The organism is Pseudogracilibacillus sp. SE30717A, from assembly GCF_037071985.1.
Classification (GTDB): Bacteria; Bacillota; Bacilli; order Bacillales; family Amphibacillaceae; genus Pseudogracilibacillus.
This window is the reverse complement of sequence record NZ_JAXHDF010000017.1, coordinates 1-53111: the sequence shown is the minus strand read 5'-3', so window position 1 is coordinate 53111 and position 53111 is coordinate 1. Positions and strand designations below refer to the sequence as shown.

At 34.0% G+C, this 53111-nt stretch carries 46 protein-coding genes and 2 riboswitches; of the genes, 17 read left to right on the top strand and 29 right to left on the bottom strand.

Translation table 11 applies throughout. The features are described 5' to 3' along the window. Positions 1-27 precede the first annotated feature (27 nt). The 4 genes from SPD48_RS19385 to SPD48_RS19370 all read right to left on the bottom strand — a co-directional run bounded on the left by SPD48_RS19385 (position 28) and on the right by SPD48_RS19370 (position 6695). Complete coding sequence (locus SPD48_RS19385) at positions 28-1980, bottom strand: LPXTG cell wall anchor domain-containing protein (RefSeq protein ID WP_336259793.1); 1953 nt, start codon at positions 1978-1980, stop codon at positions 28-30. Between the two features lie 1269 nt (positions 1981-3249). Further along, a complete protein-coding gene (gene mgtE, locus SPD48_RS19380) occupies positions 3250-4620 on the bottom strand; it encodes a magnesium transporter (RefSeq protein ID WP_336259792.1) in 1371 nt (456 codons plus the stop codon). Positions 4621-4756: 136 nt separating this feature from the next. Then, positions 4757-4922, bottom strand: a riboswitch (M-box (ykoK) riboswitch). Between the two features lie 80 nt (positions 4923-5002). Continuing rightward, positions 5003-5893 (bottom strand): RluA family pseudouridine synthase, encoded by an 891-nt coding sequence (locus tag SPD48_RS19375; protein ID WP_336259791.1) that lies wholly within the window; start codon positions 5891-5893, stop codon positions 5003-5005. Next, a complete protein-coding gene (locus SPD48_RS19370; RefSeq protein ID WP_336259790.1) occupies positions 5886-6695 on the bottom strand; it encodes an NAD kinase in 810 nt (269 codons plus the stop codon). Before SPD48_RS19370 ends, SPD48_RS19375 begins: the two co-directional genes overlap by 8 nt. A gap of 184 nt (positions 6696-6879) precedes the next feature. Here SPD48_RS19370 and SPD48_RS19365 point away from each other — a divergent pair, with 184 nt between their 5' ends. The 3 genes from SPD48_RS19365 to SPD48_RS19355 all read left to right on the top strand — a co-directional run bounded on the left by SPD48_RS19365 (position 6880) and on the right by SPD48_RS19355 (position 8898). Next, positions 6880-7446 carry a CYTH domain-containing protein gene (locus tag SPD48_RS19365; RefSeq protein WP_336259789.1) on the top strand — a complete coding sequence of 189 codons (567 nt, stop codon included), beginning with the start codon at positions 6880-6882 and terminating at the stop codon, positions 7444-7446. Positions 7447-7552: 106 nt separating this feature from the next. Continuing rightward, on the top strand, positions 7553-7933 hold the full coding sequence (locus SPD48_RS19360; protein ID WP_336259788.1) for a globin domain-containing protein: 381 nt from the start codon (positions 7553-7555) through the stop codon (positions 7931-7933). Between the two features lie 125 nt (positions 7934-8058). Next, a complete protein-coding gene (locus SPD48_RS19355) occupies positions 8059-8898 on the top strand; it encodes a DsbA family protein (RefSeq protein ID WP_336259787.1) in 840 nt (279 codons plus the stop codon). Positions 8899-9399: 501 nt separating this feature from the next. Here SPD48_RS19355 and SPD48_RS19350 read toward each other — a convergent pair. Further along, a complete protein-coding gene (locus SPD48_RS19350; RefSeq protein ID WP_336259786.1) occupies positions 9400-9657 on the bottom strand; it encodes a hypothetical protein in 258 nt (85 codons plus the stop codon). Positions 9658-9795: 138 nt separating this feature from the next. Here SPD48_RS19350 and SPD48_RS19345 point away from each other — a divergent pair, with 138 nt between their 5' ends. Further along, positions 9796-10329, top strand: coding sequence for a dihydrofolate reductase family protein (locus SPD48_RS19345; protein ID WP_336259785.1), 534 nt, complete (start codon positions 9796-9798; stop codon positions 10327-10329). Between the two features lie 293 nt (positions 10330-10622). Here SPD48_RS19345 and SPD48_RS19340 read toward each other — a convergent pair whose 3' ends face one another. From SPD48_RS19340 to SPD48_RS19300, 9 genes are all read right to left on the bottom strand, one after another. Continuing rightward, positions 10623-11834, bottom strand: a complete 1212-nt coding sequence (locus tag SPD48_RS19340) for an NAD(P)/FAD-dependent oxidoreductase (RefSeq protein ID WP_336259784.1) — start codon at positions 11832-11834, stop codon at positions 10623-10625. 266 nt (positions 11835-12100) lie between these two features. Beyond that, positions 12101-12790: an SDR family oxidoreductase gene (locus SPD48_RS19335; protein ID WP_336259783.1), complete on the bottom strand. Its 690-nt coding sequence runs from the start codon at positions 12788-12790 to the stop codon at positions 12101-12103. A gap of 42 nt (positions 12791-12832) precedes the next feature. After that, positions 12833-13465, bottom strand: a complete 633-nt coding sequence (locus tag SPD48_RS19330) for a hypothetical protein (protein WP_336259782.1) — start codon at positions 13463-13465, stop codon at positions 12833-12835. A gap of 192 nt (positions 13466-13657) precedes the next feature. Beyond that, complete coding sequence (addA, locus tag SPD48_RS19325) at positions 13658-17368, bottom strand: helicase-exonuclease AddAB subunit AddA (RefSeq protein WP_336259781.1); 3711 nt, start codon at positions 17366-17368, stop codon at positions 13658-13660. 21 nt (positions 17369-17389) lie between these two features. Continuing rightward, entirely contained in the window at positions 17390-20872 is a 3483-nt protein-coding gene (gene addB / locus SPD48_RS19320) for a helicase-exonuclease AddAB subunit AddB (protein ID WP_336259780.1), read from the bottom strand. A 22-nt stretch (positions 20873-20894) separates the two neighbouring features. Next, entirely contained in the window at positions 20895-21509 is a 615-nt protein-coding gene (locus tag SPD48_RS19315; protein ID WP_336259798.1) for a TVP38/TMEM64 family protein, read from the bottom strand. Between the two features lie 136 nt (positions 21510-21645). Then, complete coding sequence (locus SPD48_RS19310; protein ID WP_336259779.1) at positions 21646-22164, bottom strand: competence protein ComK; 519 nt, start codon at positions 22162-22164, stop codon at positions 21646-21648. A 519-nt stretch (positions 22165-22683) separates the two neighbouring features. After that, positions 22684-23679, bottom strand: coding sequence for a lipoate--protein ligase (locus SPD48_RS19305; RefSeq protein ID WP_336259778.1), 996 nt, complete (start codon positions 23677-23679; stop codon positions 22684-22686). Between the two features lie 155 nt (positions 23680-23834). Beyond that, the gene (locus SPD48_RS19300) at positions 23835-24572 is read right to left on the bottom strand and encodes an MBL fold metallo-hydrolase (protein ID WP_336259777.1); all 738 of its coding nucleotides are present in this window, start codon (positions 24570-24572) and stop codon (positions 23835-23837) included. A gap of 167 nt (positions 24573-24739) precedes the next feature. Here SPD48_RS19300 and yhfH point away from each other — a divergent pair, with 167 nt between their 5' ends. Beyond that, on the top strand, positions 24740-24868 hold the full coding sequence (gene yhfH / locus SPD48_RS19295) for a protein YhfH (protein ID WP_336262019.1): 129 nt from the start codon (positions 24740-24742) through the stop codon (positions 24866-24868). 200 nt (positions 24869-25068) lie between these two features. On the opposite strand, the gene hemY is transcribed toward yhfH, so the two are convergent. From hemY to SPD48_RS19275, 4 genes are all read right to left on the bottom strand, one after another. After that, positions 25069-26469: a protoporphyrinogen oxidase gene (gene hemY / locus SPD48_RS19290; protein ID WP_336259776.1), complete on the bottom strand. Its 1401-nt coding sequence runs from the start codon at positions 26467-26469 to the stop codon at positions 25069-25071. Between the two features lie 35 nt (positions 26470-26504). Further along, positions 26505-27431, bottom strand: a complete 927-nt coding sequence (gene hemH / locus SPD48_RS19285; RefSeq protein ID WP_336259796.1) for a ferrochelatase — start codon at positions 27429-27431, stop codon at positions 26505-26507. A gap of 25 nt (positions 27432-27456) precedes the next feature. After that, a complete protein-coding gene (gene hemE, locus SPD48_RS19280; protein ID WP_336259775.1) occupies positions 27457-28491 on the bottom strand; it encodes a uroporphyrinogen decarboxylase in 1035 nt (344 codons plus the stop codon). A 264-nt stretch (positions 28492-28755) separates the two neighbouring features. Then, on the bottom strand, positions 28756-31188 hold the full coding sequence (locus tag SPD48_RS19275; RefSeq protein WP_336259774.1) for a transglycosylase domain-containing protein: 2433 nt from the start codon (positions 31186-31188) through the stop codon (positions 28756-28758). Between the two features lie 132 nt (positions 31189-31320). Here SPD48_RS19275 and SPD48_RS19270 point away from each other — a divergent pair, with 132 nt between their 5' ends. Beyond that, positions 31321-31818: an antibiotic biosynthesis monooxygenase family protein gene (locus SPD48_RS19270; RefSeq protein ID WP_336259773.1), complete on the top strand. Its 498-nt coding sequence runs from the start codon at positions 31321-31323 to the stop codon at positions 31816-31818. A 184-nt stretch (positions 31819-32002) separates the two neighbouring features. Further along, entirely contained in the window at positions 32003-32443 is a 441-nt protein-coding gene (locus tag SPD48_RS19265; protein ID WP_336259772.1) for a YndM family protein, read from the top strand. 123 nt (positions 32444-32566) lie between these two features. Here SPD48_RS19265 and SPD48_RS19260 read toward each other — a convergent pair whose 3' ends face one another. The 3 genes from SPD48_RS19260 to dapA all read right to left on the bottom strand — a co-directional run bounded on the left by SPD48_RS19260 (position 32567) and on the right by dapA (position 34787). Beyond that, on the bottom strand, positions 32567-33046 hold the full coding sequence (locus tag SPD48_RS19260) for a thioredoxin family protein (RefSeq protein ID WP_336259771.1): 480 nt from the start codon (positions 33044-33046) through the stop codon (positions 32567-32569). Positions 33047-33103: 57 nt separating this feature from the next. After that, positions 33104-33535: a disulfide oxidoreductase gene (locus tag SPD48_RS19255; protein WP_336259770.1), complete on the bottom strand. Its 432-nt coding sequence runs from the start codon at positions 33533-33535 to the stop codon at positions 33104-33106. A 367-nt stretch (positions 33536-33902) separates the two neighbouring features. After that, positions 33903-34787, bottom strand: a complete 885-nt coding sequence (gene dapA, locus SPD48_RS19250) for a 4-hydroxy-tetrahydrodipicolinate synthase (RefSeq protein ID WP_336259769.1) — start codon at positions 34785-34787, stop codon at positions 33903-33905. 116 nt (positions 34788-34903) lie between these two features. After that, positions 34904-35081, bottom strand: a riboswitch (Lysine riboswitch). Positions 35082-35321: 240 nt separating this feature from the next. Between dapA and SPD48_RS19245 the strand changes: the two genes are divergently transcribed. Then, positions 35322-36350: an HD-GYP domain-containing protein gene (locus SPD48_RS19245; RefSeq protein WP_336259768.1), complete on the top strand. Its 1029-nt coding sequence runs from the start codon at positions 35322-35324 to the stop codon at positions 36348-36350. A gap of 26 nt (positions 36351-36376) precedes the next feature. Here the strand turns inward: SPD48_RS19245 and SPD48_RS19240 are convergent, their stop codons facing one another. Then, positions 36377-36520, bottom strand: a complete 144-nt coding sequence (locus tag SPD48_RS19240) for a hypothetical protein (RefSeq protein WP_336259767.1) — start codon at positions 36518-36520, stop codon at positions 36377-36379. 260 nt (positions 36521-36780) lie between these two features. Between SPD48_RS19240 and SPD48_RS19235 the strand changes: the two genes are divergently transcribed. Beyond that, positions 36781-37956 (top strand): M20 family metallopeptidase, encoded by a 1176-nt coding sequence (locus SPD48_RS19235; RefSeq protein ID WP_336259766.1) that lies wholly within the window; start codon positions 36781-36783, stop codon positions 37954-37956. 85 nt (positions 37957-38041) lie between these two features. On the opposite strand, the gene SPD48_RS19230 is transcribed toward SPD48_RS19235, so the two are convergent. Both SPD48_RS19230 and SPD48_RS19225 read right to left on the bottom strand, forming a co-directional pair. Beyond that, complete coding sequence (locus SPD48_RS19230) at positions 38042-39253, bottom strand: ABC transporter permease (protein WP_336259765.1); 1212 nt, start codon at positions 39251-39253, stop codon at positions 38042-38044. Then, positions 39246-39989 carry an ABC transporter ATP-binding protein gene (locus SPD48_RS19225; protein ID WP_336259764.1) on the bottom strand — a complete coding sequence of 248 codons (744 nt, stop codon included), beginning with the start codon at positions 39987-39989 and terminating at the stop codon, positions 39246-39248. The genes SPD48_RS19230 and SPD48_RS19225 overlap by 8 nt, the downstream gene beginning before the upstream one ends. Before the next feature lie 1235 nt (positions 39990-41224). Between SPD48_RS19225 and SPD48_RS19220 the strand changes: the two genes are divergently transcribed. The 3 genes from SPD48_RS19220 (at position 41225) to SPD48_RS19210 (ending at position 43159) form a co-directional block, all read left to right on the top strand. Further along, positions 41225-41653, top strand: coding sequence for an HIT family protein (locus SPD48_RS19220; protein WP_336259763.1), 429 nt, complete (start codon positions 41225-41227; stop codon positions 41651-41653). A gap of 27 nt (positions 41654-41680) precedes the next feature. Then, the gene (locus SPD48_RS19215) at positions 41681-42052 is read left to right on the top strand and encodes a YtxH domain-containing protein (protein WP_336259762.1); all 372 of its coding nucleotides are present in this window, start codon (positions 41681-41683) and stop codon (positions 42050-42052) included. Between the two features lie 225 nt (positions 42053-42277). Beyond that, on the top strand, positions 42278-43159 hold the full coding sequence (locus SPD48_RS19210) for a peptidylprolyl isomerase (protein WP_336259761.1): 882 nt from the start codon (positions 42278-42280) through the stop codon (positions 43157-43159). A gap of 69 nt (positions 43160-43228) precedes the next feature. Here SPD48_RS19210 and SPD48_RS19205 read toward each other — a convergent pair whose 3' ends face one another. Both SPD48_RS19205 and SPD48_RS19200 read right to left on the bottom strand, forming a co-directional pair. After that, positions 43229-43411 (bottom strand): sporulation YhaL family protein, encoded by a 183-nt coding sequence (locus SPD48_RS19205; RefSeq protein WP_336259760.1) that lies wholly within the window; start codon positions 43409-43411, stop codon positions 43229-43231. 168 nt (positions 43412-43579) lie between these two features. After that, positions 43580-44947: an MATE family efflux transporter gene (locus SPD48_RS19200; RefSeq protein ID WP_336259759.1), complete on the bottom strand. Its 1368-nt coding sequence runs from the start codon at positions 44945-44947 to the stop codon at positions 43580-43582. Between the two features lie 121 nt (positions 44948-45068). Between SPD48_RS19200 and SPD48_RS19195 the strand changes: the two genes are divergently transcribed. After that, the gene (locus SPD48_RS19195; RefSeq protein WP_336259758.1) at positions 45069-45890 is read left to right on the top strand and encodes a MerR family transcriptional regulator; all 822 of its coding nucleotides are present in this window, start codon (positions 45069-45071) and stop codon (positions 45888-45890) included. Between the two features lie 307 nt (positions 45891-46197). Here the strand turns inward: SPD48_RS19195 and SPD48_RS19190 are convergent, their stop codons facing one another. Next, complete coding sequence (locus SPD48_RS19190) at positions 46198-46902, bottom strand: DUF421 domain-containing protein (RefSeq protein WP_442962178.1); 705 nt, start codon at positions 46900-46902, stop codon at positions 46198-46200. Positions 46903-47466: 564 nt separating this feature from the next. Between SPD48_RS19190 and SPD48_RS19185 the strand changes: the two genes are divergently transcribed. Then, on the top strand, positions 47467-47799 hold the full coding sequence (locus SPD48_RS19185) for a YkoP family protein (protein WP_442962179.1): 333 nt from the start codon (positions 47467-47469) through the stop codon (positions 47797-47799). Between the two features lie 280 nt (positions 47800-48079). On the opposite strand, the gene SPD48_RS19180 is transcribed toward SPD48_RS19185, so the two are convergent. Beyond that, a complete protein-coding gene (locus tag SPD48_RS19180; RefSeq protein WP_336259755.1) occupies positions 48080-48916 on the bottom strand; it encodes a metallophosphoesterase in 837 nt (278 codons plus the stop codon). Positions 48917-49022: 106 nt separating this feature from the next. On the opposite strand from SPD48_RS19180, the gene SPD48_RS19175 reads away from it, so the two are divergent. Then, on the top strand, positions 49023-50177 hold the full coding sequence (locus SPD48_RS19175) for an MGDG synthase family glycosyltransferase (RefSeq protein WP_336259754.1): 1155 nt from the start codon (positions 49023-49025) through the stop codon (positions 50175-50177). 157 nt (positions 50178-50334) lie between these two features. Next, positions 50335-50388, top strand: coding sequence for a Fe-Mn family superoxide dismutase (locus tag SPD48_RS19170; RefSeq protein ID WP_336259795.1), 54 nt, complete (start codon positions 50335-50337; stop codon positions 50386-50388). Positions 50389-50621: 233 nt separating this feature from the next. On the opposite strand, the gene SPD48_RS19165 is transcribed toward SPD48_RS19170, so the two are convergent. Continuing rightward, positions 50622-52196: an alkaline phosphatase family protein gene (locus SPD48_RS19165; RefSeq protein ID WP_442962177.1), complete on the bottom strand. Its 1575-nt coding sequence runs from the start codon at positions 52194-52196 to the stop codon at positions 50622-50624. Between the two features lie 255 nt (positions 52197-52451). Here SPD48_RS19165 and SPD48_RS19160 point away from each other — a divergent pair, with 255 nt between their 5' ends. Next, entirely contained in the window at positions 52452-53009 is a 558-nt protein-coding gene (locus SPD48_RS19160; protein ID WP_336259753.1) for a YkoP family protein, read from the top strand. The last annotated feature ends 102 nt before the right edge of the window (positions 53010-53111 follow it).

Here is a 53111-nt window from a genome sequence, read left to right as displayed (position 1 = left end):
TAGAGTGGTTACCCACTCTAGTTAATTTTATTCAATTGTATTTTTTCTTCTGAAAACTAATAATGAAGCTCCAGCAATTAATGTAATAGCTCCGATAAGCATATAGCTGTACATATTAGTCGCAGTACGCGGTAATGTAGATCCATCACCTTTATCAGATGCTTTCGCAGCTGCGTCATCCCCATCTTTTACTGTATCATCGCCATCTTCGACTGTTACTTTAACATCATCGTTCGTACCTTGATTACCACCATTATTTCCTTTTCCGTCGTTACCAGTTGTTCCACTTCCGCCGTTTCCATTATTACCGTTTCCTGTACCAGGACTTGGTTCCGTAGTACCATCGCCTCCATCTCCGCCGCCTGTGCTAGGCTCTTCGTCGATTGGAAGACCAATATCCGCGTATTTTCCAACTTCAAATGGAACGTTTATTGTTTCAACGATTGTATCTCCATCGCGGTAAAGCGTTACTTTTACTTCCATTGATTTGAGTTCATTAATTGATTTATTCGTTTCACCTACAGCTGTAAAGTAACCTTCGTAACCCGAAGCTCCACCTAAGTCACCAAACGTTAATGTCGCAAGGTTACCTTTCCAGTCTACTTCTACACGGCTACCACTGTTATATTCAGGTTTTAAAATCTTAATGCCATCTGGAACAATAAATTCCATTGTTACTTTTTCCACATCAGCAATATTGATGTTTTTTACGGAATATTTGAAGTTAAATCCAACTTGGTTACCTGTAACGCCTGGATAATCAGTAATTATTTGTGCAATTGCATCAAAATGCCATGCAATATCCATCCCTGAAAAATCAACATTGATATGTCCTACAAATTGTCCTATCGGATTATAGCCTGCATCTAAAATTTTAAATACAGAGATAGTTTCTGATGTCACGACAGCATCGGATACACCAACTACCGGGATGCGATACGTTAACTCGCCTTCTTTTCCTTGCTCTAAATCAGGAAGTTTTAAAGCAACTGCTTTTCCACCTTCCAAATTTAAAATTTCCATATTTGCTGGAGTGTTATCATCATTTACGACTTCAACATTCTCTGGCAATTCAAACGCTACATAAAGGTCATTTACTTTACTATCTGTTTGATTCAATGCTTTTACATTTACGTTTAAGAAATGATATTTTTTACTCTCGTCATACGTTGTGCTTCCTGTAATGGAACCATGTAAATCAATTGTTGGATTTTCTTCCATTACTGAAAAATCAATTTCTCTTTGTCCACGAAGCTCTCCAATTTCTTCATACGAATTAGAATCTACATCAACATCTAATAAATACATATTAACATTTGGATCATTATCATTTTCTACTCCGGCTAAAGAAATCTGTTTATTAACATGTTCTGAACCAGATGAAGGAACATTCGGAATCTTCACTGCCAGTCCAGTTTTTCCAGCAATATAAATTGGAATAACTCCGCTTGGTAAGTCTTGACCAATTTTTACACCATTTGGAATTGTGAAAGCTACCCACTTATTTTTGATTTCTTGTGTCGTATGGAAGTTTGTAATTCCTGCACGTAAGTTAAGCACATAGTGACCTTTGTTAAAATCATAAACAATGTCCCCACTAGCTCTACCAAAAACATCCCTAAGGTTTAATTCTTCTTCCTCTTCGTTCGAAACTTGAACTTCTTCTACTTCTTCTTCCTCATTAACAACTTCCTGTTCTGTGAGTTCTTCTTCATTCTCTTCAGCTACCGGATTAACTTCATCCGCAGTTTCTACCTCTTCAGACTCAACTGCATCAGCTTCTTCTGCCTCATCAGCTACTGATTCTTCCGTTTGTGTCGAATCTGTATTCTCTACTTCTTCATCCACTTGTTGATCCGTTTCAGTGCCCTCTTCCGCAACTTCAGTATCTTCAGCTTCTTGTGCAGTTGCAGTGAATGGAGCTACTGGAGAAAAAGTCAGCATCAAAATCAACATGAATGTCGATATTTTCTTCAACATGTAATCCCTCCTCTTTTTTAGAACTAGCGTTTTTCTGTAAAATTTTAACCTGCTCGTATCCCTGAAAATAGGATTGCTTTCTTACGCCAAGCTCTTGTCCATAACATGAGTTAGTTTAAGCAATTTAAAGAGCGACCACAAGAGCTCATTCTCTCATGCTTTTCAACTTACCTTTAAACCATTTTTTTCCACCATTAGTACTATTGGTTTATACTTCCAATTACTTCTTTATAATTAATGACTTATATATTTTGAGAGAAATTTAAAAACGTAAGAAAATAGTATCGTTTTTGAAAGTTTATGTAAGTAGATTGTTATGGTTCAGTGTAAATGAGAAGATTCTGCTTATTTAATAAGTGAGGAAAATTAATGATTTAGTTGGATAAAGAAATAAAGAAAATGATCTAATTTGGGGATAAACGCTTAGGTATAAACGAATGTTTTCTAATTTTTTAAAAAATAATTCGTTATAAAAAAACTTCCAGGTCAAATAGTGGGGTAAAGTCAATGTCCAATAGAATATCTAAAAAATTATACAGTAAAAAACCTCGTTAATGGTTAGATATTCAACCGTTAACGAGGAGAAAAATTTATTACTCAACTTTCGCACCAATAGAATTAGTGTGAAGGTTGAGTAGCACTTGATTTAACGCATCTTTCATAGCCCACTTGAAAATGTAAGAAATGAACTGTTCATACTTAAAGAAATTACTGCTTTGTAAAAGTAGAAGTGCAGTAACTTAAGATCGTTATTATCTTACCGCTACGGAAATATGTTTCGCTTTCACCACGGGCATAAGAGCGACATCTGTTCGAGCTGCGCTTACGCTTGCTTTCACAGTGTCTCCTTTACCATGGACGGCTGCCCGGCCTTCTTGTGCTACGCACTGTGTAGTCTCATCTAGGCCTTTGCTCCCATAGGAGTCTCCACATATTTCCTCCGCTGGAATGATGCTGTTATTGCTTGAGGAAGTCTACACACGCCATCACGTGATAGTAGATTGTAGCAGAGGGCAGTCGACTCCTGCGGGAAAAGCAACAGCTGAAGATTCCGCAAGAAGCGATCTTTGCTTCTGAGGAAGCTGAAGCGGTGCCCGCGGAAAGCGTACTGCCCGGAGCGGAAATCAACGATGCTGAAACTAAGGATCATAGACTTCAGTTACTGCATAGTTTACGTTAACTACTCAAAGTCAACATAAGTACTGTACCTTTATCTACCAAATAGTATCAAGGTTCATTCGATATTTTCTCACTGCGAAAGTTGAGTTATTACATTAATAATCCCATAAATGCTGTAGCCATTCCAAAGTAAATTAAAATGGACGTTAAATCATTTAATGTGGTTATAAATGGACCAGAGGCTACAGCAGGATCAATATTCAATCTTTCCATAATTAATGGGATCACCGCACCTGACAAAGTCGCCACTGTTAATGTCACTAAAATAGCAATCCCAACTAAAAAACCTAAGAATAAGTTCCCTTTCCAAAAATAAATTAAAAAGGTAACAACGATTCCACATGATCCACCTACAAAAAGTCCTGTTGTAATTTCCTTCATAATCATTTTGATTTTTTTCTCCGCGCCGTAATCACCGACTGCAATACCTCGGACGGCAACAGCAAGCGATTGAGTACCTGCATTCCCCGCCATCCCGGCAATTAACGGTATAAAAATCGCAACGATTGGAACTTGTTCTAATGTTTCTTCAAAGCTATTTATCAAACTTGCAGTAATCATACCTAAAAATAATAAAATGATTAACCATGGTAACCGTTTTTTCGCTGATTGAATTGGGTTCGAATCTCGGTCCTTTGTCCCTGTCCCCGATAATGCAGCAAATTTAGAATAGTCATCAGTTGCTTCTTCATCCATAACGTCTAAAATATCATCTACAGTAATTATTCCAAGTAAATGATTTTGAAAGTCAACAACTGGAAGTGCTAAAAAGTCATAATCTCGCATCATCTGAGCAATTTCTTCTTGATCACGACCAACCGAAACAGAAACAACATTTTCAGACATTAAATCTTCAACAATCTCGTCATCTTCCGCAATAATTAAGTCTCGTAACGATAATACACCAACTAGACGTTTCTGATCATCTAACACATACGTATAATAAATGGTCTCCGCATCTGGTGCTTTTTCTTTCATCTGCCGTAATGTTTCCTTTGCTGTTTGTGATTTTAATATAGACACAAACTCCGTTGTCATTATACTACCGGCAGTTTTTTCTTCATAATGGAGAAGCGCCTTAATTTCTTCTGCTGATGATTTATCCATTATCGTTAAAAAGCTTGCCACTTCATCTTTTGTAAGTTCCTGTAAGATGTCAACAGCATCATCAACAGCCATTTCAGCAAATACCATTGTGGCAAATCGAGGATCCATTTCAGTTATAAATTTCTCTGTTTCATCTAATTCAATGTACTCCATAATATCTGACATTTCTAATGGAGATAAGTACGTATAAATTCTCACACGTTCCTCATATCCTTGCTCCCTAAAAAACATTGCTTGGTCATACGGGTGAATTTCAAGAAACTTTTCTCTAAACTTTTCTGTATCTTCTTCCATTAATAAGTCTTTTAATTCGCCATATAATAATTCTGCTTCCTGTGCATTTTCAACCATCATCTTCACCTACTTTCAGATTTTCACTTAAAGGGTTAGGTGGCTTTCACACTAATTAAAACGTAGAGGTTTATTTGTTAAAAAAATGTAAAAAAGACACCTCTACGAAGAAGGTGCCATCATAATTTTAAAAAATGATATAAAGCCTCCATCGTGGAGTTTTAGCACTATATGGCCTGGATAGTATATCCCACTGCGTTAAAAACTACCTTAAGTCGATAGTTTCTGTTAACCCATTGGAGTCTCTCGACATTTCTGGGTAGCAGCTTACTTCCATATAGGAGCCTCACCTAACGAGGATAAGTATACTTTTGTTTTTTATTCCATCCCTTATCATAACAAATGAAAACGAGTTGTCAAATGGATATTTATTCCAAACGGACTCCTATGAAAGCAAACGGGCAAAATCATCTGGTTCATTACAATTTCGCTGAATATATTGCTTCGTAAAAGGATGAATAAAACTAATTTCAGAGCAATATAACGCTTGCCTTAATATTGTACCCGTTTCTCCACCATATAAATCATCCCCTACTAATGGATGACCAATTGAAGAAAAATGTACCCGAATTTGATGTGTCCTACCTGTCTCCAATTCGATCTGAACGTACGAGTATCTCTTCATCTCCTGGACAACTTCATAGTGTGTCACAGCTCTTTTTCCATCATTTTTTACCATTCGTTCGATAATAGAGTCAGGTTTTCTGCCAATCGGAGAATTAATAGTCCCTTTTTTCCTTTTTAAGTTTCCATGAACAATTGATCGATATGTCCGTCGTATTTTATTTTCCCGTTGTAAATCAGATAATAACGAATGGCTGTATTGATGTTTGGCAATTAAAACTAATCCAGATGTATCTTTATCTAATCTGGTTACGATATGAATCGTAAAAGGGATGTTTCTTTTTTCATAATAATAAGCAATTGCATTTGCCAAAGTCCCGGTACGATGTAATCTAGAAGGGACAGTTGCAATTCCTGCCGGTTTATTTACAATCATTAGGTATTCATCTTCAAAAACGATCTCCAGAGCCATTTTTTCTGGCTGAATATAATCACTTATCTTTTCAGGTGGAAATTCAATTTCCAACCTATCGCCCTCTTGAAACATATAACGGACTGTCTTCTTTTCTCCATTTACCCTTATATTTCCTAAAGGTGATTTCACTTTTTTCACTAAACGCTGGGAAAATTTTAATTCATCATATAAATAATCCCGCAACATGGACCCGTGATCTTTTTTTTCAATTACACGACGTATAATATAATTATTCATCGCGCTTAACTTCTGTAACGAACGAATCACGCACTCTATTCCAAAACGGGAAAGGTCTGTAACGAACAAAACGTACTCTTTCTTTTGCTACTCGACACTGAATAGATTTTACATTATTAAATGATTTCGTTATATGATCAAACGCAATAATAAAACTATCTTTCCCTAAAGGTCGTAATAAACATGTATGATGTTTTGGCAAAATAAGAGGTGACCCTATCGTACGAAATACTCGGTTATTTATTGAAGCTATTTCAGTTACTTGAATCGCTTCTAAAGAGGGATGAATAATTCCACCACCTAATGCTTTATTATATGCTGTACTACCGGATGGAGTCGATATACATAACCCATCTCCACGAAATGTTTCAAAATGTTCTCCTCTAATTTGTACATCAAACACAACCGAACCTTCGACCGTTTTGATTGTTGTTTCATTGAGGGCCAAAGACCGTAATGACTTTTCCTCATCTTTAAATCGAATGATGACTTCTAATAGCGGATATTCTACAACGTGAAAAGGTGTTTTAGCAATTTCTATAACTAATTTCTCAATCTCATTAGACGTCCAGTCCGTATAAAAACCTAAATGTCCAGTATGTACTCCCAGAAAAGCCGTCGTATCTAATTTATCAACGTAAAGTCGAAACGCTTCTAGAAATGTACCATCGCCCCCAACAGAAATAACGAGCTCGGGATTTTCTTCATTGTATATGAGATCAAAATCAATTAAATACTGTTTCATCTTTGCCTTAATTTTATTTGAACGCTCGTCTCCTCTAGATACAATCGTAAATTTCATTTGAGTTACCTCCTAAGATTTTTAACCTCTTTCTATGTAAAAAACCGAAGCTAAACTACCTGTTCTTATTTTATCATATTCCTTTCGTGCAACCTATCAACAAGAGATAACCTTAGCAATTGCAAGTTCTCTACTTATCATCCATAATTAAAGCATATTTACAATACGTTTAAGTGGAGGATTTATGGCACAAGAGATTGAAATAGAATATAAAGTTTTATTATCAAAAGAAAAATATGATGAACTCGAATCTAAGTTACCTTTTCCCAACCATTCAATTACCCAAATTAATTATTATTTTGAAACAAATAATTTCCAATTAAAAAAACATAAGAGTGCTTTACGTATCCGTGAAAAAAATAATAAGTTTACACTTACACTAAAACAACCACATGAGAATGGCATTTTAGAAACGCATGATCCATTAAGTAAAGATGAGTTTTTAAGTTGGATTAACAATAAGCCAATCCCAAAACCATCTATAGGTCAACAATTACAAAAACTGACAATAAACGAATATGATTTACACTACTATGGCTCACTGAAAACAGAGAGGAAAATCTTCGAGCAAGATGATGTCTTGTACATGTTAGATAAAAGTTTTTATAACGGAATCATAGATTATGAGTTGGAAATTGAAGCTAATTCAAGAGAAGTTGGATATCATGCTTTTCGTAATCTTCTCGAAAAATTTAATATTAAGGTAAAAAGACCTATAACTAAAATTGAACGGTTTTTTAATAGTCTATAACGTAAACAGGGCAATATTTTTGCGTTTCACTTCTACGATTGTTATAATATGTAAAAATATAAATCTTTGAGTTTTAGCGTAACATCAACATATGAGGGGTCATAAGATGATAAAACCGGGGACAATTTATGAAGCAATTGGTGGACAAGAAGCAGTCGATAAAATCATCGATTCATTATATACACATATAGGAGCACATCCGAAATTACTACCAATTTTTCCTGAAGATTTAAATGAGTCTGCTAGAAAACAGCGGCTTTTTTTAACTCAATTTTTCGGTGGGCCTAGTTTATATTTAGAAGAGAGAGGTCATCCTATGCTCAAAAGGAGACATATGGCCTTTGAAATAACTCCTGAAAGAAAAGATGCTTGGTTGGAGTGTATGAATAAAGCATTAGAAGAAGCAAAAATTCAAGAGCCTTATCGCTCAGCTATTTTTGAAAGATTAACAATGACGGCACAACATATGATTAATACAGAAGATTGAATTTCTCTTCCTAGAAAATAGATTTGCTTTTCACAAACTAATTAATGATCTATAAAAATTCATCATATTTAGTGGAGACTAGCGTATACATGTAAAAAATCAGGATGTCGCACGATGCACTTATTATGAATGAAAGAGGGATTCATATGGATGCCTATGATGTGCAAAATGAGACAACTCATTCAAGTACAATTTATCCATTTATAAAGTTTGTTAACAAACCTGTTTTGATCTATTATTTTGTAGATCCGTTTTGTTATGATTGTTGGTCAATTGAAAATTCACTAAAAAAAATGACGATGAATTACGGTGGTTTTTTCAATGTGCGTCCGATTATCAGCCATACGTTCTGTGCAAAAATGAATCGGTCAAAAAAACGTTATCTATTTGAGCAATCTAGTAGATATTACTTATCATTAGGGATCAAAGCTGCTGGATTACAAGGTAATAAAGCAGGACGAGACTTCTTACGAAACATTCAAGAAGAACTATTTTTATATCAAAAATCCGAAACAGCCGACGATATAATGTATCAAGCAGCTATTCAATCACAACTTGATATAAATGAATTTACAACTGACTTAACTTCTTCAACAGCAAGAAATGCGTATCAGAGAGATATTAGATTAATTGAAGAAATGGATGTAACTTACTTTCCAACTTTTGTATTTTTAAGCCAATATATTGATGATTATAGTGTGAAAGTATCTGGATTACATTCATATGAATCTTATGTTTATGTATTGAAGACAATGTTACAAACGAATCTTCATACAAAACAACAAAATATACCACCGTTAGAAATTTACTTAAGAAATTATAAACGAGTTCAAGCTGAAGAAGTTGCTTTCATTTTCGACCTTTCTTTAAGAGAAGCGGAAAAGCAGCTCAAAAAATTACAATTAGAACAAAAAGTAAAGCGAGTAGTTGGAAATAATAAAGTGTATTGGGAATATATTGAATGAGGTCAGGATTAAGTATTTTTATCAAAGAAACGGCGAGCGATGCTAGATTTATAACAGCTACGGAAATATGCTTCGTTTTCAAACAGGCATGAAATCAACATCAGTTTAAGCAACACTACCTGCTTTTACTGTGACTCCTTTATCACGGGCACGGCCCAAGGTCTTTGTTCCTGAGCCACATTTAGACGATAGAAGTCTGTCTATATTTCCGTAGCCTAAACCCTATTCATTCAGTTAGTAGTTTTATATCTGTCCTAGATTCTTTTTATTATATTAAATGCATAGTATTTAATAGGAGGGGATTGTTGTGCAAACGTCATTCATACTACCTATTTTTTTTACGCTGTGCACGATTGTTCTAATTGTTGTGAATTTCTTTGCACTAATGAATTTACTATCGTATTTTATAACATTGCCACTACTATTTTTATCCATTTACCTAACTTTATTTAGTATTTCCTACCGTAAGATTTATCGAGGTTCTAATCGAACTCGTAACTACTAGTAAAATAAAGCAAATAAAGTGATTAGCAAAGCTATAACAATAAATCCGGCTACATATGACCAAATTTGAATGGGTAGCATTGTTGAGACTGAGTTCTCTTCATAATGCTTAGAACGTCTAATCGCATCTTTGTGCGGAAAAGTTTGTGATTCATACCTCTTTAATTTTCTTTCCTCTTGTTTTAATGCCCTCACAGTGACAATAGCAGCTATAACTACAAGTACCAGACAACAGCTGATAAGAATAGCGTTCATTATTAAACACTCCTCTTTTTATTTGGATTTGTAGTCGTGATATGATAAATATTCCCGCATTTTAGATATATAAAACCCTGCACATTTATTTTTTCAATATTAGAACCTTCATTATAAGTTAGAGGAGGATATTATGATATGAGTAAGAAACGAGATTTGGTATTATTTATTGCTTCGAGTTTGGATGGATATATTGCTACAAAAGATGAATCACTTGAGTGGCTCTTTAATATCGAAGGTGAAGGAGACAACGGCTTTTCGGAGTTTTATGATACGATTGATACTATTTTAATGGGGAAAAGAACATACGATTGGATACTAAACCAGGATTTAAAGGAGTTTCCATATAAAAACAAAGAATGTTATGTATTTACAAGTTCTTTTGCTGAAAATACGGAAGATGTAAAATTTGTAAATGGTGATTTAACTAATTTTATAGATAAACTAAAAAGGCAAAATGGAAAAAACATATGGATTGTTGGTGGAGGAGAATTACTACATTCCTTTATAAAAGAAAAATTAGTTGATGAACTTATTATATCAATTGCCCCAACTTTACTAGGTAAAGGTATTTCCTTATTTAAAGAGGGTGATTATCAATTAAACCTCTCATTGAAACAAATGAGAAACTTTAATCAATTTGTTGAACTACATTATGAAGTTAAAAAGTAAAGGGATACAAGTACAGAGAGAGGCTAGGACAAAAATTATAACTCTGTCCCAACCTCCTTCAATTATCAACATTAAAATTTAACAAAACCTAAAAAACAAAAAGCGAATCGCCATTAAACGATACGCTTTTTTCATTTTCATCTTTTCAATTTTAACGAAAATCTCTCGTTTCTTCAATTAACCTACTTGCCACCATATACCCTAAGACCGATGCCAATACAACTAATAGTGTATTCCAAATACTTCTCATCGTTTTAGAACTCCTCCTTCTATATTCTTGTTCTAACTACTAATTAGAATGGACGCATTTTTCCTTTTTTCAATAAGATTTTAGTGCCACCAAGTAAGAAGATAGAACGATTGTCAACTACTTTTTTCATTGCAGCAGCTGCTTTTCCTTTTAGTTGTGTACCAGAAAAGACGCTTCCAATCCCATCTGTCACTCCAAGTGAAGCCACTGTTCCACGATCATGGAATTCGAATTTTTGAAGTGGCTCTCCGTATAATAATGCACGGATATTATACGCACATGTATCTGCATGCTGCATTGCAGCTTGAGCAGTAGGTGGATATGGTCTTCCTGCTTCTTCGTCCATCACCCATGCACAATCGCCTAATATAAAGATATTTTCGTGACCAGGAGCACGTAAATCCCCATCTACAGTTACTTTTCCGCGTGTTAATTCGAAACCAGACTTGCCTAATACAGAACTACCTGTAACTCCACCTGTCCATACGATCGTACCAGCTTTTATTTCTTCATTATCTTCTCCGATAATAAAGCTGTTCTCTGTACATTCATTAATCGCTGCCCCTAGACGGAACTCAACGCCACGATCTTCAAGTGATTTCATTGCATAAGATACTAATTCTTTGTCAAACATTGGTAAGATTGATGGCATTGCCTCAACATTAATAATTTGAACTTTTTTACGATCGATATCATATTTCTTACAGAGTTGTGGTACTTTTTCAACTAATTCACCAACAAACTCAATTCCTGTAAATCCTGCACCACCAACTAAAATAGTTAACGCTGACTCATCTAAGTCATCTTCGGCACGATATTTTGCAAACTGCAATTCGATATGTTCACGGATTAAACGACTTGAATCAATATCTACGATTGCAAATGCGTTTTCCTCCATACCTTTGATACCGAATGTATTTGACTCAAAACCAAGTGCGATAACTAAGTAGTCATATGTAATTTCACCGTTTTCTAAAATAACACGTTGATCTTCTTTTTTTACTTCAACGACTGCATCATAAATTAATCGAACTCGATTTGGATTAATGACATCACTAATCATGAAACGTGCTTGGTTAGGATTAATCGTTCCTGCAGCTACTTCATGAAGCCAAGTTGATTCATAGTGATAATTATGTTTGTTAACTAAAACAATATCCGCTTCTTCCGGCGATAGCTTTTTAGTCAACTCTCTTGTTGTTTTTAAACCTGCATACCCAGCTCCAAGAACAACAATTTTAGGTTTAGTACTCATTAAAATCCACCTTCCCTGATAAAATAGTTTAGCCTTTTTCCGTCATAAGATCTAATTGTAATTATTGTACATAAGTAATTATTATTATACAAAACATGTAACAACCAAAATATGAGATTGTTCACTTTTTCACGTGCCATAATAATCGTATTTACATACAAACATTTGTAAAATAAAAAATTCTACGCAATTCTAACATGTCAATAATAACAAATATCAATGCATTTTGCTAATCATAATTCATTATGATTTTATTTATAATACTCCTACACAGGACGAACGGTAATTTCATTCACATTGACATATTCCGGCTGTTCTATGGCATAAAAAACTGCATTCGCAATATCGGTTGCCTCCAACATTTTTCTGTCTACTGCTTGCCTTCTTGCCAAGTCTGTATCTACCATACCAGGTGAAATATTTGTTACTCTAACACCTGTACGAGCAAGCTCCTTCTCTAGTCCCATTGTGATCGCCCTGACAGCAAACTTCGTCGCGCTATATACGGTGCTCCTCTTCGTTACTTCGGTACCAGAAACAGACGCAATATTAATGATATGCCCTGTTTCTCTTTTTAACATGCTTGGCATAACAGCATTTATTCCATATAAAACACCTTTAACATTTACATCAATCATTTGTTCCCAGTTCTCAACTTGCCCTTCTGTAACCAATGCATTCAACATTAGACCAGCATTATTTACAAGTATATCAATGTCGCCAAAATGCTCCTTAGCTTTTTCCACCATTGTTTCCACTTCGTTCCGATCAGATACATCCGTTGGTACTGCCAATGCTTTTCCAATTCCTTGATCATTAATTTGTTGTTCAAGCATTGTTAGTTTATCCTCTCTACGAGCAGCTAATACGACATTTACTCCTTCATTGGCTAGCTTTGTAGCGATTGCTTTACCGATTCCACTGCTTGCACCAGTTACAATTGCAGTTTTTGTCACAATATCAAGCTCCTTATCTAATTATAATTTATGATTGGTCATTTATAAATCTTCATTATCCGGCTGGTCAGGATCTTTAATTGGAGGATCCTTTTTATCTTGATCATTCGGCGTTGGGTCTTCTGGATTCGGTTTTGGATCTTTTGGTGGTGGATCTTTTGGTGTTGTATCTGGTTTTTGTTGTTGATCTGGTTTAGTATCCGTTTCCTTCTTATTTTCTTGTTGATTTTTATCTCTTGATTTATTCGTAGAGCCAGCGACTGACCCAGTATTAGTTGAATTATTTGAACCTGTCGAAGTTCTCGTATTTGAATAGGTTGTCGATGGCTGTGTTGTTGTTTGATTTGTAGTTCCCGAGTTTACTGTTGATGTGTCAACTTCGGTCATAAATTGATCTACTTCTACAAAATCTCCTTCCTCTAATTCTTCTTCATCTAATTCTACTATTTCCAAATCTTCTTGAACAAATTGTTCTAGATCAGATGCATTCTTCTCTATAAATTCATGCGCAAGAAGAGCTGGATTAGCTTTGAATTCTTTTACTACCTTTTCTTCTTCGCTTACCTTTTTTTCCGCAACAGTGGATGCACCCCATGTGTTTTTCCCAATGAAAACAACCGAAACAAAAAGTATAAATATTACGATATTAAACACTGCTAATTTTTTGTTTTTCACCGGAAGCCCCCTCATCTCTATGTACTTTTATATCTACCATTGTATACGATAAAAGATAAGACTTTCAAATAAGTTTTGTCACTTAGCCTAAGATTATCAATAAAAAACCAGAATTCATCAAAATACCCTTTTATTTATAAAAAAAGAATGTATTCTTCTGTTAGTTGAATACATTCTAAAGATGAAAAGAAATTACATTTTAATTTCAATATGTTTATCAAAAAAGTATAAATACGTTTCTGTTACAGGTTTATTTAAAATGTCTTCTAAAGCTCGTTTGTATAAGTTAACTTGTACTTCATAACGTTTTTTTAGCAACTTTATCGTTTCTGGTGAAATATCTTTGTCTCCGATCTTATCTGTTTTATAATCGAGAACAATTAGTCCATTATCTGTATGAATAATACAATCAACTACCCCTTGTATAAGTACTTTCTCATCACTAGTATTTTTCCAGTCCGTATATACATCTTTTGCAGGTAACGTATAGGTAAACGGAACTTCGCGTTCTACCTTACCGTTCTCTTTCATTAATTGGGCAATTCTACTTGAAAAAAATTGTTCAATTGCTTCAATGTCAATTACTTCCGCTTCTTTTTCTGTTAACATCTCTTCGTTAACAAGTTGCTCGATAAAAAGTTCAATTTCCTTACCTGAAAGTATCTCGTTTAAAGGAATATGTTGCATAACTGTATGCATTGCTGTACCAATTTCTGCAGCGGTTAGTTTTCTCTCTTCTTGCAAAAATAACGGCCTTGCGGTTAGCGGTGCTCGATATGATTGCAAAAATCGTTTATCACTATAGTCATCTGTTACTTCTTGTCTTCTTTTTATTTCGGTAACACTTTGCTTAGCACGACTATCTGTAGCTTCTAGGTATGGATAGTGATAGGATAATTTTTCATCGACTTTTAACCGTAATTCTTCCTTTACAAACGGAGGTTGCTTCCAATCTACAATTGTTGATTTTAATGTCTCTTTCGTAACTTCTGCTTGTTCACCTAGTTTACTTAATGTTTCTGCATGTAAAATTTCTACCTTCCATTTTGATATATCTTCATAAATGTCCGCCGGGGCATGTTGTCCAATTGCTTCTTTTTGAAGTTCATTCGTATCCTTATGTCGAAGTAACGCTGGACCTACCCAATCTAAATAAGTTTTCGCTTCTTTTCTTAATTGCTTTGGTAATACCCAAGAAGCATGTTCAATTGTTTCCGTCCATTTATCTAACTCTTTTTCAAAAGAAGCAGTGTTTCCTACCATAACTAGCTTTTCTTTTACTCTCGTCATAGCAACATATAATACACGCATTTCTTCAGCTAATAATTTACGCAGTGATGCTTGCTGTACAGCCAAATTATATAAGGTTGGATACGTTATTCTTTTCTCCGGATCAATAAATTTCGTTGCAAAACCAAGATCTTTATCCAAAATATATTTCTGCCTTAGATCTTGGAAGTTAAATTGTTTATTCATTCCCCCAATAAGAACAACTGGAAATTCAAGTCCTTTACTTTTATGAATTGTCATTATTCTTACTACATCTTCTTGTTCACTTAGAGCTCGTGCTTCTCCTAAATCCTTATTTTGTTCTTGCATTCTTTCAATAAAGCGTAAAAATCGAAATAGACCTCTAAATGAAGTGGCTTCGTATCCACGCGCACGATCATATAGTGCTCTTAAATTAGCTTGTCTTTGTCTACCTCCGGGAATCCCACCAACAAAATCATAATATCCTGTATCCCGATAAATTTGCCAGATTAATTCGGATAATGCTCCTTCTTTAGCAATACTTCGAAACGTCTCAAGCTGTTTTAAGAAATTTTGAAGTAAAACACTTACTTCTTCTCCTGCTTTTGCGTACTGTTTTACTGCTTTGTAAAATGAATCATGTTTTTTCATTAATCGAATTTGAGCCAACTGTTCTTCATTTAACCCAACAATTGGTGACCGAAGAACAGAGGCAAGTGGGATGTCCTGGTAAGGGTTATCGATAACTTTTAGGACATTGATCATCACTTGAATTTCAATTGCAACAAAATATCCAGTCCGTAATTCTGCATATACTGGAATACCTTGTTTTTTTAGCTCATCAACAATAGTCGGTGTACCAGTTAAAGAACGTTGTAAAATGACGATATCACGATACTGTAAGTCACGCTGCTTATTTGTTGCTTTATCCACCACTTGAAGAGGTGCTTTTCCTTTTTTACCGATCCATTCCTTTATTTTATCTGCATAAAGACGCGCCTCTAACTGCATTGCTTCTAAATCTTCCATACTTTCCTCATCGTCATTTTTTTGTTCTTCACGATCACGATCAATAACAATAAGTTCTGCAGCAGGATTATTAAAGGTAAAGTCTTCATATGAAAAATTCCCATAAATTAACTCAGCTTGGCTATCATATTCAATTTCTCCAAGCGCTTCATCAAATAGTTGTCTAAAGATAAAATTAGCTCCGGATAATACTTCTTCCCTACTGCGAAAGTTTTTGGCTAAATCTATCCTTTTACCGTGCGCTTCATCTTCTGCAAACAGCTTATATTTATGGATAAACAATGTTGGTTCCGCATGCCTGAAACGGTAAATACTTTGCTTAACATCTCCAACCATAAACATATTTCCAGATCCAGACTGATCACTGACAAGCGATAAAATTGTCTCTTGCACAATGTTAATATCTTGATATTCATCTACAAGGACTTCTTTAAACTGCTGTTTATAGTAATGAGCTATTTCGGAAGGGATAATCTCTTTTTCCGTTGAAGCAGGATCTCGTAATATAGCTAAACAAAAATGCTCTAAATCATCAAAATCTATAATTGCTCTTTCTCTTTTGATAGTTGAAAAGCGTTCTTTAAACTCAATGACTAATTTGGTAACCTCTTTTATTGCAGGATACAATGCTCGCATATCTTCTATATGAGCTTGAAGATTTCTGCTAAACCAACTTTTCGTCATCTTATTCCATTGATCTCTAAAACGTGCCCTTATCTCTTTCACTTTATCTCGCTTTAAATCATCACAATCTACTTTTTTTCGCGAAAGACTTTTCAACTTAGTTGATGTCATATACTTCTGTAATTGTGACCAGTCATTCACTAATTCCAGTGCCACATTAATTACTTGGATGTCCGCCTCAAGAGCATCAAGATAGTGATACGGCCCATCACTTTCGGTGGCAATTTCGATTGCCCGCTCAATTTCTTTTCGTGATGCATCTAACTGATCATTCACTTCTTCTTTTAATATCATTATCCAGGGAAGGTCCTCTTCTGTATAACTATCAGGTATATCATAGGTTTTTGCTACATCATTTAACCATTTTTCTGGCCATGGATGTTGCATCGAAAAGGTATACAATTTTAAAATAAGATGTTCAACTTCTACGTCACTACGGTCATTAGAAAACATATCAACAACTTTAAAGAAGCGTTCCAATTTTTCCCCTTCTTGTCCATATGCATCTTCAAACATCTCATCGATAACTTCCTGTTTAATTAAATCAATTTCCATTTCATCTGCAATTCGAAATGCCGGATCAAGATCTAATAAGTACGCATATTGTCGCACTACAGAAGTACAGAAAGAGTGTAAAGTAGAAATAGATGCCCGCTGCAATAAGGATAATTGTTTTTTTAAATGATACGACGTTGGGTCACTTGCGATCGCTGCTTCTAATGCCTTTCCAATTCTACTTCTCATTTCTTCAGCTGCTGCATTTGTAAACGTCGCAACTAAAACTTCATCAATATTTAATGGATTTTTTTCATCAATCAGTTTTTGAATGATACGTTCAACCAATACTGCTGTTTTCCCTGAACCTGCTGCTGCAGCAACTAGAATATTTGAACCACTTCGTTCAATGGCTGCTTGTTGTTCTTTTGTCCAAGATACCAATTATACCCCTCCCTCTTATCATTATTCTTCTTTATACTTTTCCTCCATTTTTTCTAGCACTTGTTCATCCTTCATTGGAATTAATTTACGATAATTATTTTCTTTTAAAATCGGATCAAATTGACAAACTGATTTAAACGAACAAAAGCGACATGCAGTTCCATCTTTAGATTCAAATGGATTTAGTTCTATTTTTCCTGAGGTAATGTTAATCCCTGCTTGCCTAATTAACCGATGAATATGTTGGCGCAATAAGGAGAACGTTTCATCATCCGCTACCTTGGAGCCTGCATAGAAATCACCATCTCGTTTAAAACCTATTGGGACAATATCACTTCGACCTGTCTCAATTGTTGTATCCATTAAGCGGGCCACATCACGTTCTGAAGTAATTAGCCCTGTCATTTTATAACGTTTAAAAATTTCATTAATAATTTGATCTTCATCCAGTTTATCGTCTTTTGATAACATAGCATTGTGAACATGAAAGTATAAAATGCCACCCGGTGATGCTTGCATGCCGAGCCACTGTTCAGATTGTGAAAGGACGACATCTAAATAAGTCAACATTTGCAAGGCTAATCCATAATAAACATCGACTAAATCAAGCCCTCTAGAACTGGATTTATAATCGATAATTCGTAAATATAAATTATCTTGTTGAATGGATTGATCAACTCGGTCAATTCGACCACGTAAAATCAATTCATATCCGTTAGGCAATTGAACCTTCATTGGTTCAAGTTCTGATTCAAACCCAAATCCAAGTTCAATACCTACTGGAGAAAACCCGCTAGCTCTCGCCTGTTCACTTAAAATATACGTCGCTTGAGCAATGACATCTTGCAGTTTACGTTGAATATATTTATACCGGTTTGAACTCGATAAAATATGATGTTGTAAGATCGGCGCTAAATGAGAAATAGATTTTTTAGCATAAAATTCGGAGTCGTCTTTGGATAAATCCGCAAAATTTCTCTTTTCTGCCTGTATCCACTCTGTAATTGTTTTAAGTGCTTCATGAAAAAGCTGTCCAATATCCGGAGCATCAAGTTTATATGTACGACGCTCTTCAAGGTTTAAACTATATTGTAAATAATGACGGTAAGAGCATTGATTTAACATCTCCAAACGTGAAACACTTGTTTTTACTTGCTTAGGATATAACTGTTCTACCGTATTTTTAGCCAAGGATACCGGCTTATTTTCATAAAATAAACTTTGTAAAACATGATAGGTAGTTTCATATTTTTCTTCATGATGAACGTACCATTCCAATACATTCCACCAGACATCTTCCACATGATATCCACGCAAATACCTGGATAATTGAGCAGTTAATGCCCCTCTCGTTTTCACTGGAGTCGTAATAAAGCGCGCTGCCTCTTGTAATTCATCAGGATCAGTTAATAGAAAAGGTGTTTTTAAGGATGGAAAAAACTCCTGCAAACGCCCAATCATAGGAGATGGAGTCTTCATTCTCCCCTCATTATCACTAAGCACATAACTAACCCATAAGTAATCGGTCGGAAGTGTAAATGCAAGATACATATAAAAATTATCATCTAATAAAATACGGCGACTACTTTCTGCCAGTTCCATACCAAATTGTTTTAAAAACTCTCTTTCATTCTCATTAATAATGCCGTCATTAGCCGGTTTCATCGGCCAAGCACCTTCATTTACTCCTAATAAAAAGACACATTTTTTGCTAGCAATACGCGAATGGTCAATTGTACCGACAATCACATGATCCATACTTGGCGGTACATGGGAAAACTGTAAAGATTCAAGACCTGCTTCAAATGTTTTACGAAACATTGAAAAAGACATTTCTTCTTCCCCAATCATTTCTACCATTTCATCTAATAATTGAATAAACGCATTCCATACTTGCTCTTCTTCTCTTGCTTTTTCTATTTTCCCATTTTCATCATATAACGTTCTTCTCTCTTCGAGTTGTAAAGGAATATTCAATCGTGATAGAAGCATGTAAATTGTTTCAGCACGTTCCTTCACTGTTGTTCTTTCTCTTATTTCTTTATCAAAAAGATGAAGTGCATCTACTATTTGTTTGCGAAATCGATTTATCTTCGTTTCTTCTTCTCGTTCTCTATCCGTTTGGACAGCTTCCGAGAATCCTTGAAATCGCTTATACACCCATTTTTCCTTTTGGAACCACTGTTGCTTACCGCGAATTCCATATTCCAACACGTAATTTTCCAATTCATCAATTGCATCTGCATTTAGCGGATACGTCGTATCGGACGCTGACAAAAACCCCGTTTTTAACAACCGGAATATGGCATCATATCGCCAGTTTGATTCAATGATATCAAATAAAGATCGGACAAACTCAATAAGCGGATGATTTAACATCGTCCGTTTTTCATCTACAAAAACAGGAATTCCATAGTCGGCAAACATTGTATTAATTAAATCATGATATTCTTCGGTTTCTCTAATAAACATCGCCATATCCCGATAACGGTAATTTTCTTCACGAACTAGACGAAGTATCTCTTGAATGACCCCATCTAATTCTGCGCGTGGATGAACTGCTTCATTTAATAGAATTGGATTTTCTTTATTTTCATTACATACTGGGGTGGGTCTATCATCAAAATGACGTTCTAAGTGAAGTATATGAGGTTTTTTACATAATCTCCCATTCTCAGACTCTAGGATGATTGGATCTTCCATGAAAACTTGATTCTCTACGGCGATTTGCTGTAAATAATGATAGGTTTCTTTTGTTTGATAAAATAAATCTAATTCAGAAACCTCTTCCCCCATTTCTGAAGGGTCGGCAGTTAATGCAATTGTAACTTGCTTACATGTTTTTAACAGCTCTGAAACGATTTCTAATTCATTCGGCGTAAATCGATAAAATCCGTCGAGATATATTTCAGCGCCTTGCAAAAACGGCGTGGAACTGACTTTTTCTGCTAGTAATTGAAGTTGATCTTCACCATCAATATATTTTTGTTTTAAAAGTGCTATTAGTTCATCATAAATATAATATAAGTCAGATAGTTTATTCATTAGCGGGACATTTTGCTCTGTATACGTCATCTGCTCCTCTAACATATCTGGAGTGATACAATGACGTTTAAACTCTGTGATCATTCGCTCAAGTTCTTGAATAAAACCTTGCTTATCAACAGCTTTTTGAAACATTTGAAATTGGTCCATTCGCTGATCGACAATTTTACGTAGCATCATTTGGATGCCGGTCGAACTGATAAACTGTTTTGTTCCGCCTCCAGTTTCTTGCAACACTCGCCATGCAAGTCGTGAAAAACTCGTCACTTGAGCGCGAACACTTCCTTTTATTTGTTCTTCACCAAATAGAGAATATTCTTGTTGGAATGTCATTTGTTCCGGTACAATATAAAATATTGGATTTCCTTCAGGATCTTTTCTTAGTTTATCTTGTATTTCTTTCATGACATGCTCACTATGATTAGTACTTGCCCTACCTAATACCATACGTAAAGACATACGTTTTCCCCTCCTTCTATTTTTACGATTTCCTTTTCGATTTTCTTAACAACTTTTTCTCTAAAAATTTACCGAAAATCCAAAATACCAAAATACAACCAGTCACGATAATCGTTTTTGTTGGATTTTTTGCAAATTCTAAAATACTTGTCCCAATATAGGCAATCGAAAAGATCATTACCGACTTTCCTAATAAAACTGCTAAAATAAATTGTTGTTTACTTACCTTCGATAAGCCAGCAACAATATTAATAATAGACGATGGAGAAAAAGGAAAACAGAGCAAAATAAACAAAGGTCCAAACCCATGGCGTTCTACCCATGAAGTAATATGGATTACTTGTTTATTTTGCATTATTTTCGTTACCAATCGTGTCTTATGAAATTTTCTAATTAAAAAAAAGATGGCAATTGAGCCAACAGATGAACCAATCCAGGAATATAAGAATCCCTTCAATAACCCATATGCAACACTATTCGCCATAACAAAGACAAATAATGGCAAGAAGGGTAAAAATGCTTCAATAAAAGGCAGTAATATTCCTGGTAAAGGTCCAAGTTTTTCTAACTTATCAAGCAAATCTATTATATAGTCGAAATAATCACTTGCTTCGTCTAGTGCTTCTATTGTCGATATATCCACCTTGTATGTTTCTCCTTAAACATGACTTAAAAGTACGGAAACTCCTAATTTTCCATTTCCTATTATAGTTATATTATATACTAAAAACATTTACCTAAAAAATAAATGTGATTATCGACAATAGATATTATTATTTTTGTCCTTTTTCTTTTTTAGCAATTGCTTCTTTCAATAATTTAATTCTCGTATCTAACGAGTAACGAAATTGAGCAGTCCTCTGCACTTGATTCATTATTGAACCATAAGAAACATTAATAGTAATACATTTACCATTTTTAAATAGAATTTCTGTTTTTGTCTTTCCTTTTGGGTTTATGTCTTTTACATGTGAGTGGGCAATCCATGAACATTTTGTGTTTGTAGGTGATGCGGTTGGAAAGAAGTACATTCCACTTGAAGGATCGATTGCAATAGGGGCTTTATGGGTGATTTTACTTATGTCTTTAGTCCCTTCGAGTCTGCCTTTTAAACTGCTCCCAAAGAACTTACAAGCTTTATCAATCATTTTTGTCGGGGATGTATGAACAGTATATTCTCTTCTATCTTCTAGAACGACAGTGTTCGTAGCTCCATCCTCCTCTTTATTAGACAATACAGCCATTGTTAGGGGCGTCACCTCATAATCAAGAGTAAGTAACTCATTTAACATTATTACTATTCATCCTCTCATTATTAATGAAAAATTAGGAGTTAAGTACTAATTTATCAGATAAAAGTATAAAAGCAAGAGAAATAGACAAAATCGTCGAAATACTTTGTATTTTAGACTAAAAAGAAGTTGGGACATAAGTTAGAAAGAGTTATTGAAACACGAATGATTAAAGTTATAATAATCGCTTCAGAAATATACTCCGCTTTCACCACTGTCATAAGAGCGACATCTGGGACTATACATGGTTCGTCCCACCTAATCCATATGTTCAAGCCGCACTATCGCTTGCTTGCACAGTGTCTCCGTTACCGTCAGCACTGACAAGCCTCCTGCCCAGGCAAGGGTATGCAGACGTTGCCCGCAAAGGGCGGTTTTAGTCTGTAATCTTTCGATATTTGTCGCCTTTTGAGTGTCTTATCGAGGCGTTTCTTCTGGCAGGAGTTCTCCGTATATTTCTTTCGCTAACTTAAAGTATTGTTCGTGTTTCATATCTCCAATTTTGTTTTGTCCCAACCTCTAATAAATTAAATTTATAAATTCTTCTTTAGTTATTTTTCCTAAATAGTGTGGAATATCCACTTCTGTTAATGCTTCTTCTATTGCTACTCGCTCATGCCTAACACCAATTAATCTGTTTTCAATATCTTCTACTTCACCGATCCCAAAAAAATCACCATAAATCTTACAATTTTCAATAATACCTTTTTTTACGTCCAAACGAACATCAAGTAATCCAGATGGGAATTTATGTGATACTTTCTTGTTAAATGCTGGAGACTTTCCGAAGTTCCACTCCCAACGCTGATATCGATTACGAGAGATTTCATAGACATTCTCCCAATCTTCTTCTGACAACTCATAACGAGGGACATCGGCTACATCCTCTACTTCAAAAATAGAACATAAAATTAAGTTCTTAAATTCTTCCATTGACATTTGCCGATCTAAATATTCCGTAATGTTTGCCACTCTGCTCCGTATCGACTTAATTCCTTTTGATTCTATTTTTTCCTTTTTTACATTTAATGCAGCAACTACATGCTCAATCTCTGAATCAAACATAAGTGTACCGTGGCTGAACATTCTTCCCTTTGTGGAAAATTGAGCATTTCCCGAAAACTTTCGTCCCTCAACTAAAAGATCATTTCGTCCTTCTAATTTAGCGGGAACTCCAATACTATTTAGTGCTTTTACAACTGGTTCAGTAAATTTTGCAAAATTGTGGAAGCTATCGCCATCATCCTTCGTTATAAAACTAAAGTTTAAGTTACCTTCATCATGATATACAGCTCCACCTCCGGATAAACGACGTACAACTTTAATATTATTTTCCTCAACATAATCTGTATTGATTTCTTCAATTGAATTTTGATTTTTTCCAACAATAATCGATGGTGCATTTATGTAAAATAATAAATATGTATCTTCTTCACCAAAATTCTTTAGTACATATTCCTCTAGGGCTAAATTAATATAGGGATCTGTAATACCTTTATTATCAATAAATTTCATTTCCTCACTCCTCCCATCTTTAGTTTAATAGTTTTTGATATTTTTGTAACTAAGTATGCTTATCTAATTTAAAATATCTAGTCAAAAAAATATTCTCTAGTTTTTAACGATAATAACAACGCATTTGAACCTTCTATAACGGGCTTCTGCTTAATCTATCCCTCCTTTTTCCAAACCTTTCCTTCATATGCCAAACTTATTTTCCCCTTATAAATCTCTTCCGCCTGCTTGATTAGATCCTCATGATTACCAAAATGAGGTAGGTGAGTTAATATAACTTCTCCAACGTTCGCCTCCTTTGCAATAGTACCTACATCTTCACTCGTCATGTGCCCTGCATCTGAAGCATTTTGACCTGCATAAAAATTACATTCTGCGAGCAATAGATCTGCATCTTTAGAAAACTTTATCCATTCTTCCTGAAAAGCTGAATCTGCTGTATATATTATTGTGCTTGTCCCATCTGTTATTCTCATCCCATAACAAGAAACAGGATGTTTCGTCTTTAGAAAACGAATAAAGAACGGACCAACTTTTAATACATTATGAGGATTATAAGCAATGGCTTCAGTATAATCATGATTTAATTTTTCAAATTCTTTTTCGTCTTCTTCATGACCGTAAATAGGCAGTATTTTTTCTTCCCCTGTTATATACGATTGTATGAGACGAGCATGTTGTAGTACACCTATATCAGCAATATGATCAGCATGATAGTGTGATAGTAGTACAGCATCAATTTCTGTTATACTTCTATATTTCTGAAACTTAACTAATCCACCACTTCCTACATCAATTACAAGCAAAAATCCATCTTTCTCAAGAAGATACATCGTTGAAGCCCCGTCCATTGCGGGATAGCCTCCCCAATAACCAATAATTGTCAGTTTCATTTTATCCCCTCCAAACAATAATGTTGTAATACAGTTTATAATTAATTACTATTTTATCATTTTTGTTATGAAACAGTGTTGACATTTTATATATTGTTATAGTACAATACATATAACAGTTCAAAGTTAATGTTTTTGAGAAAAATTCCTAAAGAGGAGGAGTTATATTGGTTAACGTTATTGAATTCTTTAGAAATTTACCGAAGAAGAAATGTAAACACTGTGGTTATGAAATGGTTGAGCAAGCTGATTGTTACAGTAATCTATGTGATGATTGCAATCATCCTGCTAGATAACAATTGATGTTCAACTCATTTTTAACATATTTTATAGTCTATTCTATAATAAGACTTCCTTTCCGGATGAAGCAACTATTATTTAGTAGTTGCTTATTTTTTTTGATTAAAAAAGAAAAAAAAGACTACCCTTATAAATATCCCCCAAAATTAGAATTATGAATATCTAACTTTTGGGGATCTATATTGGACTCATCTTTTTAGTTTTTTTCAGATAGAAATTGTACGACTTCGTTAACTGCTTTCTCACCTTGTTCAATACAATCTGGAACTCCGACTCCTTCATAAGAAGCACCAGCTAGGAACGTTCCAGGTAGATTTCTTGCTGCATATTCACGCATCTTATTAATTCGATCAAGATGCCCAACTGCATATTGGGGCATGGCATGTTTAAAGCGAGTAACTACTTTAAAGTTTGGCTGTCCTTTAATTTTCATCGTTTTCTGTAAATCGTTCAAAACGACTTCAACCAAGTCATCATCGCTTAAATTAACAGCTTCAGGATCATGTGGCCCACCTACATAACTACGTAGAAGCACTTTTCCTTCAGGGGTTGTATCAGGCCATTTTCGATGTGTCCACGTACATGCAGTAATTCTAAATTTACTGTTTCGTGAAACAACAAACCCGGTTCCATCTAGTTCCTTCTTTATTGCTTTTTGGTCATAAGCAAGTGCTACGTTTGCGACAGATGTTGTTGGAATTTCATTTACAATATTCAATGCTTCATGCTTACTAAAGAATTTCTTGAGAGAAGTATGTGGCGATGTAATTATCATTGCATCGGCTTTATAAACAGTTCCATCACTTAAAAGCACATGATAACCATTTTCCTTTTTTTCAATATGGTCAACTGCTGTAGATAATGAAATGATATCTTCTCCTAATTGACTTGCCAACTCATCAACTAGAGACTCAAAACCACCCTTGAGCGCATAAAACACTCCTGACTGTTTCTTTTTCGTCTTCTGTCTCTTGGGCATTGTCTGTTGTAATCCCTTAATTAAACTGCCATATTTTTGTTCCAATTGATAGAAATTAGGAAACGTCGCCATTAAACTCATTTCATCAATATCTCCAGAATAAATTCCAGACAATAAAGGTTCAATTAAATTTTCTACCAATTCATCACCAAATCGTCTTCTAAAAAACATACCTAATGATTGATCTGTAACAGTTTTTCCTTTAGGTCTTACAAAGTCCATACCAGCACGCAGTTTACCTTTAGCAGAAAACAATCCCGAAAATAAAAATGGCTGTACCTCAGTAGGAACCCCCATAAAGGATCCAGAAGGTATCTTATGCAACTTTTTTCCAACTAAAATATGTGCTTGACCTGTAGCGTTTCTTACAAGTTGTTCGGTTAAGCCAAGTTTTTGAACCAGCTCTACTGCAGGCTTCTTTCGTGAAAGAAATGAATCTGGTCCCCGTTCAATTGTAAACCCTTCACGATGAACCGTCTCAATTTTTCCACCAAGCCGATTATTTGCCTCTACTAATTTAATCGTATAAGGTAACTTTTTCGCTTTTATTTTTTCCTGTAAATAAAAAGCGGAGGCTAAGCCAGTTATTCCGCCTCCGATTATTAAGATTTTTTTCACGGTACATCACTCTTTTTCATGGTATGTGATCTCGTTTAGTTTAATTCTTCCAGTATAACTTCGGCAAGTGTTTGAATAAATAATGGGTTAGTATTCGGCATTTCAGGTCGATAATAACTTGCTCCAATTTCATCGCAAACTACTTTACACTCATAATCGTTATCATACAATACTTCTAAATGGTCAGAAACGAAGCCGACAGGTGCATAAATAAATGCTTTATACTCTTTCTCTTCAAATAAATCACGAGTTAAATCTTGTACATCTGGACCTAACCAAGGCTCTGGTGTATTTCCTTCACTTTGCCAACCAATTGCATAATTTGGGACGCTAACCTTTTCAGCAATTAATTTTGCTGTAGTAGCTAATTGATCAGGGTAAGGATCACCACCTGCCAAAATTTTCTCTGGTAGGCTATGTGCTGAAACAATCAGTACTGAATTTTCCTGCTCATCTTTTGACATTGTTTGATATGTCTTTTCAATCTCATCTACCCAATATTTAATAAATCCTGGTTTATCATACCAATCAACGACTGAATAAATCTCCAAACCGTATTTATCTGCTTCCTCTTTTGCTCTACCGTTATATGATTTTACACTAAACGTTGAATAGTGTGGTGCTAAAACGATAGACGCAATTTTTTTATGACCGTCTTTAGCGATTTGTTCAACCGCATCCTCAATAAATGGCTCGATATGTTTTAACCCGATGTACATCTCAAATTCATAATTATCTTGCATCGCATTTAGTTTTTCTTCGAGTCCTTTTGCTTGATCTTCTGTAATTTTTGCTAGTGGAGAAATACCACCAATTGCTTGATAGCGCTCCGTTAAGTCTTGTAATGCTTCTTCCGATGGTTTTCTCCCATGACGAATATGCGTATAATACCTTTCAATATCTTCTTCTTTATAAGGTGTCCCATATGCCATAACAAGTAAAGCTACTTTTTCTTTTTTCATCATTTTTCACCTCATGCGTTAAAAATTATCGTTCGGAATACGTACGAACTAGATGTGCTAATTTTTTAAGTGTATCCTGAGTAATATCAGGCGTCACTCCATGACCTAAATTAAATACATGTCGTCCGTCTTGCATACCTTCATCTAGTATTGCTTTCGTTCGGCTTTCAATCGTGTCCCAATCTGCCAATAAAATAGCCGGATCTAGATTACCTTGTAGCACTTTTGTAACCCCAATTTCTCTAGCTTCGAGAATACCTGTACGCCAGTCTAAACCAATCACATCGACTGGTAAATCATTCCACTCCATCAACAAGTGTTTTGCCCCGATACCAAAAATGATTAGTGGTACATTATCCTTTTTTAATTCGGAGAATATGTACTCCATTGTAGGCTTTATATATGTTCTATAGTCAGCAACATTTAAAGCACCAACCCAAGAGTCAAATATTTGGATAGCAGAAACACCTGCTTTGATTTGTGAACGAACATATACAATAATCATTTCAGCTAATTTATTCATTAATGTAAACCAGGTCTTAGGCTCACTATACATAAGTGCTTTTGTTTTAGCATAATTTTTTGATGGCCCGCCTTCAATCATATAGCTCGCTAACGTAAATGGTGCACCACTAAATCCGATCAAAGGTACAGTTAGTTGTTCTTCTGTTAATAATTTGATCGTTTCTAATACATAGTCAATATCTTGTTCGGGATTAATTTCCCCAAGTGCTGCTACATCTTGTAAATTGCGAATCGGATTATCGATCACTGGTCCAATACCGGATTTTATTTCCACGTCTATCCCCATTGCAGGAAGTGGTGTCATAATATCTTTATATAAGATTGCAGCATCAATTCCATATTGTTCAACAGGAAGTCTCGTTACGTACGCACAAAGCTCCGGTTGATGAGTAATTTCAAACAAAGAATACTTCTTCTTAATTTCTCGATATTCTTTTTGCGACCTTCCGGCCTGACGCATAAACCAGGCTGGTGTATGAGTCGTCTTTTCACCATTATAAGCCCGTAAAATTGTATCATTGAATTTCTTTGACATTGATTATCATTCCTTTTCTAATTTCCATCCAATGTTAGTCCATCCAAGCTTTTGATGGCACACACGAAGCTTTTTTATATTTTATAGCTTCTTTACTTATTCAGCAGTAATAATAAGTGCTGAAATAGACTATCTCTTATCACTATAATTGTTTTCCTTCCTACTGTATAGCCACATGTATCGTTTGTCAAAAACTTGTTTAAATTATTGTGACAGATTAGACAAACTTAGTCTCAAAAGAACTTAGCAGTTAATATTAATTCGTTAAAACGTTAATTTTACGACGTTTGAAGCGTTGCCCTCTACTTGTCCAAGCGGGTCATAAGGTACAACATAATAAGAGTTTGTTTTAAAAATAGAGAAGTCCTCTACAATAAATTCATTCGTGCCACTTACTTCTCCAATTCTTTCGTCACCGTCTTTTTTCTCTTCGTAAATACGGTAAACAATTCGTTCGTCTTTCGCTTTGGTCCATTCTAATTTACCTTTCAATAATTTGACCCCACCAAAAATATACGAGCTTGATAAGTCGTCAATTTTAGGTAATTCAATTGGTTCTTCCAATGCAACCACATTATCTGGTTTTACAAAAGTAGTCTCTAATGATTGCCGTTTATCTAGTTCCGTCAGAATTTTTTTCGTTAATTCAGTTGGATAAGAACTGCCTCCCGTTAAATAATGATCTTTATCAGATTTGTCATACCCCATCCATAAAGCTGTAACATATTCGGGAGTCATTCCTACAAACCAAGCATCCTTAGTCTGTCCTTCCACATTTGGGTGTTGTGTCGTCCCTGTCTTCCCCGCTAACTCATGTGGATAATAGCCTGAGGAACCAGTACCACTTTCGACTACCCCTTTCAACATTTCAGTCATATTCCAAGCGACTTGTGGTGAAAACACCTTGGACGTTTTCGGTTGAGCCGTTGCGACGACATCCCCTTTTTGATTGTGTATTTCTTTAATTGCATGGGCATCAATCATTTCTCCACTATGAATAAACGTACGAAATCCTTCCACTAATTGGATAGGAGTGAGACCATCAGTTAAGGCTCCTAAAGCAATTCCAAGATCCTTATCCTCTATTTTCATATCCATTTTCTCTAAATAAGTCTTTGCATAATCGACACCAATTTCATTTAACAACCAGACCGATGAAGTGTTTTTTGAATATTTAATTGCATTGTACAATGTCACTGAACCATCATATTGATTATTATGATTTCGGATTTCTTTCCCATCCCACTCCTTAAGTTCATCTGGTAAGGTCGAATATGGATTAAATTTTTCCGTCTCCAATGCAGGAGCATAAACTGCAAGAGGCTTCATTGTTGACCCAGGTTGTCTTTTCGCTGCATAAACTCGGTTTAATTCCAGTGTTTTAAAATGTCTTCCCCCTAATGCCGCAACAATACTACCTGTTTCTTGGTCCATCATAACAAAGGTACCTTCGACTGTTTCTTTGTCATTGCCTGGGAAATAACCGTCTTGCTGAAATTGATCAAAAGCAATTTGTTGAGCATCTTCATTCATGGATGTAACAATACGGTATCTGTTAAGCTTTAATTCATCCAATGAAATTCCGTATAAATCTGCCGCTTCTTTTATCGCTAAGTCAACAAACGTATGGTATGCAGGATTAATTTTTCGTTGTGCGATATTTAATTGAATTTCTTTCTCTTGAGCTGTTTTTGCTTCCTCTGGTGTAATGTACTCCAACTCACTCATCGAATTAAGAACAACATTTCGTCTGTTTTTTGCTTTTTCTTCATGCTCAATCGGAGAATAACCATTTGGAGCTTTTACCATTCCTGCCAAAAGAGCACCTTCTTCTAACGTCAAATCTTCAACCGACTTATAAAAGTATTTATTTGATGCTGCTTCAATTCCATATTGTCCTTCTCCAAAATAAACAGCATTTAAATACATTTCTAAAATTTCATCTTTTGTAAACTCTCTTTCCAAATAAAGAGCTATCATGACTTCTTTTGTCTTTCGAAGCCACGATTTATCATTCGTTAAAAATAAATTTTTTGCTAATTGTTGCGTTATCGTACTTGCTCCTTCCACCTTACTTCGAGCAATAATATCTTTGTAAAGAGCACGCATAATAGAACGAAAATCAACTCCGGAATGAGTATAAAATCGTTTATCTTCAATAGCAATAAATGCATCTTGGACATGATCAGGTACTTGTTCTAAATCTACCGGTAAACGATATTGGTCATACAAATACCAAATGATTTCTCCGTCTTCTGTTTCAATTGTTGTCGGTGGACTTATGATCAATTTATCTTGATCCACAAATAATTTACCGCCGTATAAAATAATTGTATAAGCAATCAACGCAAGCACGAATACAGATCCAAGCGAAAGAATGGTATACTTAATCGAAAAAGGAAAACCTTTTTTCTCGCCTGATTTCGTCCTTTTTCCAGAGGAATCTGTGCTGTTTTGATCAGACCTTCTACTTTTTTGTTGCTTCGGTTCACTTAACTTTTCTTCTATAATAACCTCGTTTGGCTCATCTTTACGGAAAATGGACTTCCATTTCAATAACATATTATCTTTTAAATTTTTGAATTTATTTTTTTTACTCTCTTGCTTATTTAAATGCCGGTCAGACCTTTTCCGTCTCCGACGATCTTGTTGATTTGAATCCATGTAATCACCCCAAGTGGCTTTCAATGTAGCCACTAGTATTATAATCACCTACTATTATACGACATTTATTGCAAACGGGGTAACTTCTCGGATTGAGAAATGTTCTCCAAGAAATTGACTATCTCCATTTAATATAGGGTAAAATAGATATAAGGAGGGAATAATATGTGGGCATTTATGACAACTGGTACTACAAATGTATTAAAAAACATTACGGATTCTCATCCAAACATCGATTTTTATTTTATGAAAAAAGCAGGTTCTACTTTAGTTTACTATGAGGATAATCGGAAGAAAGGCGTTTTTGTATCTGGAAGGAATTTTGAGATTTTAGAAACATATGGGGCACTTGATAAGACAGGATTTGTTCATATGGAAAATATACCTGTTATGGAAGATGGAGCAGCCGTGTTTGAAGATCAAGTGAAGAAAAGACTCCCTTTACTTGAACATACAGACGGACTAAACGCTGCTAGATTATTAAAACAGAAAAAAAGTAATCAATACGTTATACTTACACAATGGAAAACAGAGCAATATTATATTTCTTGGCAAAGATCGGACCTTTTTAAACAAATGGACTTTCAGAATATGGCACGTCTCCCCGCATATTTTGCAGAACGACCTTTCACTTCAACTTATATAATGATGGCAGAAGAGTAAAACATACTATTTAATTTTGCTACTAACAGATCTTTTTTTAAGAGACAAAAAACATACTAATTAAGGATGCATTTCATAAATGATTTGCATCCTTTTTTAACATTTTTTTACATGGAGGGAAAAAGGATGAAGTTTAAAGAAATGGAAAGTCTATAAGTGAGCGAAAAATAGAAAGGAAGATGTTATGAGGAAAGGTGTTGCTTTTCTTATAAAATTCATCATGACATTAGCAGTGTTATGGGTAGTATTAGGTCTATTATTCGGAGTATCTTTTGGTAATATATTAATAATAAGTATTATTCTAACGGTTGCTTCTTTTCTTGTAGATATGTTTATCTTGCCAAAAGTAGGTAATATCGTAGCTGCGGTTGGAGATTTTGCGCTAGCTTATTTTGGGATATGGTTCATTAGTTCCTTTTTATTCACTGGGAATGTAACGGCTCAGTCAATAATAACTGGAGCTTTTCTATCTGCATTCGTTATTTTAATTGGGGAGTTATTTTATCACAGATATTTAAGAAATTCCGTTTTTGATCATGTAGACGACGATCAACATTATACAAATAAAAATATTCTCCAACATGAATTTTCTAGAGAATTTGAGCCAGATAAAAAAGAGGATTAAATCACTTTTCATCCTTATAAAACAAGAGAAATCCGAACTGAAATGTTCGGATTTCTTTTAAAAGGTCCATTTATATTTCATAAAATTACCACATACGCAACCCATTAATCACGCTCAAATCAATTATTTATTTAATACATTGTCATCAAAAAATGTTTTGAAATCCTCTTCTGGATGTTCTCCCACAATCCGAGCGACTTCTTTTCCATTCTCATAATGAATAATCGTTGGCGTACCTTCTATATTGTAATGTTCCATTCTATCAAATTCTAATAAATTCATTTTTTTCAAATTTACACCCATATCTTCAGCTAATGGTACTACGACAGGGGTTGTTTTCTGGCAGTAAACACAAGTCGGACTATAATAATATACCGTTATATCTTCCCCGTCTTCTAATGCAGCATCCAAATCATCTGGCACAATAATATTCTGATAAAGAGGATCGCCCAATTGATCAATTGTTTCTTGCTTCAAATTATCCTTGCCGTAAGGATTCTCATTGTCTTCTAGCGCTTGCTTGTTTTTCATATTGTTCACAAAGATGAGTGCTACAAATAATAAAACAATAACTCCAACGATAACTAGCATTTTATTTTTCATACGATTTCCTCCAATAAAATAAAATCTTTTGTGGCCATCAATCATCTAGCATAATAATCATGCTAATTTGTTTTTCGTTCGTAAAATAATCATGTGCAAACAAAAAACTGTAATAAAAGCAATACCTGCTAAAAAGGGTATAGTAATAAAACCAAAATAATTAACATATTGCAAATTACATGGGATATTACCACAGAAGCCACCGGTATTTTGTAAAGCAGGTAATTTTTGCAACCCATAATGATAAGCAGAAACAATCATTCCTATCCCACTAAGAAAAATTCCGGGGAGTGCGATTTGCAAATCTTTTTTTATGATAGCAAGTCCATAAACAATAACAAGTGGATACATTAAAATACGTTGATACCAACATAGCTCACAAGGTAAATAACCCATTATTTCTGAATAAAATAAGCTACCAATAGTCGCAACCAATGTTTGTGTCCAAATGATCAATAAAAGAGTTTCATGCTTTTTAGCAAGATTCATCGGAAATCCCCTTACTTTTACAATTTCTTCTTTTCCATTATACAAGCGAGCATGTTGAACCTCAATCACAAACGTTCTTTGTCATTCATTTTTCATAATTAAATATGAATTTAATAGATAAATTGTACGTTTGTTTAGGCATAAGGATAGGTTCACTATAGAAAAAAACTTACAAACAAAATATTAGTTCATTTAACTAGCCTTCATTTGTTCCATTATAATATATTTATACAAATACACTTACATTAAAAGCTCATGATTATATAGAAAACTTGGCTTATCGCTAAAGAAAACATGTCCCTTCATTCTTATCTGCAAATAAAAAACGCACAGTTTTGTGTACTGTGCGTTCAAAATGTTATATAAATTAACTTGCTCGTGTTACTTGTAATTGAAGCTGTTTTTTCAAATGACGAATTTGCTCCTCATTTAATGGAACTAATGGAAGTCGAACTTCACCAACATGAATACCTTTCATATTTAAGACAGCTTTTAACGGAGTCGGGCTTGGTGCCGAAAACAAAGCTTTAAATGTTGGTAATAACTCCCGATGGATTGCTCCCGCTTCTATCACATTTCCAGATTTAAACTGATTGATCATATTTTGCATTTCATTGCCAACTATATGGGAAGCTACGGAAACAATACCTACTCCTCCGATAGCAAGTACGGGTAATGTTAGCCCATCGTCTCCACTATATAGTAAAAAGCTTTCATCTGTACGACGGATAATTTCTGCCATTGCATCCAAGTCTCCGCTCGCTTCTTTAACACAGACAATATTATCAATTTCAGAAAGTTTTACAATGGTGTCTACTTCAATATTTATAGACGTACGACCTGGAACATTATAAATCATTACTGGTAATGCAGTTGATTCTGCAATAACTTTAAAGTGCTGATAAAGTCCTTCTTGTGAAGGTTTATTATAGTAAGGAGCCACAAGCATAATTCCATCTACACCACAATTTTCTGCCTCTTTCGTAAGTGCAATTGATTCTCTTGTATTATTTGAGCCAGTGCCTGCAATAACAGGAACTCTACCATTAACTTCACGAATAACAAATGAAAACAATTCTATTTTTTCCTCAGTCGACAACGTCGGACTTTCACCAGTTGTACCAGCAACAACAAGTGAGTCTGAACCATTTGCAATTAGATGTTCAATTAGCTTTCTAGTTGCCGGATAATCAATCTCTCCATAGCGATCAAACGGGGTTACCATTGCTGTAACAATTTGACCAAAATTCATTTTTCCACACCCTTTTATGATTTTATACATATAAGGCTATGCTTGAATACTGGACACGAAAAAGCAACAACGACGGCTCGCTGTTGCATAGAAAGTAAATAAATATACATTTCCGTGCGTAAGATAGCCCTCCATATAGTTTCCTATATGACAGTCCTGCACCTATTCGATACAGACCCAGCTCCAAGATAATGAGTTTCTCAAAGCTTCGGCAAATTCCCCTTTCCATAGTCATCGCCAGAGCTCACTCTCTTCTGACTATTTACTAATGGTTTTTGCGCCTCCATACTCACTTAGAAAAATAGTGAATTTAGAATAATATTATTTAGTTAATTGTAATATAACAGAATAATATATAGGATGCAAGGAGAATATTTTGAAATTCAACACTAATATAGTTTACGAGTTAGCTTATTTAGCATCTCAACTATACTGAAAATATACCCATTTTTTTACTGTATATGTTTATTTTATTATTTTATAGTATAATATAACTAAGACCATCATCCTATTTTAGAAGAGAGCTATCTATATATGAATAAATCAGGACTTTTCACAAATACATTAATTGGTAAAATTACTAAAAAAGATATTTACAGCCATCGAGGTGTTTTATTATTACCTGCATCAACAATGTTAACTTTTGGCTATTTAAAAAAGCTGATTCAACATGGAATTGTATTAAATATTCAAGATGTTACTTCAATTGAAAGTGCAGATGTTTCTTTTCAACATACTAAAGTAATTGATAAAACAACTGTAGAATTAAAACAAATTTTTAAACAGGTGCGAGAAACAAAACAAATTCCACTTGCTGACTTACGAGAAAATATCCTGCCAATCATTCAACAAATTTCTACAGCAACACCTTTCATAGGATTATTAAATTCACTTCAATCTAAAGATGACTATACATACCGACATAACCTAGCTGTCAGTGCATTATCAAGCTTGATTGGTAAATGGTTAGGACTTGATCACAAAACACTCCTTCAATTATCAACAGCAGCATTATTACATGATATTGGAAAAATTTATATTCCTGAATCAATATTAAATAAACCGGATAGATTAACAGACCAGGAGTTTTCCATCATGAAAAACCATACAATATTTGGTTATGAAATTATTGAAAATAGTATTGGAACAACTCATCGGCAAGCATTGGTAGCTTTACAGCATCATGAGCGTATGGATGGTAGCGGGTACCCTTTTGGTATTTTTAAAAGTGAAATCGATCTATTTAGTCGTATAGTTGCAGTAGCTGATGTTTTTCATGCAATGACTTCTAAAAGAATTTACAAAAATGCATCTCCTTTTTATGAAGTATTATTACAATTAGAAAATGACACGTTCGGAGCTTTAGACCCGTTCATTACTAGGATATTTGTTGAAAGAATAATGAACAGTTTAATTGGAAGTTCTGTTTTGCTTACTGATGGAAGTAGAGGAATTATCCGGATGATCCCAAAACATGATCCAGTTCATCCATTAGTTCAAATTAATGATAACTATATTGATCTTAGTAAAATTTCAACCATTCATATTGATAAAATTATATAAATAGATTTCTATCTTTCCTTCCCATGCTAGTCATCTTCTTTACGCAATCTCTGTAATTGGGCTTTTTTAGACCATTTGACATACCAGATTTTTGTATCTACATCTTTATAGAGTTTAATGCCAAACAATTGCATGGGGGTCCATACTTGTTTAATTCTAATGTAGACCACTATTCTCCTCCTTTGTAAAGCCTTTTATTTTAGTAGGTAAGTACAGTAATTATATGACAGTATACTTTCCTGTCGTTTCGAAATTAATAGAATTTTGTTTATAAATTTTATTCCAATTTACAATATAAATATCCTTTTTTAATATATACTAAAATAACCGAATAATAAGAATACTAAATTCCTTTAACCACTTTTCATTAGAAAAAATGCTATACTGTAGTAGTACTATTTATTTTTTCAAGTAAAAGGGGGCTTTTTTTATGCTTACTAAAATCCATGAAACAATCGATGAACTTTATCCAGAAATGATTGAGATTCGTCGTTACTTACACCAATATCCTGAGGTTTCCTTTGAAGAGTTTAAAACTGCACAATATATTGCAGACTTTTATGAAGAACTTGGCATTCCTTATGAAAAAAATGTCGGTGGAAACGGAGTAATCGCCACATTAAAAGGGGGAAAACCCGGGAAGACAGTTGCTTTACGAGCTGATTTTGATGCACTGGCAATTCAAGACGAGAAAGATGTGCCATATAAATCTAAAAACCCCGGTGTTATGCATGCATGTGGACATGATGGTCATACAGCTACTTTACTAGTACTTGCTAAAGTAATGAAAAAATATCAAGATGAGTTAGAAGGTACCATTGTTTTTCTTCATCAACACGCCGAGGAGGAGACGCCAGGAGGAGCAATATCTATTGTTGGTTCAGGTAAATTAGACGATGTAGATGCTGTATTTGGGAACCATTTATGGGCTACGTCAACGCTTGGAAATATTGAAACTCGAAAAGGTGTTTTTATGGCGGGAACTGACCGATTTGAGATTACGATTTTAGGTCAAGGTGGTCATGGTGCCTATCCGCATCAGACAAAAGATGCTATTGTTATTGGTGCAGAAGTAGTTTCACAATTACAAAATATTATTAGTAGAAGAATTGATCCTTTAAAAACAGCTGTTATTACAGTAGGAAAATTTCATGCGGGTACGACATTTAATATAATTGCTAATAAAGCTACGCTAGTAGGAACTGTTCGGTATTTAGATCCAGAAATTCAACGTGTAGTTAAGAAAGAAATGGAACAAGTTGTGAAAGGTATTTGCATAGCAAATAATGCAGACTATGAACTTAATTATTCTGAAGGCTATCCTCCTGTTATGAACCATGAGGAAGAGACAGACCTTGTTTTTGAGGCATGTAACCAAATTCCTGAAGTAAAAAATGCAATCAATGTCGCCCCTCAAATGGGTGGAGAAGATTTTGCTCATTACTTAAACATCAAACCAGGTGCTTTTTTCTTTACCGGCGCGAAAAAAGAAGGACATAACTACCCTCATCACCATCCAATGTTTGATATTGACGAAAAAGCAATGCCGATTGCAGCTAAAATGCTGATCGGAGCTTATTTTGCCTATCAGGAAAAAAATAATTAAACGAAAACACTAAACATAAAAAAATCGTTGATAAGAACCTTCTCAAAATTAAGAGGTCTACAACGATTTTTTTGTATTCAATTTTTTAATTTTGGATCTTCCGTTTTACATAATTAAGGTTAAATAAATAATTAAACAACGTACCCAGTGCAAATGTTAATACAAAACTTGCAACATCAACCCAAATTAGGAAGAGCAATGAAAAAATAATCGTCTGAATTAACGTTAATAGAACAAGCCATTTTAGAAAAGCTGTTTCTTTCACTTTTTTACTCACTGGATATAAATCTAGCCATATACTTGTCTGATGGTGATAATAAAGAGTAATCATTTGAAAATTAGACATGTAAATGAACAATAATGCAAAAATGATTTTCAACCATATATTAGGGACAAAAAAGATAACTAATCCCCCAATAATAATTAACCGAATATACAAGCTTAGATAATCACTACTACGAATAAACGTTAAACGATATAAATAATCAAACGTACTATCATGCTTAAATGAAACCCATTTATTTACTAACGATGATAAAAATCGTCGCTTTTTTAGCCTTTTCTTTATTTGTGGCACATCCGCAAACATGCTTACAAAGCGATAAAATAAAGCTAAACGATTCTGATCGTTTTCTATTAGTACATCCCATGCAAGTCCTGATTGTTTTCTAGCTAATACAATATTGTTAGCGATGACTATAAAAAAGAACACTATAAAAATGACCACAAATTTTCCGATAAGCAGAAAATAAATTAAAGATATACTTAAGATTGTTCGTAAGATCTTATCCATTATTCGGATGTTTACATGGCGTATTTTTAACATATACCAATTTGAAATAAGATTCCATGCTTTTATAAACAATATGATGACTAGCATGAATACATAATCGAGCTTGTCCTTTTCAGGAAACACTGCGGCATAAAGTGGTATAACGGCTGCTGCGGCTATAAGAACAACATATAGTTGCACCATATAATTATAAACTAATGTTAATCGAAAATACCGTTTCATTTGCTCTTCTTTTACAATTAAAAATACTTTATCCGGTTCTTGTAAAAACATTTGTAATGGATTGTAGCTGACGACAAATCCAAAAACAAGTGCAATTACGAGAGCCACTGGAAACTCTTCTCCGATATTTTCAATCCATCTTTGATAGTAGACCGCAAGCGCGATAACCATAAAAATAAGTGCGATCATAAAATGTCCATTGAAAATATATCTCAAATAACGATTTAAACGTTTAATATGGTCCGTTAACCTCTGTTTGAATAAATCAATTGGATTAAACATCGCTTTCTTCCTTTGTTAATTGAACATAGATATCATCCAATGAAGCATTCGGCATCTGAAACTGCTCCTGCAACTGTGAAAGTGTTCCATGTGCTCGTATTTCTCCCTCATGTAAAATGATAAACCGGTCACAATAACGCTCGGCCGTCGCTAATATATGGGTAGACATTAACACTCCTGCACCTTTTCCTCTCATCTCATTCATCAACTCTAAGTACGATTGAATTCCTAAAGGATCTAAACCAACAAAAGGCTCATCGACGATATATAATGCTGGTTCGATTAAAAAGGCACACATAATCATGACTTTCTGTCTCATTCCTTTTGAAAAGTGAACAGGAAACCAGTGCAGATGACGTTCCATTCGAAATGCTTTTAATAATGCTGGCAATCTTTCTTCAAATACCGATTCTTCGATATCGTACGCCATTGCAGTTAATCTTAAATGCTCATACAATGTTAATTCATCATATAAGATTGGTTGTTCAGGAATATATGCTAGTTTCTTTCTATATTCAGTGGGGTTTTCTTTAAAAGTTTGTCCATTTATTTTAAGACTTCCACTTTTTTCTTGCATTAACCCGATAATATGCTTAATTGTCGTACTCTTCCCTGCTCCGTTTAAACCAATTAATCCAACAATCTCTTTCGAGTCAACGTGAAAAGATATATTATGTAAAATATTTTTATTAGAATACCCTCCAACGAGGTTTTCTATCTTCAGTAGCGGCTGCATCTAATCCTCCTCTAACTAAAAATTTATATGTAATTTTTATTAAACTGTTCCTTATATTCTTTAGTATATATTATATTTAAACATTATGTATAATATTTCAAGAAATGATTACACTATGAATGAAGAAATCGAGAAAGCCACTATTTCCAATATCGATATAGTGTTGACCATAATTTTTAGTGATATAAAAAATCACTATAGCATCATCTGATGCCGAAAAATGTCCCCGAAGTCATATGGTCGCTATCTCGTATTCTTCTTAAAGCAGACTGCGTTAATTGGTTATATTAACGTGGTCTGTTCATTTTTTTTACAATGAAACAAAATAAAATTTATAGCTGAGTTAGTAAGTTCCCACCATAGCGCAAGTTGTTCTTTTCTATTTTCACAGTGTGAAATAGATAAATAAACCTTGATAGTATTAAGAAGTTTGAACGATTCTCTTATTAGCAGATTTTCAAGTAACAATTGGATTGAGAAATATGTATAGAACAATATTTCAATATTCACCATCCCCGTGATTGATTTGTGACGTAACTGCATCAACTTATTAATTTCCGGAATCCGCTTCGGAAAAATACTTCACTTTCACCACAGGCATTAGAACGACATCAGTTCAAGCAACATTAACACTTGCTTGAACTGTGTCTCCTTTACCACAGGCATGGTGATCTGCTTCTGTAGATTCTTGTTAACGAGAAGTTACAGGGATCTTCGGACTCGTGGGACTGCCACTATCGTTCGTCCCATCGAGAGCCATTCGCTATTCCTGCAGGAGTCTTCGTATTTTGCCCATGCTAACATTTGAATTTTATTCAATAGAAATAAAGTATTGTTGTTATCGATTCCTAAATTTAGTCAACAGTGCCCATCCCAGCGAAGGAAATACACGGAGACTCCTGCAGGAAGAAAGGCCCAGGTGAGAACCAAGTGCGTAGCACGAAGGGGCTCAACAGCCGCCTGCGGAAAGCGTAGTGTATTAACGTAGCAACAAGACGAAGTTACTGCGCAGTTTATATCTTTGGTTCAAAAATTGAATTATTTATCTTCGCCGAAACCAGTTTTACGAATTTATTTTGTGGGAATTGGATAATAAAAATTGTTGTATTTCATATATAATAATTGTTTTATTAGAGTAAACTTAAAATACATATTTAACATAACCTTCATATACTTGTCTGATGCTTTATGATAAACTATTATTGTAATTACAATTATGTAGGAGTTGTTTACTTATGAAACATGATGATTGCCTTTTTTGTAAAATAATTGATGGAGAAATACCATCAGCAAAAGTATACGAAGACGATCATGTATATGCCTTTATGGATATTAGTCAAGTAACAACAGGTCACACCCTAGTTATTCCTAAAGTACATACAAAAGACATTTATGAAACTCCAGCTGAAGTTGCAAGTGAATTATTTTCCCGCGTACCTAAAATTGCTCGAGCAATTAAAAAAGTATATAAACCAGCAGGCATAAATTTACTAAACAACAATGAGATTATGGCTGGACAATCCGTGTTTCATCTTCATATTCACATAATCCCACGTTATGGAGATGAAGATGGATTCGATTCCAAGTGGATCACACGAGATAATGAATTTTCAACGGAAGAATTAAACGAGATTGCTGACAAAATACATGGTGCTATTGAATAAAAGCAAATATTGAAAGGAGAAATCAAGATGTCAAAAGGTAAGTCAATTTTAATTGGATTTGTTTTAGGTGGAACAATTAGTGCTGCAACTGCTCTTTTAACGACACCATCATCGGGGAGAGAGTTACGTGACAAAGTTAAACAACAAAGTATAGAGTGGAAGAAAATCGTTGATGATATTATTCAAGATGGTTTACGCTTAAAAGATCAAATAGCTAAAACTTCTAAAGAAGGTGTTGCTTTAATTAACGATTTAACACAAGAAATGAAAACTTCCGTCGAAGAATGGAAAAATACAATTGAGCCGCACCAAGAAAATATCCATGAATATTTAGAACAAATTGAAGCAAGTATAAAAGATCTTGAAACAAAAATAAACGAGAAAAAACAAGAAGCATAATACAAACTGACTGCTGTCAAGAAGGTTAATTTATTATTGACCTTCTTTTCTGATGACCTTGCTCTTAGGTCAAATAATATTATTAATTAAATTTACAAATTTTTTACATAAATAATTTATCTATTGATCGAGTTGTGGTATCCTTTTAAAGGAGTATTCTAATTTAAAAATATACGGCTAATACATATACATTGTGTTTAGAGAGGTATTTTAAGGAGTGTAACAATGAAAAAGGTTATTGTAGCAGCATCCCTAACAGTTGGTTTGTTAGGACTAACAGCATGTGGTTCAAAAGGTGATTCTGAAGTTGTCGCAAAAACAAACGCAGGAGATGTAACAAAGGAAGAATTTTACGAAGCGCTTAAAGAAAATAATGGCGGAGAAGTATTAAGAGAGTTAGTTACATTCAAAATTTTAGAAGATAAATACGAAGTTACTGACAAACAGATTGATGAAGAATTGGACAAGATTAAAGAACAAGTTGGCGATGAGTACGAAGAAGTACTTAAAATGCAAGGCTTAACAGAGGAAGACTTAAAACAAGATATTAGAAAGAGTCTGTTACAGGAAGCTGCGATTACGGAAGGTATCGAAGTACCTGACGAAGAAATTGAAACGTATTTCGATCGAATGAAAACTGAAATTGAAGCACGTCATATCTTGGTTGAAGATGAAGAAACTGCAAAAGAAGTAAAAGAAAAGTTAGATAAAGGTGAAGATTTTGCCAAATTAGCAAAAGAATATTCGACAGATGAAGGAACAGCTGCAAACGGAGGAGAACTTGGCTTTTTCTCTGTAGGAACAATGGTACCTGAATTTGAAGACAAAGCTTTTGCAATGAAAGTTGACGAAATAAGTGATCCTGTCCAATCTAGCTATGGATATCATATTATTGAAGTAATGGATAAGAAAGAATTAGATGAAGATATTGGAACATTAGAAGAGAATAAGGAAGATATCCGCAGAAAATTAGTTGAAAGAAAAATCGATCCTCAAGAAGCGATGGAAAGAATAAATAAACTGATCAAAGATTCAAAAGTTGATATAAAAGTTGAGGAGTTTAAAGATATCTTTGACGAAGATGCCCAAATGCAACCGATGGGTTAAACATAGCTTTCCGTTTAGTTTATAAGACAGACAAAAAACAGACGATGTTTTCGATCGTCTGTTTTTAATTTAATTAGACTCTTGCCGTTTAGCCCTGTCCTGTTCAATTCTTTCCATGAAAATTTGCCCTTCACGTTCAATAAATTGCTGTTCTAATTTACGCTCTGCTTGCATTGCACGGAAGGACATATAGCCACTAAAACATATAAACAAAATCATGAGAATGACCCACCAAGGAATATTGAAAAGCACCGTGCATCCCCCTTGTCCTATTTTAATCATTAATTTATTTATATGTCAGTAGTTCATGTTTAATTACTTTCTTTAATAATTTAATCCTTAAAGAAAAATCCCCTGAATCATGCACTAGTTGATAACCAAATATAATTAACTTTATTTTCATCATTCCTTTATTCTTACCTACCCTATCCTTTTGGACAGCTCTGTTATTTCTATTGGAACAAGTTCTACCAATTTGAATTTTAATGCTAGATAAATGATGAGCACTGTTAACCCCTCAGCTGTTGGAAAAACAATCCAAATCGAATTAGGACCGAATAAATTTGGCAAAATCCACAGTAAAGGGATGAATAAGATAAAACTGCGACCTAATATTATCCAAGTTGCAATACGGATTTTCCTAATTGATTGATAATATTCCACAAAAACCATGTTAATTCCTAAAAATAGATACCCCGCAAAAAAGTAAACAATCCCAATTTTTGTATAGTCGATGATTTCAGGAATGTCAATCCCGAACAGGTCAATAATAAACCCTTTTCCAACTAGACCGACAATAAATACAGCTACTCCAAGACCAAATCCTGTAATGATCGCAATCCGTATAAATTTCTTCATACGTTGATAGAGAGTCGCACCATAATGGTAACTTGTAATGGGTTGAAGTGCTGCTCCAATTCCAATAAAAAGCATAAGAAACACCGTATGCATATAGTTGACGACCGCATAGGCTACAATCCCCGTTTCACCGACATAATGACTAAATGTGATATTGAATGCAACCATCATCACTGCAGTCGAGGCTTCCACGATAAAACTGGGAAAACCAATGAAGAAAATATTACGAAGTATAAAAAAATCAATTTTCATATGGACGAATCCTAATTGTTTTTTCTTCGTTAAAAAATGTGTAAGTAATACTAAAATACCCACGATAGTACCGAGTACTGTTGCATAAGCTGCCCCTTTTACTCCCCATTGGAAAATGAAGATAAATAGATAATTCAAAAAAATATTAACAACAGATGTAACGATTAATCCTGCCATAGAGAGTGTAGGGTTCCCATCGTTTCGAATAAAAATACTTAAAATATTTTCAATAACAAAGACAAGCCCAAATAAAAGAATAATATGCAAATAATCATCAACATAAGAAATAATCAAATCATTTGCTCCAAATAAATAAGCAAGTGGCTGCTTAAATACTAGACAGAATACTATGATCAATCCTGTTGTCGCAATCGCAATAAAAATCGAATGTGTAAATATTTCTTTTGCACGATGCGGATTGTTTTGCCCATGTGCGATGGAATACAATGTGGCACCGCCCATACCAATCCATAAAGATACCGATAAAAGAACCGAGTAAATCGGCACGGCGATGTTAACTCCTGCCAGTCCCTTTTCTCCAACACCATGACTGACGAATAAGCCATCAATTAAAATATTAATAGCCATCAACATCATTCCAAATAATGAAGGGATTAAATACTTTATAAATAATTGACGCGGTTCCATCGTTTGCATTATTGAATGATTGTTTTTCATCATAAATACCACCTAAAGTTTACATTCTTAGAAGACTACTCCGTTTAATTCATCTTTTTTTATATGCTATAATAATAAAGTATACGGTTACCGTATAGTCAAGAATAAAGAGGTGGAAAAATTGGATGCTAAAAATAAACTTTTTACAACAGGAGAATTTGCAGATGTATGTGGCGTGAAAAAACAAACACTTTTTCATTATGATGATATCGGTTTATTAAAACCTGAGCATAAAAATGAAAATGGCTATCGTTATTATTCTGTTCAGCAAGCGGAGATTTTTAGTGTCATTGAGATGCTAAAAGAAATTGGTATGTCTTTAGCAGAAATTAAAGACTTTTTACATTTCAAAACTCCCAAGGAGACGATTGAATTATTAACGGAAAAAGAAGAAATGATGCAAAGGAAAATTGTAAAAATGCAGCATACACAGCAAATTATACAAAACAAGAAAAAGCAAATTGAGGAAGCATTACGTTTGAATTTTGATTTGTTTACAATAGAAAAGATGGAAACAGAATATTATGTATTAAGTGAAAATATTCTAAACTGCTCTGATAAAGAATTTACAAAGTCAATTATGTCCTTTATTAAATATACAAAGCGAGAAGGACTTGACTTCGGTTACCCTATTGGAGGTTTGATTCGTCAAGAACAGGTGGAGGCGGGAGATTATTGGAATTATTCGCATTTTTATATGCGTATGGATCAAGCTGAATTTGGAGAACCTTTTATCAAAAAGGCCGGAAAATATGGGGTCGGCTATCATAAAGGAAGTTATGTAACGATTCATAAAACCTATGAAAAGCTGAAAACTTATTTGAGTAAGGTAGGATATCGTATTTACGGGGATAGCTTTGAAGAGTATGTTATTGATGAGGTAAGTGTAAGTGGGATAGATAATTATGTAACAAAAATAATGATACAAGTAGAAAAAAAGTAAGTAAACTTTTTTCTTCTACCATTTTAGTTGTTATTTTTCTTATTTATTCGCTTTGCTTTTTCGGTAACATCCTTTTCTAAGCATGCAGTTGACAGTTCCCCTTGTTGAGGAATTCCACACTGTTATCCTAAAAAAACAATGACTTAGCGTTTAGGTTTCTATACTTTAATTTGAATATCCAATAGGCATTAGACGAATTTTTAACTAAACTAATCTCTATTGTCTTTTTTACGGAGGAAATATCGTAAAATTTTCAATATAATAAAAATAAAGACGCTAATAACAGTTAAAAAATTTTACTTTTCATTTATTTATATGTATAAATCTTCACTTCTTCTTTATCGTTGATTGTCGCTAATAATATATCCTTTTTATCAACTGCAAACAGTGTATTTATTTTGTTTTCCAACCAGGCTGCATCTTTTCCTAATTGATTAAGACTTTCTATATCAATCTCACCTTCTTTAATAACCGGTTTGAAGGATAAAAATGGTTTAACGGCAAGTTGCATATCTGCTGGAGTTACATGATTATATTGTGACTCTAAAAAAACAGATAAACTACCTCCTGGTTCCCATAATGCAAGGGAAACCTTTTGTATATCATCCACTTTTTGTTTTCTTAACTCTGATAATAATATATCAAGCGAGATTCTCGCCTTCAGTAATCCTCTATAAATTATTTTTCCATTCTGAATTAAAGGAAATGGAGTAGGTTCAAGAAATTTCCTCAGCATTTTCCACTTTATACTTAGATAAACACCAATGGTATATAGGACAACTAAGACAGACATTGTAATCATGGAACCTTTTAACGCTAATTGTTCATCCGATAAAGGGTGAGCAATAATATTTCCGATTAATATTGCCATCATAAAATCGATTAATCTTAACTGAGAAATCGATCTTTGTCCCATTATTTTAGCTATAACTAATAAAAAGAAAAAGGCAACAACTGCCCTTAGCATCCATTGAATGAAACTAAGAGACTCTTGCTCACTCATAAATTCCAACTCATTCACTTCCTTGGCTTTAACTTCTATCTTTATTATTCCCTACATATTTTATGTATATGAATTAAAAGTTATGTTTAGCAAGGTTTAGAGAACCATCTCATTCAATTGTACATAAATACGCAAACGATTCACTTAAAACCAAGTGAATAAAAATAACCATATCTTATTCAGGACCAAATTGAAAATTTCATTACATTTAAACATACACATGCTGATTCTGTTGGTTCATAAAACAATTAATTTTTACTATGGTTAAAATTTACTTATTCATACTTAAAAGATTCATAACTCATATAATGTATTACCTTGTTAAAACTTACCTTGTCATCTATTTATAACTACTTGGTAAAACACCAATATCCAGGGAAACAAATATATAGAGAAATCTTATCTTCATTAAATTTCCATTAATAATATTTCTATAAAAAGCAAAAATATAATGAAAATATTAAAGCGAGACATAAATAAGATGAGAAGTTATGTTCTTTCTATATGAAGTATAATTGACCCTATTTATTTTTTTGCACAAGACTTTCATCCCTTCCTCAAGAAGCTGGAGAGATCCCAATTTTAAGAGTGAGATTAACAAAATATAAGGGAAAGCCAATGGTTCTTGCAGATGGTACGAACAAGAATGACACATTAGTTAAAATCCATTTACACAATGTACAGCTTTTAAAAGAAATTAGCACAATAAAAAGCGAACTGAATAAAGCAAAAATGATTTATCACTATGTTCAAAATTCATTACTAGAAGTCGTACTATATATCCAAAATAATTCAGGATCAAATATTATTAAAGGGATTATTGGAATTAGCCTTTTAAACAAAGGATGCGAGCGCTTAGGCTTTGAACTATCCGAACATTACAAACCCAATATATATTTTGTTTAAACGTCTGGATTTTTTGCCAATAAAGTTACTATCAAGTCAGAATTCCCTGATTTATGGCATGAAATGAACCCCAAAATATTTAGTTATACCAACAAAAAAAACTAGTAAGCATGTATACAAAATAGGCATATACCATATTAAATTAATATCTTCCTTGGAAGAATCCATAAGTAGCCTTATTTCATAGAGATGTTGTTCTCTGCTAGTGGTAATGGGCTAAATTTAAAATAAACAGGGTAAAATAAAAAAGCTGTTAATCCTAAACAGCTTTTAAAAATATTTATATAGCTTTGGAGCTTTCTTTTTCGTTTATATTTAAGGAAAGCTCGTGTAACGTAATTTCAGGGCGGCTACCAATACGTATATTTATACCTGTTTGGCCAAGTCCCTCATTTATATAGTAAGGCTTACCGTCTTGTCTATGAAAACCTTTAGTAATATTCATCTTTGGAAGCTTGCCCATTTTCACGAGATGAAAAGCCTTAGGATAACAAATTTGTCCTCCATGAAAGTGACCTGCAAGCAAATAATCAAAATGATACTCCTTCATATGAAGGACAATATTTGGATCATGAGTTAATACAAGATTTGTTCCGTTATTAATACCGTGAAAAGAAGCATTAAGATCACTTCGGTTTGTACTAAAATCATCAATACCAACAATATTTACTGGTCTTCTATTGACAACTATTGAATGATTTTCATTTTTAAGTACCTTACAATTATATTTTTCAAGAGTTTCAATTAATATTTTTAAATTCTGTCCTTTAAGCACATAGTCATGATTACCCAGCACCGCATAAATTCCGTATTTAACCTTGAGTTTATTCAATACTTGCAAATATGGTACAAGCTTAGGAATTGTCCTTTTCCTGTCAAGAAAATCACCCGTAAGCGCAATTAAGTCAATAGATTCGTTTTTTAACTTGTTATAAAGTTCATTGGGAGAGATCGAAATATTCTCGAGATGGAGATCTGACAACTGTAAGATTTTTAAGACTGGACCATATCCATTTATAGACACTTTATTAAAAATGATTTCCTTCGTATTTTTATATGCTCTGTTAAGAAGATAAATAAGAACAAATGTTAAAACTGTAAATAGAATGATCTTCATATTATCCCTCCTTCCATAGTTATTATACACGAAAGGAAGCGGCTTTTTACTAGTAATATCTGGAATCCATACCAAGAACAAATGAAAGGTAATAAGGAGTTGCAGGATGAAAAAAAACATTCTTTTTCTACCATTTTTACAGCTTCCTTCAGGGCACCATCAGGCTGCTCATGCATTAATAGAAGGAATTCAACAGATTAATCCAAATATTCAGTGCGAAAAGGTTGATATCCTTGCCTATAGTTATGGAAAAATTGAATCAATTGTTTCTAAAGTGTATTTAAATTGGATCTATGTGTTCCCACAAATATATAATAATCTCTATAAATTATTGGTATATAGAAGGATAGAGGACAATAAGCGCTATCGACTATATGAATGGCTATTCATTCCATTTGTGAAAAAGCTCATTGAAGATAAGAAACCAGATTTAATTATATGTACCCACTCTTTACCTGCTTATATTATAAATATATTAAAGTCTAATAATGAGCTTCAAATCCCGGTTATTAATGTGTATACTGATTACTTTATTCACTCTTTATGGGGTGTTGAACATATTGATTATCACTTCGTATCTTCCGTTGAAATTAAGGAAATTCTCATAAAAAAAGGAATCCAAAAAGAAAAAGTTTTCATTACGGGCATTCCTATCCATCCTAAGATATCAAAACAAACTAAAAATAGAGGTCTTTTAAAAAAGACGAACTATTCTATTTTAGTGTCTGGAGGGAATCTTGGGGTAGGTGTTTTAGAGCCCTTATTAAAAAAAGCGTCTAATTCAATAGACAAAAAGCAGTTAAAATTATATGTACTATGCGGTAAAAATGTGAACTTATACAAAAAATTGAAAGAACTGAATAAAGATTATCTCATTCCTTTAAAATATATTGATTGTAGGGAGAGAATGAATCAGCTGTATAATCAAATGGATGCGATTATTACGAAGCCTGGAGGAGTTACGATTAGCGAAAGTCTATTTAAACGAATTCCAATTTTTATCATTAATGCATTACCTGGTCAAGAAGAAATCAATCTTGAGAAGTTAATGAATATGGGGTTAGTATTTCATATGGAAATGGATGATATCGTTGAACAGTTGATTGGAAAATTAAATGATAAAAAAACATTTCTTGACTACCAATCACAAGTTGACCATTATCACTCACAGTTGGATCAGAAAGACCCTTCTGAAATAATAATTGAGTATATTTTGTCAAAGAGCGGGGTAGATTTTGGATCTTGTGAAGAGAATGATTAGAAAAAAGATGATAATTAACGTTTGTGTTTCTTCAATTATTTTGTATCTACTAAAAATGTTGAAGGTGTCATGTGAGTGATCCTTGTTTGTTACCTAAGAACACATCGGCTAGAAATCTTTCAAGTAGGAAAACCAACATTTAAGCCAGTGAAATGAAGTGCCACTCCTTGTTCTGGATGTTTGGGAATATGCTTTTTATCTACAGTATTAAAATAACTGTATAATTAGTGGAACTTATAAATTGAAATTACGAAGATCATAGAGACAGAGAAGATGAAAGAACTCACCGGAGACCAACCTGGCACAAGGATTAAAAATAGAAAAAATAACCTCACTAAGGTTCTTCAAATCTTACCTACCACCTTGAAGAACCATTTTTTTAAAATATTTGTATTTCAAGATTATTTTAGCGTCCTCTACACTCAAAAATCGTATTTTTTATTCTCACTTATTCACTAGCTGTAAAAACCAAGAATACAAATCAACAATTCGCAAATGTTCTGGTTTTGTTTCTGTTCCTACGACAATCATTGGTATTAATGAATCCTGTTTGTGTATAGATCCGTGTGCCGCACCTCCAGGATGAATAGGTGTTCCATCGCCAGCGAATTCAAATCCAGGTTTCGCGTCAACAATAATATAATTTCCAGAATGGGAATTTAATGAGCTGTGTAATCGTGCTAGGGCATCCGGGTAAGTATCATATTCGATATGATGGTTATTTACAGAAAGATCCAAAACTGAATATTCACCTGTTAAAAACCATGACTGACCGTATTGATCTTTAAAATCTCCGTTTGGGCGGAAAGTTAATTTTCCTTCCTGACCACTCGTAACTACATTAACATCGGAATCACTTTTCCAGGCAATCAGATTTATTCGATCGTCTTGTCGAAGTTGTTTTACAATTTCTTCAAGTGCTATATTTTTATCTATATTGTATATGAAAGCCATTCTTTCATTATATGCTAAAACAATTTGATCATCATTTTTTACTGGCTCAGTGATTCTATGTATTTTATAAGAATCCAAAATTTCATTTAAATAGATCAAAGATTTACTTTTATCTTTTCCTACCTCAGCTTGTCCGCTGTCCCCCATCACAATCCAAATGGCAGAATGCAATGCTTCATCCCAAGATTCGTACGTATTTAATACTTCCTGGAGTTGCTTATCTGTTTTTTCGATCGCGTCAATGTGATTTATAGGACCATTTTTATGAACACTTTGATCAAGATCTGGAAAATAGGCGATTGTAAAAGCAGGGAGTTTTCCATTTTGAATGATATATATTAATTCCTGAGCTGTAAATTTGTCATTAAAACCCAGTCTTTCCCATAGTTGGGTATTTTTATTGTTTGTTGGGCTGAACTGTGCCAATGCACCATAAGAAAATAACATTGGTGTTTCAATTTTTAAGCTTTCAGGCATCACGTTCAACTTTGATAATACTTTCAAAAGGTTTAAAGTCATTTTTTCGTTTCCACGATAGATTAGCGTATTTATGGACGCACTTTCTAATCCTTTCATCGTTAATTCTTCATGTATAGTCTTTACGTCACGGCTTAAGTGGGTGTGATTTAAATGATATAAAGTGTCTTCAACCACATTTTTAATTCCTGATTTCAATACTTCTTCTCTGGCGCTCCCATAATTCACATGTCGCTTTTCTTTTTCATCATACCAAACAAGACCTGGGACTCGATGCTTATCCGAATACGTACCGGTTAGAATCGAGCTATCAATCGTAACAGACATCGTGGGATATCCACTGACAATATTTGGATAATAGTAGCCTTGTTCTATTAAATATTTAAACGCAGGTGCACGACCTGCTTTTATTGCCTGCTGTAGAGGCTTATCCATTAAGGAATCAATCATTAGTAGAATGACAGGATCCTGTGTTTCAGTCACCTGTTTCTGTTCCAAAGACTGATTTGCAGGTTTAAGGGCACTTATCAAAAAGATGATTGCCAGTACAATGATAATAATGATTAGCACATATAACATTTTCTTCATCCTATTTTTTCCTTTTCTTTGATTAAGAATTATTATTTCAAGGGTGTCATAAATAGCATACCTATCATATCTGATTCTATTCTTTTTAAAATAATCATTTTTAATTTTGATATTTGAAAAAAATTGGATTCAAGCAAGGTATTTATGAAGTCAAAAGGCTTTATTTAACAAGACTTAATTTTCCATTCATATTTAAAGCTTTTATCAACAAAATAAAACCAGCTTAACAATTTTATTATAAAAGAGGTAGTTTTTATGAAATTCAAGCAATATTGCCTTACTACATGGAGCATTATCGATCCTCTATACTTTCGTTTTACTCGTTTACATTATGTAGAAAAAGCAACGGGGGAAAATACAATTATGCGTGTAAGGTTAACTAAATATAAAGGACGAAATATTGTTTTATCAGATGGTACAAGAATATATAAGAACGATATACTTATTAAAATTCATTTGCACAATGTTGAATTGTTAAAACAAATACAAGGGTATGACAATGAACTTCGAAGAGCTTTAATGATTTATAAAACTGTCAAAGAATCCCTACCCTTTATTGTCCGACATATTCAAATCCATGACCATGGAAATAAAATCAAGGGACTGATTGGCATTACTATGCTTTATAAAGGCTGTCATAAGTTAGGTTTTGAAACTTATTCCATTACTAACCCTTTCTATAAATACTTTAAAAAGGCTGCTCTTCTTCCAATTTATTTACTTTCTTCTTCAAGCATGGTAATAAAGGAAGTACCATCCCCTGTATATTTATTTATGTCTAAAGACCATTTAATTAATCAATATGGAAAATAATTAATGTCTTTTTGTATTTCAACTTATCTTTAAACGAAGAAGCATGGCAGCTATATATAGATTCTTGAAAATTGCTGCGAAATCTAGTCCTATCAATTAACA

Excerpts from the sequence above, each read along its gene's own strand:
- addB (WP_336259780.1), bottom strand. The coding sequence starts at position 20,872 with ATGTCTTTACGTATGGTATTAGGTAGGGCAAGTACTAATCATAGTGAG.
- SPD48_RS19355 (WP_336259787.1), top strand. The coding sequence starts at position 8,059 with ATGAATGAAAGAGGGATTCATATGGATGCCTATGATGTGCAAAATGAG.
- SPD48_RS19215 (WP_336259762.1), top strand. The coding sequence starts at position 41,681 with ATGTCAAAAGGTAAGTCAATTTTAATTGGATTTGTTTTAGGTGGAACA.
- SPD48_RS19180 (WP_336259755.1), bottom strand. The coding sequence starts at position 48,916 with ATGAAGATCATTCTATTTACAGTTTTAACATTTGTTCTTATTTATCTT.
- SPD48_RS19265 (WP_336259772.1), top strand. The coding sequence starts at position 32,003 with ATGAGGAAAGGTGTTGCTTTTCTTATAAAATTCATCATGACATTAGCA.
- SPD48_RS19225 (WP_336259764.1), bottom strand. The coding sequence starts at position 39,989 with ATGCAGCCGCTACTGAAGATAGAAAACCTCGTTGGAGGGTATTCTAAT.
- mgtE (WP_336259792.1), bottom strand. The coding sequence starts at position 4,620 with ATGATGGTTGAAAATGCACAGGAAGCAGAATTATTATATGGCGAATTA.
- SPD48_RS19300 (WP_336259777.1), bottom strand. The coding sequence starts at position 24,572 with ATGAAACTGACAATTATTGGTTATTGGGGAGGCTATCCCGCAATGGAC.
- SPD48_RS19220 (WP_336259763.1), top strand. The coding sequence starts at position 41,225 with ATGAAACATGATGATTGCCTTTTTTGTAAAATAATTGATGGAGAAATA.
- SPD48_RS19255 (WP_336259770.1), bottom strand. The coding sequence starts at position 33,535 with ATGAATCTTGCTAAAAAGCATGAAACTCTTTTATTGATCATTTGGACA.
- SPD48_RS19345 (WP_336259785.1), top strand. The coding sequence starts at position 9,796 with ATGAGTAAGAAACGAGATTTGGTATTATTTATTGCTTCGAGTTTGGAT.
- hemH (WP_336259796.1), bottom strand. The coding sequence starts at position 27,431 with ATGAAAAAAGAAAAAGTAGCTTTACTTGTTATGGCATATGGGACACCT.
- SPD48_RS19365 (WP_336259789.1), top strand. The coding sequence starts at position 6,880 with ATGGCACAAGAGATTGAAATAGAATATAAAGTTTTATTATCAAAAGAA.
- SPD48_RS19165 (WP_442962177.1), bottom strand. The coding sequence starts at position 52,196 with ATGAAGAAAATGTTATATGTGCTAATCATTATTATCATTGTACTGGCA.
- SPD48_RS19370 (WP_336259790.1), bottom strand. The coding sequence starts at position 6,695 with ATGAAATTTACGATTGTATCTAGAGGAGACGAGCGTTCAAATAAAATT.
- SPD48_RS19260 (WP_336259771.1), bottom strand. The coding sequence starts at position 33,046 with ATGAAAAATAAAATGCTAGTTATCGTTGGAGTTATTGTTTTATTATTT.
- SPD48_RS19385 (WP_336259793.1), bottom strand. The coding sequence starts at position 1,980 with ATGTTGAAGAAAATATCGACATTCATGTTGATTTTGATGCTGACTTTT.
- SPD48_RS19340 (WP_336259784.1), bottom strand. The coding sequence starts at position 11,834 with ATGAGTACTAAACCTAAAATTGTTGTTCTTGGAGCTGGGTATGCAGGT.
- SPD48_RS19175 (WP_336259754.1), top strand. The coding sequence starts at position 49,023 with ATGAAAAAAAACATTCTTTTTCTACCATTTTTACAGCTTCCTTCAGGG.
- SPD48_RS19350 (WP_336259786.1), bottom strand. The coding sequence starts at position 9,657 with ATGAACGCTATTCTTATCAGCTGTTGTCTGGTACTTGTAGTTATAGCT.
- SPD48_RS19310 (WP_336259779.1), bottom strand. The coding sequence starts at position 22,164 with ATGTTAAATGAGTTACTTACTCTTGATTATGAGGTGACGCCCCTAACA.
- SPD48_RS19210 (WP_336259761.1), top strand. The coding sequence starts at position 42,278 with ATGAAAAAGGTTATTGTAGCAGCATCCCTAACAGTTGGTTTGTTAGGA.
- SPD48_RS19360 (WP_336259788.1), top strand. The coding sequence starts at position 7,553 with ATGATAAAACCGGGGACAATTTATGAAGCAATTGGTGGACAAGAAGCA.
- SPD48_RS19305 (WP_336259778.1), bottom strand. The coding sequence starts at position 23,679 with ATGAAATTTATTGATAATAAAGGTATTACAGATCCCTATATTAATTTA.
- SPD48_RS19230 (WP_336259765.1), bottom strand. The coding sequence starts at position 39,253 with ATGTTTAATCCAATTGATTTATTCAAACAGAGGTTAACGGACCATATT.
- hemE (WP_336259775.1), bottom strand. The coding sequence starts at position 28,491 with ATGTCAAAGAAATTCAATGATACAATTTTACGGGCTTATAATGGTGAA.
- SPD48_RS19270 (WP_336259773.1), top strand. The coding sequence starts at position 31,321 with ATGTGGGCATTTATGACAACTGGTACTACAAATGTATTAAAAAACATT.
- SPD48_RS19245 (WP_336259768.1), top strand. The coding sequence starts at position 35,322 with ATGAATAAATCAGGACTTTTCACAAATACATTAATTGGTAAAATTACT.
- SPD48_RS19160 (WP_336259753.1), top strand. The coding sequence starts at position 52,452 with ATGAAATTCAAGCAATATTGCCTTACTACATGGAGCATTATCGATCCT.
- SPD48_RS19235 (WP_336259766.1), top strand. The coding sequence starts at position 36,781 with ATGCTTACTAAAATCCATGAAACAATCGATGAACTTTATCCAGAAATG.
- SPD48_RS19200 (WP_336259759.1), bottom strand. The coding sequence starts at position 44,947 with ATGAAAAACAATCATTCAATAATGCAAACGATGGAACCGCGTCAATTA.
- SPD48_RS19375 (WP_336259791.1), bottom strand. The coding sequence starts at position 5,893 with ATGAATAATTATATTATACGTCGTGTAATTGAAAAAAAAGATCACGGG.
- dapA (WP_336259769.1), bottom strand. The coding sequence starts at position 34,787 with ATGAATTTTGGTCAAATTGTTACAGCAATGGTAACCCCGTTTGATCGC.